General features: G+C 52.6%; 50 protein-coding genes and 1 riboswitch (1 of these 51 only partly in view). Of the genes, 19 read left to right on the top strand and 31 right to left on the bottom strand.

Features of this window, described 5'->3' with window-relative positions; translation table 11 throughout:
* A protein-coding gene (locus tag ACSVDI_RS01595) for an iron-containing alcohol dehydrogenase (RefSeq protein ID WP_457944229.1) crosses the window boundary here: on the bottom strand, positions 1-914 show its 5' portion. Its footprint begins 256 nt before the window's first position; the window shows 914 of its 1,170 coding nt (coding positions 1-914); the start codon lies at positions 912-914; its stop codon lies off the left edge, out of view.
* A 300-nt stretch (positions 915-1,214) separates the two neighbouring features.
* Here ACSVDI_RS01595 and ACSVDI_RS01600 point away from each other — a divergent pair, with 300 nt between their 5' ends.
* Positions 1,215-1,967 carry an SDR family NAD(P)-dependent oxidoreductase gene (locus tag ACSVDI_RS01600; RefSeq protein WP_457944231.1) on the top strand — a complete coding sequence of 251 codons (753 nt, stop codon included), beginning with the start codon at positions 1,215-1,217 and terminating at the stop codon, positions 1,965-1,967.
* 178 nt (positions 1,968-2,145) lie between these two features.
* Positions 2,146-2,736 (top strand): hypothetical protein, encoded by a 591-nt coding sequence (locus ACSVDI_RS01605; protein ID WP_457944233.1) that lies wholly within the window; start codon positions 2,146-2,148, stop codon positions 2,734-2,736.
* A 69-nt stretch (positions 2,737-2,805) separates the two neighbouring features.
* On the opposite strand, the gene ACSVDI_RS01610 is transcribed toward ACSVDI_RS01605, so the two are convergent.
* Positions 2,806-3,426 (bottom strand): hypothetical protein, encoded by a 621-nt coding sequence (locus ACSVDI_RS01610; protein ID WP_457944234.1) that lies wholly within the window; start codon positions 3,424-3,426, stop codon positions 2,806-2,808.
* 54 nt (positions 3,427-3,480) lie between these two features.
* Between ACSVDI_RS01610 and ACSVDI_RS01615 the strand changes: the two genes are divergently transcribed.
* A complete protein-coding gene (locus ACSVDI_RS01615; RefSeq protein WP_457944236.1) occupies positions 3,481-3,738 on the top strand; it encodes a hypothetical protein in 258 nt (85 codons plus the stop codon).
* On the opposite strand, the gene ACSVDI_RS01620 is transcribed toward ACSVDI_RS01615, so the two are convergent.
* The 4 genes from ACSVDI_RS01620 to ACSVDI_RS01635 all read right to left on the bottom strand — a co-directional run bounded on the left by ACSVDI_RS01620 (position 3,735) and on the right by ACSVDI_RS01635 (position 8,467).
* Complete coding sequence (locus ACSVDI_RS01620; RefSeq protein WP_457944238.1) at positions 3,735-4,907, bottom strand: NAD(P)-dependent malic enzyme; 1,173 nt, start codon at positions 4,905-4,907, stop codon at positions 3,735-3,737. The two genes, ACSVDI_RS01615 and ACSVDI_RS01620, sit on opposite strands and share 4 nt — an antisense overlap.
* A gap of 200 nt (positions 4,908-5,107) precedes the next feature.
* Entirely contained in the window at positions 5,108-6,061 is a 954-nt protein-coding gene (locus ACSVDI_RS01625; RefSeq protein WP_457944240.1) for an L-lactate dehydrogenase, read from the bottom strand.
* Between the two features lie 158 nt (positions 6,062-6,219).
* Positions 6,220-6,924, bottom strand: a complete 705-nt coding sequence (locus tag ACSVDI_RS01630) for a response regulator (RefSeq protein WP_457944242.1) — start codon at positions 6,922-6,924, stop codon at positions 6,220-6,222.
* Positions 6,914-8,467: a sensor histidine kinase gene (locus ACSVDI_RS01635; RefSeq protein WP_457944244.1), complete on the bottom strand. Its 1,554-nt coding sequence runs from the start codon at positions 8,465-8,467 to the stop codon at positions 6,914-6,916. The genes ACSVDI_RS01630 and ACSVDI_RS01635 overlap by 11 nt, the downstream gene beginning before the upstream one ends.
* A 594-nt stretch (positions 8,468-9,061) precedes the next feature.
* On the opposite strand from ACSVDI_RS01635, the gene speD reads away from it, so the two are divergent.
* From speD to speB, 4 genes are all read left to right on the top strand, one after another.
* Positions 9,062-9,892, top strand: a complete 831-nt coding sequence (speD, locus tag ACSVDI_RS01640; RefSeq protein WP_457944246.1) for an adenosylmethionine decarboxylase — start codon at positions 9,062-9,064, stop codon at positions 9,890-9,892.
* A 3-nt stretch (positions 9,893-9,895) separates the two neighbouring features.
* A complete protein-coding gene (locus tag ACSVDI_RS01645; RefSeq protein WP_457944248.1) occupies positions 9,896-11,374 on the top strand; it encodes an aminotransferase class I/II-fold pyridoxal phosphate-dependent enzyme in 1,479 nt (492 codons plus the stop codon).
* A 74-nt stretch (positions 11,375-11,448) separates the two neighbouring features.
* Positions 11,449-12,300 carry a polyamine aminopropyltransferase gene (gene speE / locus ACSVDI_RS01650; protein ID WP_457944250.1) on the top strand — a complete coding sequence of 284 codons (852 nt, stop codon included), beginning with the start codon at positions 11,449-11,451 and terminating at the stop codon, positions 12,298-12,300.
* A gap of 1 nt (position 12,301) precedes the next feature.
* Complete coding sequence (gene speB / locus ACSVDI_RS01655; protein WP_457944251.1) at positions 12,302-13,153, top strand: agmatinase; 852 nt, start codon at positions 12,302-12,304, stop codon at positions 13,151-13,153.
* Between the two features lie 58 nt (positions 13,154-13,211).
* Here the strand turns inward: speB and ACSVDI_RS01660 are convergent, their stop codons facing one another.
* On the bottom strand, positions 13,212-15,674 hold the full coding sequence (locus tag ACSVDI_RS01660; RefSeq protein WP_457944253.1) for a DsrE/DsrF/DrsH-like family protein: 2,463 nt from the start codon (positions 15,672-15,674) through the stop codon (positions 13,212-13,214).
* 523 nt (positions 15,675-16,197) lie between these two features.
* Positions 16,198-18,750: a transglutaminase-like domain-containing protein gene (locus tag ACSVDI_RS01665; RefSeq protein WP_457944255.1), complete on the bottom strand. Its 2,553-nt coding sequence runs from the start codon at positions 18,748-18,750 to the stop codon at positions 16,198-16,200.
* Positions 18,751-19,105: 355 nt separating this feature from the next.
* On the opposite strand from ACSVDI_RS01665, the gene ACSVDI_RS01670 reads away from it, so the two are divergent.
* Entirely contained in the window at positions 19,106-19,657 is a 552-nt protein-coding gene (locus ACSVDI_RS01670; RefSeq protein ID WP_457944257.1) for a TIGR01440 family protein, read from the top strand.
* Between the two features lie 78 nt (positions 19,658-19,735).
* Here ACSVDI_RS01670 and ACSVDI_RS01675 read toward each other — a convergent pair whose 3' ends face one another.
* On the bottom strand, positions 19,736-21,787 hold the full coding sequence (locus tag ACSVDI_RS01675; RefSeq protein ID WP_457944258.1) for a methyl-accepting chemotaxis protein: 2,052 nt from the start codon (positions 21,785-21,787) through the stop codon (positions 19,736-19,738).
* Between the two features lie 272 nt (positions 21,788-22,059).
* Between ACSVDI_RS01675 and ACSVDI_RS01680 the strand changes: the two genes are divergently transcribed.
* The gene (locus tag ACSVDI_RS01680; RefSeq protein WP_457944259.1) at positions 22,060-22,506 is read left to right on the top strand and encodes a GNAT family N-acetyltransferase; all 447 of its coding nucleotides are present in this window, start codon (positions 22,060-22,062) and stop codon (positions 22,504-22,506) included.
* Positions 22,507-22,540: 34 nt separating this feature from the next.
* Here ACSVDI_RS01680 and pfkB read toward each other — a convergent pair whose 3' ends face one another.
* The 3 genes from pfkB to ACSVDI_RS01695 all read right to left on the bottom strand — a co-directional run bounded on the left by pfkB (position 22,541) and on the right by ACSVDI_RS01695 (position 24,789).
* Positions 22,541-23,470, bottom strand: coding sequence for a 1-phosphofructokinase (gene pfkB / locus ACSVDI_RS01685; protein WP_457944261.1), 930 nt, complete (start codon positions 23,468-23,470; stop codon positions 22,541-22,543).
* A 133-nt stretch (positions 23,471-23,603) separates the two neighbouring features.
* On the bottom strand, positions 23,604-24,518 hold the full coding sequence (locus ACSVDI_RS01690; protein ID WP_457944262.1) for a glycoside hydrolase family 5 protein: 915 nt from the start codon (positions 24,516-24,518) through the stop codon (positions 23,604-23,606).
* A gap of 40 nt (positions 24,519-24,558) precedes the next feature.
* Positions 24,559-24,789: a hypothetical protein gene (locus ACSVDI_RS01695; RefSeq protein ID WP_457944263.1), complete on the bottom strand. Its 231-nt coding sequence runs from the start codon at positions 24,787-24,789 to the stop codon at positions 24,559-24,561.
* A gap of 258 nt (positions 24,790-25,047) precedes the next feature.
* Here ACSVDI_RS01695 and ACSVDI_RS01700 point away from each other — a divergent pair, with 258 nt between their 5' ends.
* Entirely contained in the window at positions 25,048-25,512 is a 465-nt protein-coding gene (locus ACSVDI_RS01700; protein ID WP_457944265.1) for a GyrI-like domain-containing protein, read from the top strand.
* A gap of 171 nt (positions 25,513-25,683) precedes the next feature.
* Here ACSVDI_RS01700 and tlp read toward each other — a convergent pair whose 3' ends face one another.
* Entirely contained in the window at positions 25,684-25,911 is a 228-nt protein-coding gene (gene tlp, locus ACSVDI_RS01705; protein ID WP_457944267.1) for a small acid-soluble spore protein Tlp, read from the bottom strand.
* 329 nt (positions 25,912-26,240) lie between these two features.
* Between tlp and ACSVDI_RS01710 the strand changes: the two genes are divergently transcribed.
* Complete coding sequence (locus tag ACSVDI_RS01710; RefSeq protein ID WP_457944269.1) at positions 26,241-28,049, top strand: hypothetical protein; 1,809 nt, start codon at positions 26,241-26,243, stop codon at positions 28,047-28,049.
* A gap of 101 nt (positions 28,050-28,150) precedes the next feature.
* Here ACSVDI_RS01710 and ACSVDI_RS01715 read toward each other — a convergent pair whose 3' ends face one another.
* A complete protein-coding gene (locus tag ACSVDI_RS01715; protein WP_457945591.1) occupies positions 28,151-28,528 on the bottom strand; it encodes a phage holin family protein in 378 nt (125 codons plus the stop codon).
* Positions 28,529-28,825: 297 nt separating this feature from the next.
* On the opposite strand from ACSVDI_RS01715, the gene ACSVDI_RS01720 reads away from it, so the two are divergent.
* The 3 genes from ACSVDI_RS01720 (at position 28,826) to ACSVDI_RS01730 (ending at position 32,320) form a co-directional block, all read left to right on the top strand.
* Positions 28,826-29,818, top strand: a complete 993-nt coding sequence (locus ACSVDI_RS01720) for a spore photoproduct lyase family protein (protein WP_457944271.1) — start codon at positions 28,826-28,828, stop codon at positions 29,816-29,818.
* 140 nt (positions 29,819-29,958) lie between these two features.
* Positions 29,959-30,240, top strand: a complete 282-nt coding sequence (locus ACSVDI_RS01725; protein WP_457944273.1) for a zinc-ribbon domain containing protein — start codon at positions 29,959-29,961, stop codon at positions 30,238-30,240.
* Between the two features lie 88 nt (positions 30,241-30,328).
* Complete coding sequence (locus tag ACSVDI_RS01730) at positions 30,329-32,320, top strand: GTP-binding protein (protein WP_457944274.1); 1,992 nt, start codon at positions 30,329-30,331, stop codon at positions 32,318-32,320.
* A 403-nt stretch (positions 32,321-32,723) separates the two neighbouring features.
* Here the strand turns inward: ACSVDI_RS01730 and mutY are convergent, their stop codons facing one another.
* From mutY to ACSVDI_RS01750, 4 genes are all read right to left on the bottom strand, one after another.
* Positions 32,724-33,782: an A/G-specific adenine glycosylase gene (gene mutY / locus ACSVDI_RS01735; RefSeq protein ID WP_457944275.1), complete on the bottom strand. Its 1,059-nt coding sequence runs from the start codon at positions 33,780-33,782 to the stop codon at positions 32,724-32,726.
* Entirely contained in the window at positions 33,783-34,232 is a 450-nt protein-coding gene (locus ACSVDI_RS01740) for an Lrp/AsnC family transcriptional regulator (protein ID WP_457944277.1), read from the bottom strand.
* Positions 34,233-34,463: 231 nt separating this feature from the next.
* A complete protein-coding gene (locus ACSVDI_RS01745; protein WP_457944279.1) occupies positions 34,464-34,832 on the bottom strand; it encodes an MmcQ/YjbR family DNA-binding protein in 369 nt (122 codons plus the stop codon).
* Between the two features lie 14 nt (positions 34,833-34,846).
* The gene (locus tag ACSVDI_RS01750; protein WP_457944281.1) at positions 34,847-36,778 is read right to left on the bottom strand and encodes a fructose-1,6-bisphosphatase; all 1,932 of its coding nucleotides are present in this window, start codon (positions 36,776-36,778) and stop codon (positions 34,847-34,849) included.
* Between the two features lie 312 nt (positions 36,779-37,090).
* On the opposite strand from ACSVDI_RS01750, the gene ACSVDI_RS01755 reads away from it, so the two are divergent.
* Positions 37,091-39,163 carry a diguanylate cyclase gene (locus tag ACSVDI_RS01755; protein ID WP_457944283.1) on the top strand — a complete coding sequence of 691 codons (2,073 nt, stop codon included), beginning with the start codon at positions 37,091-37,093 and terminating at the stop codon, positions 39,161-39,163.
* Between the two features lie 229 nt (positions 39,164-39,392).
* On the opposite strand, the gene ACSVDI_RS01760 is transcribed toward ACSVDI_RS01755, so the two are convergent.
* The 9 genes from ACSVDI_RS01760 to ACSVDI_RS01800 form a co-directional block, all read right to left on the bottom strand.
* Positions 39,393-40,148: a DUF975 family protein gene (locus ACSVDI_RS01760; RefSeq protein ID WP_457944285.1), complete on the bottom strand. Its 756-nt coding sequence runs from the start codon at positions 40,146-40,148 to the stop codon at positions 39,393-39,395.
* 140 nt (positions 40,149-40,288) lie between these two features.
* Positions 40,289-41,290, bottom strand: a complete 1,002-nt coding sequence (gene ilvC, locus ACSVDI_RS01765; RefSeq protein WP_457944287.1) for a ketol-acid reductoisomerase — start codon at positions 41,288-41,290, stop codon at positions 40,289-40,291.
* Positions 41,291-41,363: 73 nt separating this feature from the next.
* The gene (ilvN, locus tag ACSVDI_RS01770; RefSeq protein ID WP_457944289.1) at positions 41,364-41,873 is read right to left on the bottom strand and encodes an acetolactate synthase small subunit; all 510 of its coding nucleotides are present in this window, start codon (positions 41,871-41,873) and stop codon (positions 41,364-41,366) included.
* A gap of 75 nt (positions 41,874-41,948) precedes the next feature.
* The gene (gene ilvB / locus ACSVDI_RS01775; protein WP_457944290.1) at positions 41,949-43,574 is read right to left on the bottom strand and encodes a biosynthetic-type acetolactate synthase large subunit; all 1,626 of its coding nucleotides are present in this window, start codon (positions 43,572-43,574) and stop codon (positions 41,949-41,951) included.
* Between the two features lie 301 nt (positions 43,575-43,875).
* Positions 43,876-44,595, bottom strand: a complete 720-nt coding sequence (locus ACSVDI_RS01780) for a TVP38/TMEM64 family protein (protein ID WP_457944291.1) — start codon at positions 44,593-44,595, stop codon at positions 43,876-43,878.
* A gap of 226 nt (positions 44,596-44,821) precedes the next feature.
* Positions 44,822-45,391, bottom strand: a complete 570-nt coding sequence (gene thiT / locus ACSVDI_RS01785; protein ID WP_457944293.1) for an energy-coupled thiamine transporter ThiT — start codon at positions 45,389-45,391, stop codon at positions 44,822-44,824.
* Positions 45,392-45,578: 187 nt separating this feature from the next.
* Positions 45,579-45,689: riboswitch (TPP riboswitch) on the bottom strand.
* Positions 45,690-45,920: 231 nt separating this feature from the next.
* On the bottom strand, positions 45,921-46,568 hold the full coding sequence (locus ACSVDI_RS01790; protein WP_457944295.1) for an HAD hydrolase-like protein: 648 nt from the start codon (positions 46,566-46,568) through the stop codon (positions 45,921-45,923).
* Positions 46,565-46,972, bottom strand: coding sequence for a thioesterase family protein (locus ACSVDI_RS01795; protein ID WP_457944297.1), 408 nt, complete (start codon positions 46,970-46,972; stop codon positions 46,565-46,567). Before ACSVDI_RS01795 ends, ACSVDI_RS01790 begins: the two co-directional genes overlap by 4 nt.
* 73 nt (positions 46,973-47,045) lie before the next feature.
* Entirely contained in the window at positions 47,046-47,303 is a 258-nt protein-coding gene (locus ACSVDI_RS01800; protein WP_457944298.1) for a hypothetical protein, read from the bottom strand.
* A 232-nt stretch (positions 47,304-47,535) separates the two neighbouring features.
* Here ACSVDI_RS01800 and ACSVDI_RS01805 point away from each other — a divergent pair, with 232 nt between their 5' ends.
* The 4 genes from ACSVDI_RS01805 (at position 47,536) to rbr (ending at position 52,610) form a co-directional block, all read left to right on the top strand.
* Positions 47,536-48,318 carry a heparan-alpha-glucosaminide N-acetyltransferase gene (locus tag ACSVDI_RS01805; RefSeq protein ID WP_457944300.1) on the top strand — a complete coding sequence of 261 codons (783 nt, stop codon included), beginning with the start codon at positions 47,536-47,538 and terminating at the stop codon, positions 48,316-48,318.
* 154 nt (positions 48,319-48,472) lie between these two features.
* Positions 48,473-50,644: a Tex family protein gene (locus ACSVDI_RS01810; RefSeq protein ID WP_457944301.1), complete on the top strand. Its 2,172-nt coding sequence runs from the start codon at positions 48,473-48,475 to the stop codon at positions 50,642-50,644.
* Between the two features lie 113 nt (positions 50,645-50,757).
* Positions 50,758-51,852, top strand: coding sequence for a redox-regulated ATPase YchF (gene ychF, locus ACSVDI_RS01815; protein WP_457944303.1), 1,095 nt, complete (start codon positions 50,758-50,760; stop codon positions 51,850-51,852).
* Between the two features lie 218 nt (positions 51,853-52,070).
* A complete protein-coding gene (rbr, locus tag ACSVDI_RS01820) occupies positions 52,071-52,610 on the top strand; it encodes a rubrerythrin (RefSeq protein ID WP_457944304.1) in 540 nt (179 codons plus the stop codon).
* A 72-nt stretch (positions 52,611-52,682) separates the two neighbouring features.
* On the opposite strand, the gene ACSVDI_RS01825 is transcribed toward rbr, so the two are convergent.
* From ACSVDI_RS01825 to ACSVDI_RS01840, 4 genes are all read right to left on the bottom strand, one after another.
* Positions 52,683-53,342: a DUF6179 domain-containing protein gene (locus tag ACSVDI_RS01825; RefSeq protein WP_457944306.1), complete on the bottom strand. Its 660-nt coding sequence runs from the start codon at positions 53,340-53,342 to the stop codon at positions 52,683-52,685.
* Complete coding sequence (locus tag ACSVDI_RS01830; RefSeq protein ID WP_457944307.1) at positions 53,335-53,892, bottom strand: DUF6323 family protein; 558 nt, start codon at positions 53,890-53,892, stop codon at positions 53,335-53,337. Before ACSVDI_RS01830 ends, ACSVDI_RS01825 begins: the two co-directional genes overlap by 8 nt.
* 301 nt (positions 53,893-54,193) lie before the next feature.
* Positions 54,194-55,135: a glycosyltransferase family 2 protein gene (locus ACSVDI_RS01835; RefSeq protein ID WP_457944308.1), complete on the bottom strand. Its 942-nt coding sequence runs from the start codon at positions 55,133-55,135 to the stop codon at positions 54,194-54,196.
* A gap of 131 nt (positions 55,136-55,266) precedes the next feature.
* Complete coding sequence (locus ACSVDI_RS01840) at positions 55,267-57,669, bottom strand: YfhO family protein (RefSeq protein ID WP_457944310.1); 2,403 nt, start codon at positions 57,667-57,669, stop codon at positions 55,267-55,269.
* Positions 57,670-57,671: the final 2 nt, after the last annotated feature.

Below are 57,671 nucleotides of genomic sequence, written 5' to 3' on the forward strand. Positions count from 1 at the left end.
TCCACCGTGCTCTTGTCGTGTTCCAACACATAGGTCATCCAGTTCGGGGTCAAAATGGCAAGCCCAACGCCATGGGTAATGTCATAAAACGCGCTGAGCTCGTGCTCCATGGGGTGTGCGCTCCACGCGACATCCGCGCCGTAGGATAGAATTCCGTTGATTGCGAGGCTGGACGCCCACATCAGGTTTGCGCGTGCTTCATAGTTATGGGGGTCATTTACGGCGATCTTTCCGTATTTGATGCAGGTCTTCAGCAGGCCTTCCGCAAAGCGGGCCTGAATGAATGTGCCCGGAACGCGGTTGAAGTACACTTCAAAAATATGGCTCATAATATCCGCCGTACCGGCTGCGGTTTGATTTTTCGGCACGGAATATGTGTATTCCGGGTCAAGAATGGAAACCTTCGGTTTTAGTGCAAGGCCGGCGGTGCCGAACTTGTCGTTCTTGCTCATGTCGGAAATTACCGCGTTTCCGTTCATTTCGGAACCGGTTGCGGCAAGGGTCAGCACTGTAACAAGAGGAAGCGCCCGCTTGATTTTTTCGGGGTGGATGACCAAATCCCAGGCATCGCCGTCATAGCAGGCGCCCGCTGCAACGACCTTTGCGCAGTCAATGGAGCTGCCGCCGCCGACCGCCAGAACGATATCCACATTGTTCTCTTTGCAAAGGCGGACTCCTTCCCGTACGGATTCAATCTTTGGATTCGGTTCCACGCCGGAAAGTTCAAAAACCGGAATGTTGTTTTCCTTCAGCTGGGCAAGGACCTTATCATACAGGCCAGTCCGCTTAATGCTGCCCCCGCCGTACACCAGCAGGGCGCGTGTCCCGTACAAGCTGACAGCCTCCCCAAGGCGGGCGATTTGGCCTTTGCCAAACAGAACCTTTGTCGGAATGTAATACTCAAAATTGTTCATGTGAACCATCCTTTCTTTTTTAGAATCCGCTTCTTCCAATTTATCACTATTGTAGCATATCATACCCCGCCATTCAATCAGGTCGGCCGTAAAATCAGGGCTTTTTTGGGGTTGGCCGAAGGCATGTCCGGGGGTGAAACCGGATGCCGTCGAGATCCTCCAAAATCGCAGTTCGTTTTTTCTATTGTGGACTGGCGGGTTGGTTACCAAACTCTTGCATTTTTATTTCCAATCGGCTATCATGGGAGCAAACAGTTATTCCTTTCGGTCGGTTCGAAAGGAGCCTAAAGGAGGCATTCGATGAAAGCGCTGATCACAGGTGCAAGCTCAGGAATTGGGCGCGATATGGCGCGAATTCTGAGCGATAAAGGATATGATGTGATACTGGTAGCCCGCAGGCGGGAACGGTTGGAACAGCTGGCCAGTACCCTCAAAACAAAAACAGAGATTATTACCGCCGACCTGTCCAAACCGGAGGAATGTTTCCGTGTGTTTGAGCAGGTGAAAAACGATGCGGTGGATGTGCTGATTAACAACGCAGGCTTCGGCCTTTTCGGTGCGTTCGACGAAACCGACCTGGACCGGGAGCTACAGATGCTGGATACGAATATCCGTGCGGTCCATATCCTGACCAAGCTGTTTTACCGCCAGATGAAGGAACGGGATTCGGGTTATATTCTCAACGTCGCGTCCTCTGCGGCGTTTTATCCAGGACCGCTGTTGTCGTCCTATTATGCGTCCAAGGCCTATGTGTTCCGACTGACGGAAGCCCTGTCGGAAGAACTCCGGCGTTCCGGCAGCCATGTGCATGTTTCCGTACTTTGCCCGGGGCCGGTGCACACGGAGTTCGATTCGGTCGCGCAGGTAAAATTCAGCGTAAAGGGGCTGGAAAGCCAAACGGTGGCTGCCTACGCCATTGACGGCATGTTCCGGGGCAAGCTTGTGCTGGTGCCGGGCGGAATCATGAAATGCGCCCACGTTTTGGGTCGCTTTGTTCCCGATAAGCAGCTTTTGAAAATCGCGTATCATATGCAGAAGCGGAAAACGCAGTAAAACAGAATCCTATGGGATGCCATGGAATCAGAATTCAATGGAATTTGAATTCCATGGCATCAATTTTATTTTACGTTCCCTCTCAGAAAAATTCGGTCGAATTTCGGAGGGCATATTTTTGTTTTGGGCAGCATACCATTCATTGATCTGCGGGTGACCATGAATGGGAGGGAAAGCAATGGCTGAGGTTGCGGCGAAAGAGTTCAATCAAGATTTTTTGGATATTTTGGAGCTTTGGGACCTAAATTATTCCATGGTAATGGACTGCCGCGCAAAAGCGTGCGAACTGTATGTAAAAGCGTTTTCCGACCAGGAAAGCGCTGTTTTTGGAAGCTATCAGCTCACGGTTCTATATAAGAAATCATATGTGGGCGATGATAAAAATTTTGCCACATATAACGTCCGAAAAAACATCTGTATAAAAATTCCCTATGCGGCGGCGCAGAATGCCCAAGCGGAGCTCCTTTTAGAGCCGGTGTGCCCATTCCGGTACGAAGGCAGCACGCAGAAAAACGCGGCGTGGAGGGTGCAAATCAAAGGGAAAATCCGAATTTTCCGCGCGGCCGAAGAGGAAGCGCCGAAGGAGGAAGAATGCCTGAAAGAGGAAGAACCATCTCCGTCTAGCGGGGAAAAGCCGAACGGCGCAGCGGAAATGCTGGTGGAATCCGACACCCTGCAGTTTGAGGAAAACGAGGATTTCCCCATGGAACAGCTGCTGGAGATGGATCTGGATTCACTGAAAAAGCTGAAGGAGCAGAAAAAACTATAAAAACACCGGCGGGGCCGCGTTATCAGCCCCGCCGGTGGATACTACGAAATTTGAGGGAAATCGTTTGGTTTAATATTCGGGCTGTACCTTGACTTCCTCAATGCGGATGATCTTAGCAGAGATTTTGACCAGGATTTTTTCGAGAAGCTTGTTATAGGTTACTGCCCAATCCGGAGCGCCTTTGCACGGGGGATTTGGGTCCAGCAAGTCTTCTTTTTCGCCTTCCACAACCGCACTTAAAATTTCTACCTTGTCACAGTCTTTCACTTTTTCCTTCGTCTTAATTTCAACGAAGGTAGAGAAATAGGCGCGCGTTGTAAAATGATACACAGGCCCGTTTACATCTTCGCAGGTGAAGTCCGTGATGGTCTTATAATTTACGTTTTTATCTACGTAACCGTTGATAATTACTTTATTCAGCCACCACTTCTGGTCATAGTCCTTGTCGTCGTAGCAGTCATCGTAGTTCACGGAGGGAACCAGTTTTGCTTGCGTGATGACCACGTATTTATCTACGTCTTTAATTCGGAAAATTGGGGGACTTGGCGGAGAAATCTTGGATTCCTTTACGACAAGGTGCTGCTTTTCCCCTTTACCAAGGATAACAGGAACCTGTATTGTCTTTTTGGGCGGCTTCGGAGGAGGGGGAGGAAGTGGTCCGAGATATTCTTTGGTATCTATTTCACTCATAAGAACGATTCACACTCTTTTCTAAATGTTAGAGGACCAGGACTGTTATATTATATGTGGGCAAGGCTCTATCCGATACAGTGCGGTGAATCCGGCGCGGCCAGGGTTTCATCCGGCCGTTTCGATGAAAAAAGTGGTGCCGCAAAAGGAAGATTTCTTCCTTTTGCGACATCACTTTCTCGGGATATGCAAATTCAATTGCTAAAATCGGCACTTTTTAAAACACGGGCGGTGAGGCCGGGGTTCCCGGTTCACGCGCCCGTGTTCTTTGATGTGCGGATAGTTATTTTCCTTGAAAAGGAGGAAAATTAGATTCTTGCTACGCCGGTCTTGCGGGCGGCTTCTGCAACCGCTTTTGCAACGGCAGCAGCAACATTCTTGTCGAGTGCGCTCGGAATGATGTAGTCCGGGGAAAGTTTGTCATCGGTAACAAAGGATGCAATCGCCCTTGCGGCGGCAATCTTCATTTCGTCGTTGATGTCGCTTGCGCGCACGTCAAGCGCACCGCGGAAGATGCCCGGGAATGCAAGCACGTTGTTGATCTGGTTCGGGAAGTCGCTGCGGCCGGTGCCCACAACGGCAGCACCTGCGGCTTTTGCAACGTCCGGCAAAATTTCCGGAACCGGGTTTGCCATTGGGAAGAGGATCGGGTCCTTGTTCATGCTCTTGACCATTTCTGCGGTGACGCAGTTCGGAGCGGAAACGCCGATGAACACGTCCGCGCCCTTGAGCATGTCGGCAAGGGTACCACTGCGCTTTTCTCTGTTGGTGATGCGCGCCATTTCTTTCTTTTCTTCATTCAAACCTTCGCGGCCCTCATAGATCGCGCCGGTGCGGTCGCACATGATCACGTTCTTAAGGCCGAGAGCGATGAGCAGCTTAATGATGGCGATACCGGCAGCGCCTGCGCCGCTGGTGACAACCTTAATTTCTTCAATCTTCTTGCCAGTCAGTTTCAATGCGTTGAACATAGCGGCAAGGGTAACAACGGCGGTGCCGTGCTGGTCGTCGTGGAAAATCGGAATATCGCAGCATTCCTTCAGCTTGCGTTCGATTTCGAAGCAGCGGGGAGCGGAAATATCCTCTAGGTTTACGCCGCCAAAGCTGCCGGCGAGCAGGCGAACCGTGTTGACAATGTCGTCCACGTTCTTGGAACGCACGCAGAGCGGGATTGCGTCCACATTGCCGAATGTCTTAAACAGGGCGCATTTGCCTTCCATAACCGGCATACCGGCTTCCGGGCCGATGTCGCCAAGGCCGAGCACTGCGGTGCCGTCGGTTACGACCGCAACCAAGTTGGAACGGCGGGTCAAATCGTAGCTTTTATTAACATCTTTCTGAATTTCCAGGCAGGGCTGTGCAACGCCGGGGGTATAGGCGAGGGAAAGATCGTCGCGGGTTTCCAGAGGAGCGCGGCAGATTACTTCGATTTTGCCTTTCCATTCGGCATGTTTTTTCAGTGATTCTTTTGCGTAATCCATTCTAAACATCCTTTCAAGGTCATTCATTCTGCAAATTTTACCGGAACCGCCGTCCGGCCCAAAAAACATTCTATTTCAGGCTTGAGCCGGGGAAAGCGGGGGGGCAAACTGACTTTTGTTATTATTATAACAATCTTTTATCGGAAAAGAAAGGGTTTTGGCGCGATTTGTACCGAAAAGTTGCGATGCCGTGAATTGAATTAGATGTTGACAGAGGAAATAACGGCCTTCAGGGCGTTGCAGCTTGCGACAAACTGTTCCTGTTCCTCGTTGGTCATCGGCGGAGCCATCAGGTTGGTCAGGCCATCGGAACCAAGCAGGGCCGGCAGGCTGACGCACACGTCGCTGACACCGTATTCGCCGTGCAGCATGGTGGACAGGGTCAAAACGGAATTGGTATTGCGCAGGATGCATTCGCAGATGCGGCAGGTGGAAAGTGCGATGGCATAGAAGGTAGCGCCCTTCAGCTTAATGACCTTTCCGCCGGACTTGTGCACGTCCTCCAGGATGGCAGCGTGGTCCAGTTCCTGATAATTCGGGTTCTTCACGCGCATGCTGGAAAGGTAGGTATCCATCGGGACGCCGCTGATGCTGGTCAGGGACCACGGAATCATGGAGCTGTCGCCGTGCTCACCGAACACATAGGCATGAACACTCTTCGGGCTGACGCCAACGTTCTGTGCGATTGCAGCGCGCAGACGGCTGGTGTCGAGCAGGGTACCGGAACCGAATACCTGAGACTCCGGCAGGCCGGTGGTTTTCAGAATGGTGTAGGTAATGATGTCAACCGGGTTGCTGACCACCACGTACTTTGCGTTTGGAGCATATTTCAAAGCCTGCGGCATAACGCTCTTGATGATGTTGATGTTGCCCTGGGCAAGATCAATTCTTGTCTGGCCGGGTTTACGAGCGCTGCCAAGGGTTACGATAACAATGTCGGAATCCTTAATATCCGGGTAGTCACCGTTAAAAATATCAACTGGCGGGCACAGAGCAGTTCCCTGATAAATGTCCATTGCTTCGCCTTCGGCCTTTTCCTTGTTGATGTCGACCAGAACAATTTCTGATGCAAGGCCCTGCACGGTCAGCGTGTAAGCAATGGTAGCGCCTACATTACCCGCGCCAAGAATACTGATTTTGTTTCCTTTTTCCATGATATCACTTCTCCTGTAAATACTGAAAATATATGAATTTTGCGCGTATCCCCAGCTTTTTCGCTTCCGGCTCGCGGTTTCAGGGAAAAGCCGCGCGGGGGGAGACGGAACATGTGAAAACACGCAAAGCAAAATTGTCTAAAAAAATGCCCAGCGGTTCAGTCTTCGTCCGGCATACGGTAGCCAACGCCCACTTCGGTCAAAATATATTTCGGCTCCGCCGGATTTTTTTCAATTTTTCGCCGGATATTTGCCATGTTTACCCTTAGAATCTGGCGGTCGTTCTGGGCGAACTGCCCCCAAACCTGATTCAATATATAGGAATATGTCAGCACCTGACCGACGTGCTTGCAAATCAGGGTGACAATTTTAAATTCGTTTTGCGTCAGGTGCACGTCCTTGCCGTCCACCGTGACAATCCGCTTTTTAAAGTCTACGGTTAAGTCACCCCGCGTGAACTTTCCGTCCGGAAGATCCTCACCCATTTCCATTTTGATTCCGTGGCGGATGGCGGCGCGGATACGCGCCATCAGTTCGGAGGAACCGAACGGTTTGGTAATGTAATCGTCCGCGCCAAGGTCGAGTGCTTCGACTTTTTGCTGTTCCTCACCGCGTGCAGAAACAACCAGAATCGGAATTCCCGACCATTCGCGCGTTTTGCGCAGAACCTCCAGCCCATCCATGTCTGGCAGGCCAAGGTCTAACAGAATCAAATCGGGGCAGTGAGAGGAAATGAGCGAAATCGCTTCCGCTCCGTTCGTCGCGTTAATGGTGCGGTATCCGTTGGCCGTCAGAACGGTGGAAATGAAGTGCGCAATGGCGTCCTCGTCTTCTACAATTAAAACAGTGGTTTTATTCGTCATGAGAGTTCGCCTCCTCCAGCGGGAGCGTAAACGTGAAAACGGCGCCTCCGTCCGGCCGGTTTGCGGCGGTAATCGTACCGCCGTGCGCGCGGACAATGGACTTGCAGATGGACAACCCGACTCCGCTTCCGCGGGTGGAGTCGCTGTTGTCGGAAGGATAGCCGTCAAAAATATGGGGGAGCAGCGTTTCGGAAAGACCCTTTCCGCGGTCGCGAACTTCAAAGACGGCGTTTTTCTGTTCTACCCCAACTTGAAGCTCGATGGGCTGGGTGGCGCCGGCGTGCCGCACCGCGTTTTCCAGCAGGTTAATCAGAACCTGTTCAATCAGCGTTGCGTCCATGGGGACCATTAGGAACTCTTCAGGAACCGAAACGTGGACGGCTGCGCCCGGAAAACGTTTTTTCAACCGGGTGACGGATTCCGCCGCGATTTCCTCAACGGCTTCCGGCTGCTTTTTCAGCCGTGCGGGTGCGCTGTGGATGCGTGTGACGGTCAGCAGGTTTTCCACCATGCGGATCAGCCACTGCGCCTCCTGGTGAATGTCGCTGATCAGGCGGTTTCGCGTTTGGGGGTCAATGCGCTCCGGGTTTTCCAGAATTGCGGAACTGGCGCCGATAATGCTGGTCAGCGGTGTGCGCAGGTCGTGGGAAACGGAGCGGAGCAGGTTGGTGCGCATTTTTTCCTTTTCTGCTTCCACCACAGCCGCCTGCTGCTTTTCGGAAAGCCTTTGACGTTCCAGCGCAAGGGCAGTTTGCGAAATTAGCATTTCCAAAAAGGTAAGAATATTTACAGCCGGTTCCCCATCCTGCGTAACAAGAAAACCCACTGCGCCAAGCATGCATCCGTGGGCAGCAACCGGAAAATAGCAGGCCGCGGCTTTCGGGCAGATTTTCGTGCCCGCCCCGGTTCTTACCCCGGTTACAAAGGCCTGATGTGCAGCTTCCTGTTCGTCCATGGAACAAAGCGTCAGCGCGTCGCGGTCGCAGGTGGTTTTCAGCGTGCCGCGGCCTCCGGCCGCAGGGTCCTCCGTATAAAATATGACGGAGCGCTTCAAAGTTCGGAATAAGTATTCCAGCGTAAGGGAAACAATGGAGTCAATTCCGCCGGCGGAAAGAAGCTTTTGGGAAAACTCATAAAGGTTGTCCGTGCGTTTTTCCCGCAGTAAGGCAAGGCGGGCGTGTTCCCTCAGGCGCACGGTGGCCGTGCTGGTCATTAAGGAAACGACCAGCATGCTGAAAAATGTAATGGAATAGCCGGAAGAAAACTCCAGCGTATGATAAGGAACGGTAAAGAAGTAATTGGTGCCGAATACGCCCAGAACCGAGGCGATGATTCCCCACAGGTAACCGGAGGTGAAACGGCTTACCAGCACTACGGCCAGAACGTAAATCACGCCGATGTTGTCGTTGCTCCCCGACCAGCGGGAAACAAGAAACGAAATTCCCGTGACGGCGGCTGGAATCACAAGGGTTACCGCAGCGTCACGAATGGGTGACGGCAGTCTGGAAAGTGCCGCGTATTTTTGATTTCGAGTAATTTTCAACCACTTCCTTCTTCGGATTCAGCCAGGGATGAAAAGCAGTTGATTCTTTACGAAAAAACGACCGAATGGCTTGAATCATTCATGCAAAAGCAACAAAAAAGCAGGGCGTTGCAACGCATATTTTTAATTGCAAGAACAAAGATTGATAAAAATTTAACACCAAAATCAAAATTTACGCCATTATAATAAATATCATAGCACAATTCGTCACAGGATAAAAGGGGAAAGCCGAAAATTTTTTTAGGGCCTGAAAAACGACCGTTTTTTACGCCCCGGCAAAAAATATGCTTCAAATGAGAGCGCATGAAAGGAAAACGGATAAAACGAGAGGAAAACGGAGAAATTTGGAATGATTCAAGGTACACTTTGAATTATTGCTGAAATATTAAATTATATAAATATTTAAAGCGAAAAACATTGACATTTATAGTGCTTTATCGTACTATTGATTTCAGTTTTAATACACCTTAAAAGTCCGGACTCAAACTCGCCTAAAGCGGGCAGGACCTCCGAGGCCTTCGACCGTTGGCAATTCACTTTTCACGGGAGAACATAAGGCGGAGGAACCGGCGAAACAGAAATTTAGGAAGGGGCGTGATGATAAGGTTGGAAAATAAGCTGAAATTATACGGCTTTAACAACCTCACAAAAACACTTAGCTTCAACATCTATGATGTGTGCTATGCAAAAAGTGAGCGGGAGCAGAAAGACTATATCGCTTACGTGGACGAGCAGTACAATTCCGAACGATTGACGAACATCCTTTGTGACGTAACGGAAATGATCGGTGCGCACGTGCTGAATGTAAGCAAGCAGGATTACGACCCGCAGGGGGCCAGCGTGACGATTTTAATTACCGAAGAGTCGCTGCCCGTAACCTGTATTGACCCGTCCTGCAATCAGGGCGAAATCGATATTCTGAAAACGCGGAATACCGTGGTCGGCCATCTGGATAAAAGCCACGTTACCGTTCATACCTATCCGGAGTACCATCCGGATAACGCTATCGCCACCTTCCGCGTGGACATTGATGTTTCCACCTGCGGCGAGGTTTCCCCGCTGAACGCGCTGAATTACCTAATCGGCAGCTTCGATTCGGATATTATCACCGCCGATTACCGCGTGCGCGGTTTTACTCGGGATGTTGACGGCAGAAAATTGTTTATTGATCACAACATTACTTCCATACAGGATTATATAGATGATGCGACGCTCCGGAAATACGATGCGATTGACGTGAACGTCTATCAGGCAAATCTTTTTCATACGAAAATGCTAATTAAGGAAATTAATCTGCAGAACTACCTGTTCAATACCGATGTGTACGAGTTGCCCCCAAAGGAAAGGCTGCGCATCACCAACAGCCTTCGCCGGGAAATGATTGAAATTTTCAGCGGCTCCAACATCTACGACGGGGAACGCTGAACCATGAATACAGCGAGAACAGGAAGAGAAATGGAGCGGTTCAATCAAAACAGGGCGCCGGTTTACGAGGCGCTGGAACAATACAAGGAAGCGCGCGTGGTGCCGTTTGACGTGCCGGGCCACAAGCGTGGAAAAGGCAATCCCGAACTAACCGCCTTTCTGGGGGAGCGCTGCCTGACGGTGGATGTGAACTCCATGAAGCCGCTGGACAACCTCTGCCATCCGGTCTCGGTCATTAAAGAGGCGGAGGAGCTTGCCGCCGCCGCGTTCGGCGCGCAGGACGCGTTTTTTATGGTGAACGGCACCACCTCCGCAGTGCAGAGCATGGTGATGAGCGCCTGCAAGCGCGGCGAAAAAATTATTATGCCGCGCAATGTGCACCGCAGCGCCATTAACGCGCTGATTCTGAGCGGTGCGGTTCCAGTTTATGTTAACCCGGGCATCGACCGGCGGCTGGGCATTCCGCTTGGCATGGCGCTGGAGGATGTGGAGCGTGCCATTCAGGAAAATCCGGACGCCAAGGCGGTGCTGGTCAACAACCCCACCTATTACGGCATTTGTTCCGACCTGCGCGCGATTGTAGAACTGGCGCACCGCCGCAATATGGCCGTGCTGGCGGATGAAGCGCACGGCACGCATTTCTATTTCGGCGAAGGTCTGCCCGTTTCCGCCATGGCCGCCGGTGCAGACATGGCGGCGGTCAGCATGCACAAAACCGGCGGTTCGCTGACCCAGAGCTCGCTGCTGCTGTCCAACGGACGGATTCCCGAGGGATATATCCGGCAGATTATCAACCTGACGCAGACGACCAGCGGGTCATACCTACTGATTTCGTCGCTGGATATTTCCCGCCGCAATTTGGCGCTGCGCGGGAAAGAAATTTTTGATAAGGTCACCCGGCTGGCGCAGTACGCGCGGGAGGAAATCAACCGCATCGGCGGATACTACGCGTTTTCGCGCGAACTGAACGGTTCCCCGGCGGTGTATGATTTCGATGTGACCAAACTCTCCGTGAATACGCTGGAAATCGGCCGCGCGGGCATCGAGGTGTACGATATTCTGCGGGACGATTACGGAATCCAGATTGAATTTGGTGACATCGGCAATATTCTGGCCATCATCTCCGTGGGCGACACCGAGCTTGCAGTGGAGCGGCTGGTTTCCGCACTGTATGAAATTAAGCGCCTCTATTCCAAGGACCGCGCGGGCATGCTGGACCACGAATATATTACCCCCGAGGTGGTGCTGCCGCCGCAGGCTGCGTTTTACGGCGAAAAACGCTCGGTTCCCCTGCGCGAAAGTGCAGGTGGGGTCTGCAGCGAATTTGTCATGTGCTATCCGCCGGGAATCCCGATTCTCGCCCCTGGCGAGCGCATTACACCGGAGATTCTGGACTATATTGAATACGCCAAGGCAAAGGGCAGCACGTTGACCGGCACCGAAGACAAAGAAATTAAACGGATTAATATCCTTGTTCGGTGAACCGTGAATAGTAACCAACGGAACCCGGTTCCAATTTGCAGTTCATGATTCATTCAGATGGAAAGGAGCAGTTTATGGAATTATGGTACACGGAGGAGCACTCCGACAACGTCCGCTTTTCCATTAAGGTTGACCGGCAGCTCTATTCCGCCGTCAGCCCGTTCCAGCGGATTGATATTATGGAAGCGTGGGAGTTCGGCCGGTTTTTAACACTGGACGGCTACATGATGGTGACGGAAAAAGATGAATTCATCTATCATGAAATGATTGTCCATGTGCCCATGGCAACGAACCCGAATATTAAGAATGTATTGGTCATCGGCGCGGGTGACGGCGGTTCGGTGCGCGAGCTGACCCGCTACGGCACGATAGAGCATATTGACATGGTAGAAATTGACCGAATGGTGGTAGAAGCCTGCCGGGAGTACCTACCCCAGACCGCCTGTAAGCTGGACGACCCGCGCGTGACCATCTATTATGAAGACGGGCTTCGTTTTGTGCGCACCAAAGAAAACGCTTACGACCTGATTATCGTGGATTCCACCGACCCGTTCGGCCCGGGCGAAGGGCTGTTCACCCGTGAATTTTACGGGAACTGCTATAAAGCGCTGAAGGACGACGGCATTTTGATTAACCAGCACGAAAGCCCGTATTACGCAAAATATGCGAAGTCTATGAAGCGCGCGCATACCCGGATTTCGGAATTTTTCCCGGTCTGCCGCGTGTATCAGGCGCACATTCCAACGTACCCCTCCGGGCACTGGCTGTTCGGCTTCGCTTCGAAAAAATACGACCCGCTGTCCTTTGACGCGGACGCGTGGAATCGGCTTGGCCTTACCACCCGGTATTACAATACGGAAATCCATCGCGGGAGCTTCGCGCTACCTACCTATGTGCGGGAACTGCTGGAACAGAGGGAGGACTAGGATGGAACGCAACGTAGACACTTTTCTTGCCTGTGACCGTACGTTTGAGGACGCAAAAATTGTTCTGTTCGGCGCGCCGTTCGATTCCACCACCTCGTTCCGTCCCGGCACGCGCTTTGCCAGCCGCGCCATCCGGGGGGATTCGTTCGGACTTGAAACCTACAGTCCGTATCAGGACAAGGACTTGACCGATACTGCGGCCTTCGATGGCGGCGACCTGGAGCTGCCGTTCGGCAATCCCGTTCCCGCGCTGGAAAAAATCGAGCAGTATACGGAAAGGATTTTGAGAGCGGGCAAGCTGCCCTGCATGGTCGGCGGGGAGCATTTGGTTACGCTGGGCGCGGCGCGCGCCGTAATCCGGCATTTCCCGGACCTGCACGTTCTGCATTTCGATGCCCACGCCGATCTGCGTGACGAATACTTGGGCGAGGCGCTTTCCCATGCTTCGGTCATGCGCCGGGTGTGGGAGCTGGTCGGGGACGGACGGATTTTCCAGTTTGGCATCCGTTCCGGCGATCGTTCGGAGTTTCTTTGGGCGAAGGAACATGTATTTACGAACCGCTTCAACTTCAACGGATTGGAAGAAACCGTCCGTAAATTAAGCGGAAAGCCGGTTTACCTTTCCATTGACTTGGACGTGCTCGACCCGTCGGTGTTCCCCGGCACGGGCACACCCGAGGCGGGCGGCGTAAGCTTTTTGGAGCTGCTGCGCGCAGTGCTCACCGTTTCAAACCTGAACATCGTCGCCTGCGACGTAAACGAGCTTTGCCCGGTCTACGACCAGAGCGGTGTTTCCACCGCCGTGGCCTGCAAGCTTTTACGGGAATTGCTGATTGCACTGAGCAAATCGTGAGTGATTATAGAAGCACCCCATTCGGAATTCAGTTCCAAATGGGGTGCTTTTTGAATGCCTAAATAAACAAACTTGTGTCGGACCGCTCTGCTGAGCCGAGGAAGGTGGCCACACCACCAATTTCCACACCGTCAATCAGTTCTTCGCGCCGGATGCCCATAATGTCCATGGACATTTGGCACGCCACCAGGCGGACACCGTTTGCCATGGCGGACTGGAGCAGTTCCTCCAGCGACGAAACGTTCTTCTTTTTCATAATCCCGCGAATCATCTTCGGCCCCATGCCGAGCATGTTCATGCGGGAAAGGCCGAGCTTTCCTGCGCCGCGCGGCATCATGATTCCGAACATTTTTTCCACCGCGCTTTTTGCCACGCGGACGCGGTTCGGTTTGCGCAGAACGTTCAACCCCCAAAAGGTGAAAAACAGCGTTACCTTGCGGCCCATGGCGGCTGCGCCATTTGCAATAATCAGCGCCGCGAGCGCGCGGTCCAGGTCACCGCTGAACACAACCATGCTTTTGTCGTTACCCGCCGAGGAGGAAACGGCCGGTGCCGCCAAACCTTTTCGGATGCGTACCGAATAGGCTCCGTTTTCGCGCTCTACAGAAAGCAGGTCGTTGCCCGTGCGTTCGCACCAAACATTGATGTCCGAAGCAAAGGCCGGGTCGGTAGCCCGGACCAGCAGGCATTCCCCGTCACGGATGGACTTGATTCCCTCCGCGACTTTCATAATGGGGCCGGGGCACTGCAGGCCGCAGGCGTCCACCTCAATGACATTTTTCGCTTCGCAGCGGATGGGAGAGGACGATTCTGCCGGCTTCGGGATGCCCACACAGTCCGTGAGGCAGGGCGGCTCCCGGTCCGCCTTGGCGGTGATATAGGTCTTGTAGCCGCCGCTCAGGTTGTAAGCCTCGTAGCCGTTCTGCATCAGGATGCGGGAGGCCACGTACCCACGTAAACCGACCTGGCAGAACAGATAAACCGGTTTGTCCTTCGGCAGCTCTTCCATGCGGGCGCGCAGGTCATCCAGCGGGAGATTGACCGCACCGGGGATGGTTCCCATAGCGTATTCATCCGGAGTGCGCACGTCCACCAAGGAAACTGCGCTTCGATCCAACGCATCCACTTGGTCGTAATGGAAGATTTTTGTTTCCCCACGCAGAACGTTTGCCGCGACAAATCCAATCATGTTGACTGGGTCCTTGGCGGAGGAATACGGCGGAGCGTAGCAAAGCTCCAGCTTTTCCAAGTCGAATACCGTGCCGCCCAGACGGAGTGCGGTGGCCAGCACGTCGATGCGCTTGTCGACGCCTTCAGTACCAATCGCCTGTGCGCCAAGCAGTTTGCCTTCCGGCGTGAAGAGCAGCTTCATGCTCAACTGGGAAGCACCGGGGTAATACGTTGCATGGCTGGCGGGGTGGGTGTAGACCTTTTGGTATGGGATGCTCTGTGCTTTCAACTGCTTTTCGTTTAATCCGGTGGAAGCGGCCGTAAGTTCAAATACTTTCAGAACAGCGCTGCCCTGCACGCCGCCGTCCGGCTCCACAGGCCGATTCAGGACACTGCCCGCCACCAAGCGTGCCTGCCGGTTTGCCGGACCCGCAAGGGGAACCAGCGTTTCGGTTCCGGTGCCGAACTGACGCACGCCGATGGCATCGCCCACGGCAAAAATATGGGGGTCGCTGGTCGCGTAGGTTCCATCCACTTTTATGCTTCCTCCCACGCCCAGCTCCAGCCCGGCGTCCCGGGCAAGGGTGCTGTCCGGCGAAACCCCAATGCTGAGGATCACCAGATCAGCAGGAATGGATTTTTCTATGGACTGATCGGCGGCCAGATGCACCATCAGGGCATTTTCCTGCCCGGAGGAGGAAAATCCCTTTACACCATTGCCAAACAACAGCCGGATGCCATGCTCGCGCATCGCGCGATGGAGAATCGCCGCCATTTCCGGGTCCAGCGAGGCGACCGCTTGATTCTGGAATTCCACAATGGTTACGTTTAGCCCGCGCTGACACAGGTTTTCCGCCATTTCCACGCCGATGAAGCCTGCGCCCACTACCACGGCGTTTTTCGGCTTGTTTTCCCGGATGTACTCGTCGATACGATAGGTATCCGGAACGGTGCGCAGGGTGAAAATGCCGTTCAGATCGATACCGGGCAGGTTGGGCCGCTTGGGCTGTGCACCGGGGGAGAGAATCAGCTTGTCATAGCTTTCTACATAGGTGCTTCCGTCCCGATGATTTATAACGTTAACAGTCTTTTGTTCCCGGTTGATTTGGACAACCTCCTGCATGGTGCGAACATCCACGCCAAAGCGCCTGCGAAGCAGTTCCGGCTGGGTGACGATGAGATTTTCTTTTTCGCGGATGGTTCCGCCAATATAATATGGAAGCCCGCAGTTTGCGTAGGAAATATATTCGCCCTTTTCAAACAGGATGATTTCCGCGTCCTCGCTCAGGCGGCGCAGCTTTGCCGCTGCACCTGCACCCCCTGCGACACCTCCAACAATCAGTACTTTCATAGAACAGCCGCCTTTCTGTTTATATCGAAATTTCTTCGAACAAGGCTCTTGTGAGATCCGAATCGGCGTGTGAGGTATGTTTCCTTGTATCCGGACCGGGGCTTTGCTCTGAAGAAAATGAATTTGCATCCACAATCGAGCAAATTTCTTTGCTTCTATTTTAAGAAATCCCGATTGCTTTTTCCGTGACTTTATCACGAAGGCGGTTCATTCGGATGGAGTGGTGCTGCCTATGTGGTACGGTTTATAAAAATGCCGCCGGTTTTACCGGCGGCATCGAAAAGAGGATGATATGGTCTTCAATCAGCGGGGTCAGCCAGCATCGGGGAAATTCCCGAAGTGGTTACGGCAGATAAAAAATCGAGCTGCAAATGCTTTTCTTGCTGCTTTTGATGACATTTTTATGGGAAGACAGGCAGAATTTGCGTGAAAAAATCTATTTCCGGAAATTATTACCCGGGAAATGAAAGCCAAAATAGAAGAGCCTGTCCAAACACTGCTGGTTCAGAGGCAGGTTGTCCGGCTAGTCCACAATACTTTCGTCGGTCCGTTTTAAAATATCGATCATCCGCTCTGGAAATTCCTCATCGTAGCCGGCACAGGCGTATGCCACGCAGGGCCCGGGGCGGACAATGAGAGTCAGCGGGTAAAGGCCCTGTTCCAGTCCGAAACGGTTGACAAGAAGCTGTGCGGTATCGTCAAAATCCGCACTGTAAATCTCGATAAACGGCAGTTCTCTGCAGGCGAAAGCTACCGTTGGGTCCTTTTGCAGGGGATAGTCCGGGAGGATGAGGAGCACCTTGCAGTTTAAGCTGCTGATTACGGACCGCAGCGAGATGAAATGCAAAAGAAGGCGGTCTGTGTCCGGTGTATTTTCCTGGAACCAGATTAGCACAGCGGGTTGATCTTTTACAATTTCATTCACCATTTCCGAACGGAAATGCATATCGTGCAGGCGGAACGGCGCCAGGGGCACACAGCCCGTTTCCTCCTCCGGACGGAGGTTGTGACACTTCAGTTCCAGCCGTTCGGATTCCCCGCTTTTCAGCTGAAACACCGTTTTTATGCAGTACAGGTTTTCGTTTACCCCGCGAACGGCGGTAATCAGCCGGTAGCACCCCGGCCGAAGCGAAAGTTCCAACTCTCCGTTTTCCGACCAAGATGCACCATCCAGATTTAACGTATGATAAGACCCGTCTTTCAACACAGCCAAGGTCCAGTGCCTGCGGTAAACGCGGAACCGGCTCCCGCCAGAAAGAATTAGATTTGCGTCGGGAACCCGTCGGGAGGGCTTTTCGTTCACGGAATGAAACGAGCCGTTGAAAAAGTATTCGGCCGAACGGTCCACCGGATTTAGACGTGCAGGATACCCGAATGTGCGGCAGATGGCCACAAACAAAATCCTGCGGCCGGTTTCATCCATTAGGCCGGTTTTCAGCATGCTAAGCGGGGACGCATTGTACAGGGACGGTTCAGTCAGGCAGGGAATTTCCCTGATGTATTTCCACAGCAGGCGGGGATCCTTCCGCAGAATGCCGGCGTGGGCGCCCAGCTGGGCAATGATTCCGGAACGGTAGGCGGTAATCGGTTCTTCCGCAATTCTGGGGTTCATTAGATTTTTGAGATACAGTTCGTAATCATACCGCTCACGAAACGGGAGGGACGTCTGAAAATGATCGTTCAGTACGGCGGCGTTGGTGTTGCACAGGTCGCAGTCTGAAAGGGTTTCCAGAAAATCAAGCTTCAGCGTGCGGGTATCCGCATTAAAAAAGGCAAGTAAAAACCGATTGATTTCATCAAAATTTCCCTTGGCGCGGCTCAGTAAATTCAGCGTGCGTGCGGGTTGGTTATAGCGGGCAACCAGAGCTTTGGCTTCTTCCTCTTTAAACTGGCGGGCAAGCACTTCCTTTCGGGCCTGTGCCGCCCATTCGTTTTCGCCCCTGGCGTTTGCTCGCTGTATGTCGGTCAGCGGGATGAAAAATTCCGCTGCATCTTTGGGGGGAATCATCACAAACTCTTTCTTATAGGAGGGTTCTTCCCGTGCCGCCTGCGAAAAATCGAGAGCCACATGATCGGATTCCCCGGTATGAACAAAGGCTTCCACGAAACGGTCGCCTTTCCGGGCGTGAATATGGATGCTTCCACAGCCGATGGTAAGCGAAGCACTGCCGGTTTCATCCGTTACTAACGACAGTGCCGGACGTAGTTCTGACCCGTTCAGGATTTCAAAATCAATAATGACCCCGGCAACCGGGCCGCCCTCGGTAACGGTTAGGGACAACCGCTTTCCGACGGCATAGCGGTTGAGTACATTGACCAAAATCGTGCGTTTTCCACAGAAAATGACTTCCTCCTCCGCCGGGGGCAGAAAGGCGGATGTGAAAAGGAACATAGCCCGGGCAGCGTTCCCGGCGAACCAGTTTTGGTTGATGAGGGGGCCGGGGCGGCAGGCCTCGATGAAGTGCCAGCTGCCCTGTGCCCAGAATTCCACCCAGCACAGACCGTGCTCTCGGTGTGCCCAGGCGGGCGTGAAGACCACCCGGGCGGGAATTCCCACACTGCGCAGCGCGGTGACTTCCAAGGTGGAGAGCTGCCGACTGTTGCCGCCGCCGGCTTTCAGAATGCCGATTGGGCTGAACCCTGTTGCCGGAAAGGGTTTGTATTCCACATGTTCCGCGCACCAGGCGTTCACCGCAAGGGCGGCCTGAAAAAGGTCCTTTCCACGAACCCGGTCCTGCAGTGCCTGATAAAAAAAGGCGCGGCTGTTTTCCACCCATTCCAGATCCGCTCTGTAATTCAGCACATAATTCAGGCGGATATCCTCCGGAATGGGTTCACCCCAGTCGGTTTTCTGCTCCAAAGAAAGACCAAATTCCGCGATTTTCCGGAGCAGTTCAAAATCGTATTCGCCCACGTCCTTCATCGGCATGGAGCCATAATAAAATTCCATGACCGTAAGAAGATCCCCCGTGCAGCGATCGATTTTTTCGCGGATTTCGTCTTCACAGAGCCCCAAATCACCGATCCCATCCAGAAAACGGCGGTGAATCATTAATTTTAACGGGTCGGTAAACAAATCCCGATACCTCCTGATGATATGACGTCCGGCTGAAACGGTTTCGGCGTGCCGCTCGAAAAGGGAGAGAGCCATTCGTACGGTCTGAATTAAAAATCGCTGATGAAGTCGTAAACACCAGTGGTTTCTGAATTAATTTTGTCACATAATTAGAAAAATATAATAGATAAAGTTGCAACATTATCCGAATCTAACCCTAATATCGTATATCGGTCGCTTTTCATAAAAACTTTAGAACAGAAAAGTGCACCATGGGGCTGCCATTGAAAAAGGAGGTGCACTCGTCTATAATGGGTATGAAATTGCAGAAACCAATCTTTCAGGTAAGGATTGTGCAATAGAAAGGTGTGATTTTATGTATGAAGACATCGCCGACCAGGCACGAAAGGCAACGGAAGAACTGCTGGAAGCCGCGAAGCTGAACCGCGGGGACCTGTTTGTGGTCGGTTGTTCTTCCAGCGAGATCGCGGGGCACCGGATTGGTACGGATTCCAGTGTGGAAATCGGGGAAACGGTGTTTCAGGCGATTTATTCGGTTTTGAAAGCACGGGGAATCTATCTTGCCGCGCAGTGCTGTGAGCATTTAAACCGCGCAATTATTCTGGAAGAAGAAGCCGCGCGCAAATACGGTTTGGAACCGGTCAACGTGGTTCCCCAGCCTAAGGCGGGCGGGTCGTTCGCCACTGCGGCATACCGGGGGATGGAGCACCCTGTTGCGGTGGAGGAGATTTCCGCGCGGGCCGGAATGGATATCGGTGGAACGCTGATCGGCATGCATTTGGCGCGCGTTGCCGTACCGGTGCGGCTGTCTATTGATAAAATTGGGGACGCTCCGATTCTGTGTGCGAGAACCCGTCCGAAATTTATTGGGGGCGAACGGGCGCATTATAATCCGGACCTGATGTAACGGCGAAAGGAAGAAAAAAGGTGCTGCAGAATGAACAGAAGTTCATTCTGCAGCACCTCTCTCATAACCGGGCAGGGTTCAGGCGGATTTCCCGGAGGGAATGGGCTCTGCCGAAGTCCCAGGTTTTGCTGGAAGCGGCTCCTGACCGACATCCTTTCGGATGCGGAACTTCGAAACATGGTCGAGAAGCATCTCAGCTTGTTTGGAAAGATCCTGGCTGGCGGCGGCATTTTCTTCCGCAGAGGCAGAATTGGTCTGTACCACGCCGGAAATTTGGTCGATGCCGCTGGTGATCTGCGCCACGGCGTCTGCCTGCCGGCTGGTCGCAACGGAAATTTCGGCGATCCGCTCGGAAGTTTGCTTTGTACCCTCACGGATTTCCTGGAAGGACTGCGCGGTGGCGTTCGCGTTTTTCACGCCGCTGTCCACCAAAGCAACCGTGGTTTGAATCAGTTCGGTCGTCTGTTTTGCTGCTTCCGCACTGCGGCTTGCCAGGCTGCGAACTTCATCAGCCACCACGGCGAAGCCCTTGCCTACCGAACCGGCGCGTGCGGCTTCTACCGCTGCGTTCAGTGCAAGAATATTTGTCTGGAATGCAATATCTTCAATGGTTTTTATAATATCTCCAATTTTTGTGGAGGCTTCGCTGATGTCATCCATCGATTTCATCATGGCTTCCACGTTATGGTTGCCGGCTTCCACCTGCTCAAAGGACTTCTGTGCGGTTTGATTGGCCACCAATGCGTTTTGGGCGGTCTTCTGCACTTGTTCGGAGATTTCCGCAACGGTGGCGGAAAGCTCTTCTGTGGTGCTGGCCTGCTCTGTAGCGCCCTGCGATATGGCCATGGCCGCGCTGGAGATTTGGTCCGCGCGGGACGACACAGCCTCCGATGCGCGGTTAATATCCAGAAATACGCCGTTGAGCGAACGAGTAATTTGATTGAGCGCGTTTTTAATCTCTGTAAAATCGCCACGGTAGTTTCCGCGGGCGGATACGGTTAAATCGCCGGCGGAAATGGCGCTGAGTACCTGACGGATTTCCCCTACATAGGATTGCAGGCTGTGTACGGTGTTCAGCAGGGCGGAAACAACCTGGCCGACCTCATTTTCCGACTGCACCGTTATGGCTACTGCGTCGGGGTCGGTAATCCCGATTTCCCCGCGCTCCATGTTGTTTGCCAGGCGGACGACCTCCATCAGCGGACGCTTGACTTTAGCGGTGACAAAAATGCGAAGGATGATAATGGCGGCGATAATCAGAAGAATGGTGATGGATACGCACAGCAGCACGTTGGTCCGGAAAGTCTGTTCCTGCGTGCTGATATTTATCCCTGCAAACAGGGCGCCGACGGCTTTTCCGTCCGGACCTTTTATCGGAATATAGTCCACCATATGGTTAATCCCAAGAATATCCGTCTTCCCCAGATATTCCTGATTCGATTTCAGAACGGTCTGCTTCACATTTTGGGGCATTTTGGTTCCGGTCTGGCGTTGGGAATCCTTTGTGATAGTCGTATTGACCCGCTCGTCCCCATAAAAGACCGTAAATTCACAACCGGTGTAGCTTTTCAACAGATCGAGCGTGTCGGTAACCAGGTACGAGCGCATGGTGGAAATAACGCCGATCAGGGTGCCGTTGTCCATCAGCGGCTGACCATAGCAGATGCACAGGTTTTTGTCCGTTACCACTTCGTTGGTAAGGGTGCCTTTTTGCTGTAAGGCGCTTTGAACATGTGCCATTTGGGCTAAGTTCTTCGGAACAAAATCCGTGGTGGAACTGCTGAGCAGATTTCCCTGCGCATCGGTGACGAACGCATAGCTCAGCCCGTAGGTGCGCACCGAATTTTGCAATAGCTCCGCCATGTTATAGCTATTTTTTTCTTTGACCGCGTTTACCAGGTCTTGACTGTTCGAAAGGCTGGTGGCGGCGCTTTCTGCCATTGTTTCATAGTTCTTCATTGTGCTGGAAAGGCCCTTCAATGCGGTGCGGCTTTCCTGCTCGTAGGAATTTTCAAACGCGTTATTGGAGGAAACCAGCACAACGGAGGCCACCACTGTCACAATAAGGGCCAGACAGACGGTGAAGAAAACGGATAAAACACTGCTTAGGCTTTTTAGTCTTCTTTTCAATACAATCACTTCCCAAAATAAATTCAGCTGGTTTTAGCCTAATTTTAAATTCCGCCCGAAAAAACCGAGGGGTGGGATAATCCGAACAATTTCGCGCTTTCGCGTGCAGATTATCGGATAGTGAAAAAAGAATCCTCATTTGCTTTATCGGTAGAAGTTTATTTAAATTAAGCCTATTAGGGCTAGAAAAGAATAATTTTTTGTGTGTTACTTATGAAGATTTTTAAGATACAATTAAGATTTATGTCATAAACATACAAGGAAGGTGCCGCATGAGAATTATAGAAATAACGGGGGAACGGGAGAAATACTGGGATTTATTTTTGCTGGCAGACCCGTCCAAAGACATGGTTCGCCGCTACCTTCACCAGGGCTTCCTGTTGGGTGCAGAAACGCAGGATGGGCGCATCGCCGGGGAAATTTTGACCGTCCCGGTGGGTACGAACGAATGGGAAATTAAGAACCTTGCCGTTTCCGAGGTGTTTCAGGGCAAGGGGCTCGGCAAAGCGCTGGTGGAAGCGGTTCAGTACCGCCTGCCGAAGGGCACAGTTTTGCTGGTGGGAACGGATGACGTTTCCGGCAACGTCGGATTCTATGAATCCTGCGGGTTCTCCCGTTTCCGTACGGAACCGGGCTTTTTTGTGAAAAACTATCCGGAACCGTTGTATGACCACGGTGCTCAGTGCATCAACATGATTTACCTGAAACAGATTCTTTAGGCGCCCGCAGGGAACTCTGTGCAGGCTCTTCGGCTTAACCGATTTTGGTAACCATACAGTGGGGTAAAAGCGCACGATAATCCCTGGGAAGAATATGTGCTGCTTCCAGTGTCATAGCATTTGCAGAAGCAAGTGCAATCGCGTTTCGAAGCATATCAGCGGGGGAAAGGTCCTGCTGGAGGGAAATGCAGAAAGAAGCGACCATGGTGTCCCCACAGCCGAGGGTGTTTTTGACCGGAATGTTCGGCGCTGCGCCGCGCCACACCCCGTCCCCGCAGAGGAGCGCGGCTCCCCGTGCCCCCATGGAAATCAACACGTACTCAATGCCGCTTTGCACTAGCTGTTCCGCAAAGGAAATCATCTCACCGTCGGAGGCTTCGTCCCGTTCCATCAGCTCCAGCATTTCGCTTCGGTTTGGCTTGATGAAGCGTGGGTGTTCTTCCAGCGCTGCTTTTAGCAGAGGCCCGGAGGCGTCCACTGCCAGCGAAGCTCCGCCTTGTTTGGCAGCGCGCAGAAGCTCCCGATAATAGGGCTTGTCCACCCCGCCGGGCGCGCTTCCGCAGACGGCAACCACGCTGCTTTGCGCGGAAAGCTGCGCCACCTCGTTCAATAGGGAGGTTCGCTCCTCGGCGGTGGTGTTGGGGCCTTGTTCCAGCAGTTCGGTGCGCCGGCCCTGCGCATCGTACAACTGAATGTTGATACGCGTACACTCCCGGATGGGGACCATCCGGTTTTCAATACCGTGCTCCTTCATTTTTTCTACGAAAATAGGGGCGACTTCGCCCCCCAAGAATCCGGTTGCGGTGACTTCCGTATCCAAGTCCCGCAGAACTTTGGCCACATTAATGCCCTTGCCCCCGACGGAGGTAAAAACGTTCTGGGTGCGGTTGGTCTCTCCGATTTGAATTTCCGCGACGGACAGCATTTTGTCGAATGCCGGGTTCAGTGTGACGGTTGTAATCATGTTTTATCCTCCGTATTTTCGGGTTCGCGCAGGTTCGGCGGTCGACCGTCGAATTTTTGCAGGGCTTTTCTACATATCGTTTTGCAAATAACGGCGTAAGTAACAATCTGCCTCCTTGTGGAGGACGGGTAGGTCAGGTTCGGAACTGCCGGAACACGAACCGGCCGGATTCGCTGATTTCCTCCTCGCGCCAGTTGCCGTTCGGGTTGGCACCGGGTTTCAGTGCAGCGGAGGTTTCATCGCGGTCGCCCAGCGACCAGTTGGCCCAGCTTAAGTTCCGTTCGTCCAGAAAGCGGAGCCACTCTTCCGACTCCCGAATGAACACGCCGCCGTTCCCGTCTGCGCGGCTTGTGCCCCACTCGCTGATAAAGATTGGGGTGCCAAGTTCTCGTGCGCGGTCAATTTTTTTCTGCAGTGGTTTGCCGTGGGTTCCAGCGTAAAAGTGGCAGGTGACCATAATGTTTGGGAAATCCAGCGGATGCTTCGCTGCGAGGTCTACATCCTGGCTCCAGGTGCTGCAGCCAACGAGAATGACTGCATTCGGTGAAAACTGCCGGATGACCGGAATGACTTCCTCTGCATAAGGGCGGACATCACGTTCCCAGGTGACGTCGCCGTTCGGCTCGTTGCAGATTTCGTACAGAAGGCCGGGTTGGCCGGCATACCGCTTAGCGGCTTCTGCAAAGAACTCCTTTGCCTCTTTTAAGTGTGTCATCGGATTGTTGTCGTACAGGATATGCCAATCCAGAATGGCATACATGTCCAGGGAAAGTGCGGTTTCCACCGCACGGAACGCGTCAGCCTTGACTTTTTCCGGGTGGGTCAGGTAACCGCCCTCATCCGTATACATAGCTACGCGCAGAAGGTTTGCACCGTAATCGCGGATGGTTGCGACGGAACCCTCCCCAGCGAACTGCGGTTGCCACTGAATTCCGTAGGTGCTCATACCGCGCAGGCGCACCGGCTGGCCGTGTTCGTTGGTCAGGTTCAGACCATCCACGTGCAACGCACCCCAGCGATGGATTCCATTTGGTATGATATTGTTCATAAACAGCCTCCTATGTACCTTGAATTTGAAAAGCAGATTTTTACAGAATGCCTTTTACCTCCTCCAAAAGCTCCTGCTTCACAAGGATGGAGTAAACGGGACTCCGGTTGGCATGGTAGCGCGACAGAAAGGGCACTCGCCCACTTGGGCTGCACGGACTGCCGCTTTGAATTTTGGTACGGTACGGAATTGACCGGCCTTCCAACAGGTGTACCGCGCGGTAAAAAGCATCCGGGCTTGTGGTAAGATATGCTTCCCGCCAGCCAAACATGAAAAAACCTCCTGCTTTTCCCAACTTTATTCCAATATCTAAATTATAGCATGAATTCAAAAGTTTTCCAGACGTTTCGGGATGTTTCGGAAACGAAAATAACGAAAATCGACATATGCTTTTTCACATTCCGATCTGCGGCGTTCATACCCACGAAAAGGTGATAGCGAGAAGTCTTTCTTTTTGGTATAATGAATAAAATGACTTTGACAGAGGTTCGAATTTTTAACAGGACTTGCTGAAAGGAGCATTGGGCGGATGAAAGTAGAAAGATGTATGAAACAGGCATTTGCTATCATCGGAAAGGAAAGTTCTACACAGGAAGGCGACGGTTTCATTCAAAGGCTTTGGAAAGAAGCGAATTCTCATTTTCATGAAGTAGCGGAGCTGGCCCAACGGGATTCGAACGGAATGATTGTGGGAATTTGGGGCGCCATGTCCGATTTTTCGCATTCCTTCCGTCCATGGGAGGATGGGTTTTCAAAAGGACTGTATCTTGCAGGGGTAGAGTGCCCGATGGATTCAAAAGCACCCGAAGGGTGGACCAAATGGGTGATTCCGGGGTATGAATATGTTTATACGGAAAATGACGGGCACGATACGTTCTCACGGATGATCGCGTATTTGAAAGAAAACCAGCTGAACCTTGCAGGAGCGGCACACGAGTTCACCTGCCCCAAAACAGGAAAAGAATATTTGTATTTTCCGATTAAAAGATTATGATCTTTCCAAAAGCCCGCATCCCATTCTGGCGACCGGTTGGCTTCACGGGGAAGGAACCCCGCTTCCCTCTGCGGGAAGTTTCGCGCTACGAACAGACAGGCTCCTCACAAGGAATCATGTTCCTTGTGAGGAGCCTGTCTTGCATGGCAAATTTAAAATGTTTATTTGTATCTATTTGTATCCTTTTTCGCGGGCGATGGCTTCTTCTCGGATTTCACGGCGCATGCCCTTCAGCGCTTCTTCACGGCGTTCGTTTTTCGCTTTGAGGTTTTCCCTCATGGTGTCGTCGGAGGTTTCTTCCATCATCTCATCTGCTTTGCGCATGTTGTTAATGGTGTGATTGATGGTGCCTTGAATCCGTTCAACGTTGTCGCTGCGGTCGTCCGGCTTTGCGTTCATTTTTCGCTCTCCTTTCGTGAAACGGTGCTGATTGTATTATGTTAACTGTCCTCGGAAATATGAATGGGAAATAATTCCTAAACCCGAAAAAGGATGCGAAAAATTTTGCACAGGAAGCACTTCGCTGTTGCTACCGCAAAACTGAAAAGAAAAACAGGCACCGGGCATGAATTCAGGATTTTGGCTTTCAAAATTTAAGAATGATTTTATAGAAAAAATAAAAAAGCTCTTTCCTTCTGCTGACCCGCACGATATAATGAAATGGAAGATTCTGCCGATAAAAGATTAGTTGAATTATGGTAACCAACGGAAACAAAGGAGGAACCGATTTGAAAAAGATTTTAGGAGCGGTGCTGTGCCTGGCCGTGCTTCTTTCCACGGTACCGATGACGGCATCTGCGGCGACGACGGAAGCCGGAATTATTGACATGCACGGAACGAAAACATATATTGGATCTGCTTCCGCGTGGAGCAAAACGTGGAACCCATCGAATTTTACCGACGTAACGAATAAAGACGCATCATGGAGCGGAAACCTTACCATTAAAAGCGGGACCGTACAGGACGTTTCGGTTTCGGGGGATAACACGAAGGTGACGGTCACCAGCGGAACCATCGGTTCCATTGACGCAGACGGCGACGTTACGCTGAACGGCGGTACGGTGAAAAACGATGTAGAGGCGGGCAAGTCCATCACCTTGAACGGTGCGGTTACGGTCAAAGGCTCCTGCATTGCGGATAATATTACCGCAACGGGCAGCACCACCGCAACGGTTGGGAAATTGGTTGGCTCAGACACCATCATCCTTGGCAATGTTGGCGTTAAGGCGAATAAAATCAGCGGGAACGGCTCTGCAACCCTGCAATTAAAAAGTTATAAGCTGAACCTGCCCACGATTGAAGAAATGGAAACCATTGAGGTAACGGACGATGCAACGGTCACCGGTACGATTGATACACGCACGCTTTCAATTCCGTCGAAAAAGCAGCTGACGGCGAAATCTACGGTAGAAGTCGGAACCCTGGAAGGACCCGGAACACTGGCGTTTGTTTCCGGAAAGCTGAGAATTGACGATGGAGTTTCCGGTTCCCCAATGATTACGTTTTTGAATTCGGTCCATAACGGTTCCTTAGCCTTTAAGGCAAGCTCCGGCAGGGTGGACCCGGACGATATTGTTCTGTACGATTATTCGCTGGAAAGCGATACCGACGGCGGAGAGGAACTTTTTTACCTGACTGATTCCATTAAAGACGGAGTTACGCTGAGCGAATCGTCCGTTTCGGTTTCTTCGAAAGGATCTGTGAGCGTTAAGGCGTATGTGCGTCCGTCACTTTCCAAGTATGCGACGGGCACGAAGCTCAAGTGGGAGCTGCATGGCGACACCTCTTCCTTCTCCATCAGCCCAGATACCTCCAATAATACGTGCAAGGTGTCATATTCCGGCACAAAGAACGAAACGCGCACTGCTACGCTGACCTGTTACCTGGTGGACAGCCGCGGCGACCGGCTGCCGGACTACAAGTCCGGTTCCTGCACCATTACCGGTTCGCAGGGTACGAGCAGCAACAACGGCAACACCACTACAACGGGATTAACGCTGGATACATCTGCGGTTACCATCCCGATCGGCAACACCTACTGGGTGCTGGCAATTACGAATTCCGCGACCGCTCCGGCGCAGATGTCCTACAATTCTGCTGTGGCAACGGTCGGGGCCCCAAAAGCGTATAACGCGGGCGGCAAAAAAGGCTGGCTGTACCCGGTGACCGGGGTCGCAAAAGGCGCGGTTACCATTGACATTGGCGGCCAGAAAATGATTGCTACAGTTTCGGGCGGAAGTGCCATTGTCGATACTTCCTCGTACACCATGGCGCCGGGCGGCCAGTACTGCATCGGCGTCCGCCTGTACGGAATCAATAAAAAGAGCTTGAACGTTCATTCTGCCAACAGCTGCACCACCGTGCAGTACGGCGGAAGCGTCAACGGACTGGAATTGTACCGTGTGCATGCGGAAAAGTCCGGAATCGGCGGCGTGATTTTTGAACTGCCGAACGGAAAATCCGTACGGACGCAAATCAACATCATCGCCGGGGAAACTCCCCATGGCGTCAGCGCGCGCCTAATCGTGGCAGAATAAATTGGCGGTAGGTGACCTGCCGAACCTAAAATTTCAATAAAAAACAGAGGAGCCTGCGCAAAATGCGCAGGCTCCCTTGCGTTTATTCCTGTCTGCTGGTCTTACATCGTCCTTGTTGGGAAGATCGCGTCCAGGATTCCGATCGCCAGTGCGCCGATCAGCGCTCCGATGATCGTTACGCTCATATTCGGGACGAGGAACTGTGTCAGCCATAGAATTAAGGCCGCCAGTACAAATCCTTTTAGCCCCTTACCGAACGGCGATGCGTCTACCTTCATAACCAGTTCTACCAGGTAGTCCAGCAAGCTGATGACCACAGCGGCCATCAGGTAAGACCAAAGACCATTGATTGAAAAACCGGGCGTCAGGAAGGAAACGACGAACAAAATGACCGCCATAATGACCATGCGGCCCAGCCAGCGAAGAAAAGTCGTACCCGCGGATTGATCGTGAAACTCTTCCGTATATCCCGTGTGCATATGACTTTCATGCGTTGCCATTACTTTTTCCCCCTATCGGTGTGAACTCAAGGCAAAATAATTACACCTGTTATTCCGCCCCTGACTATCGTGCACGGAAAATCATATTTTATGTTTGTGCAAACGCGTTTCCTCTTACTTCCGAAAAAAACAGACCGGTACTTTCCTGATGCAGAAGCAATTGCCGTTTTGCTTTGCAGGATTTGCCTGAATGAAATACGGGAAGGAACACATACTGTTTGAAAAGACGTTTTTAAATCAGGGAGGAAAGGGGATGGAAAGATGCAGCCGAACTGGATGCCAAAAAAAATTTATTACGAACCGGCGTCGCTGGATTATGAACTGGGCAGAACACTCTTTGAAAAATATAAAACTCTGCCATGGATACCCATTGAAAGCCACAATCGAATTGAAACGCTTCGCAAAAGCGAAAACAGTCAGTTCCCGGAACTAAAGCAGTACCTGATTATCGGGGTCCGGAAAACGCATCATTACACGCCTAATTATAAGTCTTCCGATTTTCTCGTGCCTTATACGTCTTCCGGCTGCAGCGCCATGTGCCTGTACTGCTATTTGGTGTGCAATTACAATAAATGCTCTTACTTGCGTCTTTTTGTGAACCGGGAACAGATGCTCGAAAAAATTGAGCGCACGGCGGAACGCGCCGAACGGGAGCTGACCTTTGAAATCGGCAGCAACAGCGACCTTGTGCTGGAAAATACCATTACCCACAACTTGGAATGGACGATTGAACAATTCGCAAAGTCCAAACGGGGCCGCCTGACGTTTCCGACGAAATTCGATTTTGTGGAGCCGCTGCTTACACTGGATCACCGAAGAAAAACCATCGCGCGCATGAGTGTAAACCCACCGGAAATCATCCGGCGCGTGGAATTTGGAACCGCCCCGCTCGACCGGCGCATCGCCGCCGTGAACCGCCTGTGCGAAGCCGGCTACCCGGTTGGACTGCTGATTGCGCCGGTAATTCTGACAGGAAACTGGAAGGAGCTGTATGCGGAGTTGTTCCAAACACTGGCGCAGTCCCTTTCCGAAAAGGTAAAAAAGGAAATGTTTGTAGAAATGATTTTGATGACGTACAGCTATGTGCACCGGGCCATCAACCGGGAAGCGTTCCCGAATGCCATTGACCTTTACGATGCGGAACAGATGACCGGACGCGGCAGAGGGAAATACTGCTACCGGCCGGGTGTGAGGACGCAGGCCGAGGAATTTTTGCGAAGTGAATTTGCAAAATATTTTGACCCTGCAAAGATTCTTTATATTTCTTGACGAAAAACTAGGAGCGGGTTGAAAAGGGATTTACTTTGACAAAGTTTCACATTGACAAACATTTGGAAATAAGGTATACTCACTCCATAGTGTCCAGCCGGAAGCCGGGCATATTTTAGAAAAATGAGGTATACCACTACATGTACGAGGACAAAACTTTAATTTGCAAAGAATGCGGCGCTGAATTCGAGTTCACCGCCAGCGAGCAGGAATTTTACGCTTCCAAAGGTTTTACCAATGAACCGCAGCGTTGCAAGTCCTGCCGCGATGCCCGTAAGGCCGCCAGAGGCGGTAACAATGGCGGCAGCCGTGAAATGTTCGACGCTGTCTGCGCAGAATGTGGAAAACCCTGCAAGGTTCCTTTCCAGCCCCGTGAAGATCGCCCGGTTTATTGCAGCGATTGCTTTGCAAATAGAGGTTAAGCGATACATTTTCACGAATTGAGTGCGTCCCGTTTCGGGACGCGCTTTTTTTGCATGCAGAAATATCGGTGGAAGGAGGAAACAGAGCATGAGTATTACTGTGGGGATTCTAGCGCATGTGGATGCAGGAAAAACCACCCTTTCGGAGCAGATTTTGTATCGGGCGGGCACGCTGCGTGCCCCCGGCCGCGTTGATCGAAAAAATACGTTTCTGGATTATAATGAGGTGGAGCGGGAGCGTGGAATTACCGTGTTTGCCGACCAAGCGGCGTTTCAAGCAGGCGGCCGCGCGTTTCAGCTGATTGACACCCCCGGCCACGTGGATTTTTCCGGGGAGATGGAGCGCAGCCTATGGGTGATGGACTGCGCAGTGTTGGTAATAAGCTGTGTGGAGGGCATTCAGAGTCATACAGAAACCATCTGGCGGTTGCTGCGCAGGAACCAGGTTCCAACCTTTCTATTCCTGAACAAGACCGACCGCGCGGGCGCTGACCCGGAGGGCGTACTGCGGGAGGCAGAGCGCTTGTGGGGAGCGGTCTGCCCGGATTTCACCGGGTACCAAGGGGAAGAGATGGAACCTCGCACAGTTGAACGGCTTGCGGAGCTGGACGAAACGCTGTTGGATACCTATTGTTCTTCGGGGTATGACCCGCAGCTCTGGCACAGCGCCGCGCGCCGCATGACCCGGGACTGCCGGATTTTTCCCGCGTTTCGCGGCTCTGCCCTGAACGGCCAAGGGGTCGAGGAGTTCCTTCGTGCCTTTTCCCTGCTTGCGCCAGAGGAAACAGGGGATGCATCTGCTCCGCTTGCAGCGCGGGTTTACAAGGTTCGGCACGAAAAACAGGGCGGCCGCGTGGCGTTCCTGAAAATTACAGCAGGTACACTGCACCCCAAAGAGGAAATTTGCTGCCCGGGTGATTCGGGGGAACCGATCACCGAAAAGTGCAACGAGCTGCGCGGATACAACGGTGCGAAATACACGCTGATTCCGCAGGCGGTTCCGGGGGACTTGTGTGCGGTGACCGGCCTTTCCACCCCTATGCCCGGGGATGTGGTAGGCGCTTCGCCACGCCGCATGCTGCCGTTTTCCACTCAGCCGCTGCTTGCCGCGAAGGTGCTGTTCGACACTTCCATTCCGCCCAAAACTATGCTGGAACATTTGCGGGAGCTGGAGGACGAGGAACCTCTACTCGGCGTTTCCTGGGAAGAGGAGTTGCAGGAAATCCGTGTGCACATTATGGGCGAAATCCAGCTTGAGGTGCTGGCGGAGCTGATGCGGGAACGCTTTGGGCTGGAAATTGGGTTCGGACCGTGTGAAATCCTGTACCGCGAAACGCTGGGCGCACCGGTTGTCGGCTGCGGCCACTTTGAGCCGCTGCGCCATTACGCAGAGGTGCACCTCCGGCTTTCCCCGGGGCCGCGCGGAAGCGGAATTGTGTTTGCTAGCGAGTGTTCCACGGATGTGCTTGCCGCGGGCTGGCAGAATCTGATTCGCACCCATGTGCTGGAAAAGGAGCACCGCGGCGTTCTGACCGGAGCGCCGCTGACGGATGTGAAGGTGACGCTGCTGGCAGGGCGTGCCCATCTAAAGCATACGGAGGGCGGCGACTTCCGGCAAGCGACCTACCGCGCCATACGGCAGGGGCTGATGCATGCGCAATCCGTTCTGCTGGAGCCGTACTACGCGTTTGAAATCGAAGTGGAGCTGTCCCTGACGGGACGAGTGTTTTCCGATATCCTGCGGAGAAACGGCACCTATGAAACGCCCCAGACCGAAGGGGACCGGGCGATAATCCGCGGGCGTGCGCCCGTTTCGGAGATGATGGATTACGCGAAGGAACTGACGGCATTCAGCAAGGGAAAGGGAAAACTGTCCTTGACGTTTGACGGTTATGAACCGTGCCATAATGCACAGGAGGTCATCCAATACAAGGCGTACGACCCGGAACGGGACATTGCAAATACCCCGGATTCCGTTTTCTGTTCTCACGGTGCAGGGTACCGTGTCAAATGGGATGAAGCACCCACGATGATGCACCTGAAGTTGGAAGAGGAAAAACAAGGGGATTCATTAACATAATCTTTAGCTAATCTTCACGAGTCATTCATAATTGACCGGTATACTATAACCATCGAATCAAGAAATTGATCTTACAAAATATATCTGCTGCCGTTTCCCTGCCGGGCCTGGACGGAATACCGAACCGGTGGGCGGGCAGACTAATTACAAGTGCCTCGCGAGAGGTTTTTCATACAACTCTTTTTCATATTTTCTCCTCTAAAAAGTCGCCGTTGGGCGGCTTTTTTTTGCATCGACATGCTTCTATGGAATGATTCGGCGGCATTTTGTCCAAAATATTGGTAAGGTGAAGGGGCGGCTGGCCGCCCTCATTCCTGCTGGGGTGTACAATGGGGTACGCTCCTTTCTTTTTGTACAAAAAACCGGAGGCAGTCTGCCCGATTGAGGGAAACTGCCTCCGATTTTAAGAGGACTTGATAAAATCCAAATATTCTTTCAGAAAGGCCTTGAACGCGGCCGGGATCGTGTAGGTTTGCAGCAGTTCGTCCGGCTGAGCGGGCAGCAGCCCGTTTAACGCCGGACGTTCGGGAACAGTGGCAAGCCACCCGGCCATATGCCATTCCACATGGCTGAACACGTGCTTTGCCTTGGGCAGGCGTTTCAGGCGCTCTGGGTGAAAGCCCCGGGTGTTTAGCCATTCCAGCGCCTGCGGTTTGGTCAGGCTGCCGTCTGCAGATGGGAATTCCCACAGCCCGGCCAATAGCCCCCGCTCCGGACGTTTCTGAATCAGCACGTGGTTCCCGTTCAGAATCAGGAACACGGTGCGCTGCTCGATTTTCCGCGCTTTTTTTGCTGCTTTAACGGGGAGCTCCTCCGTGCGGTTCTGTTCCTTTGCCAAGCATAGGGCGGCAAGCGGGCATTCCCCACATTTTGGTGCGCCGTTGGGAAGACAGACTAACGCCCCCAGTTCCATCAGCGCCTGGGTAAAGTCCCCTGCGCGGCCCTGCGGGTAAATCTGTTTTAAGTCCTGCTCCATCGCCCGTTTGGTGGCAGTTTCGCTAATATCTGCGCGGTTTGCCGTAACGCGGGCGAGCACCCGCAGCACGTTGCCGTCCACGGCGGGCGCGGGTTTTCCGTAAGCGATGGAAGCAATCGCGCCCGCGGTGTAAGAGCCGATTCCGGGCAGCTTAGCCAGTTTCTCCGGTTCATCCGGCAGCCTGCCGCCGTATTCGCTTATCACAAGCCGCGCCGCCTTTTGCAGGTTGCGCACACGGCTGTAATACCCAAGCCCTTCCCACAGCTTCATCAGCCGGGCTTCCTCTGCTTCGGCCAAATCCTGCAAAGTGGGCAGCTCCGCCAGAAATCGTTCAAAATAAGGGATAACGGCTTCTACCCGGGTTTGCTGCAGCATGATTTCCGAAACCCAGACCCGGTACGGTGTAGGTTCGTCGCGCCAGGGCAGAATGCGCGCGTGTGTTTCATACCAGCCGAGCAGCGGCTGTACTATTTGTAAAAGTTCCATTTATCGCTCCAAACTCTGCATTACGTCGATACCGCGTGGTTGAACCGGGGTGGAGAAAACAATCTGCGTGGAGGTGCTGCCGAATTTCTGAAGCTGACCGATGAAGGTGTCAAGCTCCATAGTGCTGTGAGACACCACTTTAATCAGCATGGAATAGCTCCCCGTAACGCAGTTGCATTCAATCACATTCGGGCAGGCTGCGATGAACGGATAAAACTCCGGTTTTTGGCTTGGCGTCATTTCTAGGTTAATAAAGGCCGAGATATGATACCCGAGTTTGATCGGGTCCACGGCGGCGTGGTATCCGCTGATGATTCCCTGATTTTCCAGCTTTTCAATCCGCGCAGAAATAGCGGGTGAGGATAAAAAGACCTTTTCGGTCAAAAGCTTGATTGGAATGCGGGCGTTTTTTTGCAGTTCAGAAAGTAGTATAGCGTCGATTTTATCCATTTCAATCACCTCGTTCTGTTACAAAAAGGGCACGGAGGAAAACTTTCCTCCGTGCCCCTTTGCACGTTACTATTATTATAATTAATTTTATAAATAAATCAAGTATTTTTCCAAAAGAAATTAACTGTACCAGAGGATAATGATGACTTAGGTGGAGTGAAGTTAATTTCATAATGAAACATAGAAACAGGGAATCGTTAATGAAATGCTTCACTCGCAGGTTCCCTGTTATCAGTTTCCTTTCAACTCACGCTGAACCCGTTTCGGCAGGCGGGAAATGGCGGCGTCGTAGGCGTAGTCGATCATGGTGCGCAGCTCCTCGTCCGGCACGACGCCGTTGAGGATGACCGTATTCCAGTACGGCTGCTGAACAGGTGGGCAGAAATACCCCCGCACCACAGTTCCCGGGTACTGTTGGCGGTAAAAATCCGCGAACATCGGGTCACATTTCAGCGTTACCTTAAAGTCGTGCGGGTCGGGGTAAAGCTGGGCGAAAATTTTCCCGCGCACCCGCACACAGATGGGCACTTCGCCAAAAGGATAATCCACATAGGCTTCCCTTTTGGTAAGGCAATAGGAAATCATTTCGTCGGCCGTCACCGGTACCCGCCTCCTTACTTTTCTTTAATGGCGCCGCTGCGGTATGCTTCCAGCAGGGCGGAAAGCTCCTCAATCTGGCGCGACAGTTCCGCGCCCGTGTCGGTATCCTTTACCGTTACGCGCTCCTTAATGGCCTCTACCACCATGACCTTCGGCGAATTTTCACAGGCGGTGCCGCCCGCTTTCAGCGGCATGTGCTGTGCCAAAGCTAGATAACGCGAATTTGCGATGAATGTATAGCCACCGATTCCGGTCTGCTTCTGGTATGACTTGGAGATACCGCCGTCGATCATGTATAGCAGGCCGCCGCCCTTGATGGGATTTTCCCCTTGTTTTACCGGCACGTGCCCGTTGATAATATGGCAAACCGCGGGGTCAAGCCCGAACTCGCGCAGAACCATTTCGCAGGTTTCGCGGTGTTCAATATAAGTATAATAGGGATTGAACTCCTCTGTGTGGGTTGTTTTATCCGCAATAAAATAGCGCTCAAATGTGGTCATTTTCGCTTTGCCGAACAGCGGGGACTTTGCACCGCACCAGAGGTACCACATAAAATCGCAGGCGGTTTCACGTTCCTTGCTGCCCTGCGGCGCAAAGTAGGCGCTGCGGGCCACACCATCTAGATATTCCAGATATTTGCGGCCGGAATGGGCTTCTCCACTGAACTGTACCGTGTCGAATTTGCCGTCCGGCGTCAGCGGAATGCATCCATGGTAAAGCAGATTGGAATTAACGCACAAATACATGCTGCCGTGGGAATAAAGAAACCGAATGTGCTTTTGTAACCGCTCGCTGTGCTGGAACGAGGCCGCAATGGTCTTCATCAGCTCCATTTCCTCATGCGACAGACGCAGGGGGTCCTTCGGGTCGACGGTCGGGAACCGGGTGTCCCGCAAGGGATAAACTTTCCCGCCGAGGCAGACCGTGCCTTTTTCAAAATTCACCTGTTCCAGAAGAATGCGGTCGTTCATTCCGTACTCGGGATGCTTTTTAATCAGCTGCCCCTCCAGCTTGAACTGAATAATCGCCATCGCCTTGTGCATTTTCGAAGCCAGCGGAATGTCTACCGGGTCGTACTGGTTTTGGTCCAGAATATGGGGAACAAATGCTTCGCAGGGATCGTCCCGGTAGGTCTGCGCTGCAAAAATGGACAGCGCGCGCAGATTGATGCCGTAGCCGTCCTCCAGAAGATCGAAGTTGTTGTAGCGGATGCCCAGACGGATTACATTGGCGATGCACGCCCAGTTCCCGGCGGCCGCACCCATCCAGGAGATGTCGTGGTTGCCCCACTGGATGTCCACATCGTGGCGCTGAATCAGTGCGTCCATAATCGCATCGGCGCGGGGGCCGCGGTCGAAAATATCGCCGATAATGTGTAGCTTATCTACCAGCAGTTGCTGAATGGTGTTGCACAGGGCGATAATAAAATCCTCACTCATCTTCGTTTCCACAATGGTGCGGATAATTTCGCAGTGATAATGGGGTTTGTTGCTGCCCCCGTTTGCATGGAGAAGCTCATCCATAATATAAGCGAAGTGCGGCGGCAGCTTTTTGCGCACCTTGGAACGGGTGTATTTCGAGGCCGCCTCACGAAAAACCTCTGTCAGGCGGTAAATCATAATCCGGTACCAGTCATCGGTTGCAATTCCACGCTGCCGTGCGCGGCTCAGCTCGCGTTCGGGGTAGTAAATCAGCGTGGCCAGCGCCCCGCGTTCTGCTTCGGAGATGGACTGTTCAAACAATTCGTCGATCTTTTTCCGTACGATGCCGCACGCGCTTTTCATTTGATAAAGGAATGCCTCGTGTTCACCGTGAAGGTCGCTGAAAAAATACTCCGTTCCCTTGGGCAGCCTTAGAATCGCTTTTAGGTTGATGATTTCAGACGCCGCAGCTCGGGCGTTCGGGTATTCCTTGGAGAGGAGCTTTAGGTAACGCTCGTCAATCATCCGGTTTCCTCCAGTCCATAATATGTTTGTGGAAATATTGCATATATATATGAATCATTTGAAGCTCATAATCTGATTATACAAGAGCAAAAAGGGTTTTTATTAAAAATTCGCATTATTTTTTTGAAAATGCTTTCCTCTGCAAAAAGGAAAAACGTGTGTTTTGGTAACAGAAATGGCTGCTAAAATAATTTTCGTGAAGAATATTCAAAAATATAATTTTGAATTGAAATTTTACTTAAAAATGATATAATAGAAATTAATTTACAGATATTTACAATCATAAAAAATTATGGATAGGAGAGAGTGTGGGTGAAGATACGCAATTATCTATCTATATTGCTGTTTGCCATATCCATAATTCCGGTGATTTTCATTATGTTGTTCAGCGTAGTCTGTTTTGGGAAGAGCGTTTGGCAGGATATGCAGGAAAGCGTGGAAGATAACGCACGGCTTACAGCCGACACGATTAACCAGTTTTTCACCTATAACCGGGCCGCACTTTCATCGGTTGCGGAAATGCCGGCAGTGCAGACTTTTTTAGCTCAGAACATCCATGCCGTCAATACCAAAGAGCAAACGAAGTCAAGCCGCGAGGTGAACGAGCTGCTTGCCTTGGTAACCACAAAACGTCCCCAGCAGGGGGACGGAACGTGTGACACCTATGTCAGAAATACTTCACTGGTCAATGCACAGGGAAGCATCATCGCATCGGACGATACGGAACTGGTAGGAACCCGTTCTTCCCTTGCTGGCAATGAGAGCAGGATAGAAAAGAACGGGTTCAGTGTTTCGAATACGTTGAGGACCCCCGGTTTCCTGGACGGAATCAAATATTTTATCATCGCGGTTCCTATTTATAAGGACGGCGTATTTGTGGGGTATATTCAAAGCGCGGTGGACATGGTGTACTTTGACCTGTCCAGTCACCGTACTTTTATGAAGACCGGCTGGACCATGGTGGTGGACGGTTCCGGAATGATTGCCGGGGAAAAGGCGTTGGATGACCGGGGATTAGCCCTTACCAGCCTGAAGGACCCCGCATTTGAATCGGGGTTTTACCAGGACGTATGGCAGCGAATTGATTTGGTACATAAGCCGAACGGATTTCTGAATTTTCAGGAAAACGGCGGGGAAAAGCTGGGATACTACACAGCGGTTCCCGGTACGGACTGGGTTATTTTCAGCGTGGTGCCGGACTGGGAGCTGAAACAGCCGATTTACCAGGTTATGTTCTTCTTTTTTACCGTTCTGCTTCTGGTCCTGATTGTGCTGATGGTTGTGATTCGCCGCTCCGCAAAGCGGTTCCTGAACCCGCTGCACGATATGTCGGAAGCGTTTCTGCGGCTGATGCAGCGGGATTATACCGTACGGCTTTCTACAAATTATAAAGGAGAGTTCGCCGATATTTCCGCGTCGTTCAATAAACTGGCGGAAAAAATCCGGGCGGATACGGAAGAGCTCAAGGTAAACGAGGCGCGCTACGCGTTGATTATGGAAGAAACCAATCAGGTTATTTTTGAGTGGGATATGCAGGAGAACCAGATTTTTCATACGGTTCACTGGACCAATAAGTTCGGGTTCAATCAGATGGTGAGAAATCCCGGTTCGGAGCTGCCCGGTTTTTCCATCGTCCACCCGGATGACCGAAAAATCATTAAGCAGTTCTTCTGGGAGGCGCGCGAGGGAAGGCCGCCGAAGCCGGTGGATGTGCGCATGAAGACGATTGACAGCAAGTACATTTGGTGTACCATCAGCATTAAAGTGATATTTGATGAAAACAAGCGGCCGTTCCGCGCTATTGGGCTGATTACCGACACTGACCACCAGAAAAAAATCATCCAGACGCTGGAAAGCAAATCTAGAATGGACCTGCTGACGCAGACCTACAACAAGGTTACGGCGGAAAAAATGATTGAGGACTTTTTAAGTACCGCTCCGCCGGAGGAAAATCATGGGTTTATTATTATTGATATCGACAATTTCAAGGGCATTAACGATACGCTGGGTCATATTTATGGCGACAGCGTGCTGAAGCAGATTTCCGCACGGCTGAAGGACCTGTTCCGCGCCACGGATATTGTGGGCCGAGCCGGCGGCGATGAATTTATTATTCTGGTGAAAAACTTAAGGGACGAACAGGTCCTGAAAAATAAACTCAGCGAGATTTGCAATATTTTCCGCAGTGTTTCCACCGGGGAAAACGAGCAGTACCGGGTTTCCGCCAGTGTAGGCGCGGCGGTTTTTCCCAATGACGGGACCACCTTCGCAGAGCTTTATCAGCACGCGGACAGTGCCCTTTACCGTGCAAAACGCATGGGAAAAGATGGGTTCAGCCTGTACTGCGAAGGCCAGCTGAAAAGTTCCAGCGAAATAGGTACGTAGCGTAACATCTGCATCGGGAATAGCACCCAGCCGGGGCTGCCAATGCCGATGCGAAGGAATCACTGAGAAAAAGAGAATAGAAAAAGGCTGCTTCCGGTGCTCTTCCGAAAACAGCCTTTTTTATTGACATTTGGAAAGCTCTGTTCCAGAGCAGGACGGATTCCCGTGTGCTAATTCCTTCGGGCTGCCGCAGCCCGTTCCTCTGTGGAACGGAGCGCCTTGAAACAGCTTAGGACTGGGGCTGCTGGTCCTGCGAATAGGGCGCGGGCACAACCAGACCAAGCTCTGCCGGGTTCAGCTGGCCGGTTTGGATGGCGCGGTCGCGCAGGAACACGTAAAGCTCCGACATGGTGGCATTGTAGTAGGGGATTACAAAGAGAATGCCAACGCCAAAGCAGATTGCACCCAGCAGGAACCAACCGAGGAACGAAAGTATCAAGACGAAGATCGCACCCTTTTCTCCGTTTGTCATCATCCGGCTGATTTCACGTGCGCGTGAACCGGGAATGGACGGATTGTCGGAGAGTATGTACGAAACCATGCTGTACTGCAGGGCTTTTACAATTCCGGGGATGATGAGTAAAAGCGACCACAGGCAAATGAAAAGGTTGGTTACAAACAGCGCGCCTACGCCGTTCCCGTAATTTTGGCGGAAGCCGCTGAACAGAGTGCCAAAGTCGGTTCTGCCAAAGCGGTTTTGCACGAAGAAACGGGCCAGCCCAATTTCAAGGGGCAACCCTACGAAAATACCAAGCAGCAGATTACCGACTGAAATCAGGTTCGTGACGCCGCTTTGAGCCATAATATCAGCTTGGTTTGCAAGGGGGTTGAACGCAAGAAACTGGTATTGGATCTGAATCGGCATGGTAAAAATATTCAGAGCTTCACTGATGAGCAATGCGACCAGGCATACGGCGAAGGCAGTCCAGTAGCGCCCCCTCAAGGCAAGTTTTGCGTTGGATTTTAGGATTCCTCTGTCCCACATAAGTTCTGTCCTCCTATCAATATATAATCAAGATTTTGCCGCCGGTGCGACGGATTTTTCCACAGCCCCGGCGGCGGACAGTATTAAGAATATGCTGTTCGTGCCATATCTTATGAGTGATATTTTGCTAAAATGTAAAATTAATCAATGGGGTCGTTGTTCCACGCATACATTTTGCGCAGCTCTTTGCCGACTTCCTCCAGCTGATGGCTGGCGGCAATCCGGCGGCATGCGTTGAAGTGCGCGCGGCCGTTTTTGTTTTCGGCGATCCATTTGCTGGCAAAGGTGCCATCCTGAATTTCGCTGAGAATTTTCTTCATTTCCTTCTTGGTTTCGTCGGTAATCAGGCGTTTGCCGGTTTCGTAATCACCGAATTCCGCCGTGTCGGAAATGGAGTAACGCATCAGCGAGAAGCCGCCGCGGTAAATCAGGTCGACAATCAGCTTCATTTCATGGATGCATTCAAAATAAGCATTTTCCGGTGCGTAGCCCGCTTCCACCAGAGTTTCAAAGCCGGCCTGCATCAGGGCGGTTACACCGCCGCAAAGAACAGCCTGTTCACCGAACAAGTCGGTTTCGGTTTCAATCTTAAAGGTGGTTTCCATAATAGCGGCTCTGGCTGCACCAAGTCCTGCGCCATAGGCGAGGGCGAGGTCAAGCGCGTGGCCGGTGTAGTCCTGCTCCACAGCAACCAGGCAGGGAACACCCTTGCCGGCGGTGTATTCGCTGCGCACGGTATGGCCCGGGCCCTTCGGAGCAATCATGAACACGTCGATGTTCTTCGGCGGTTTAATTTGGCCGTAGTGAATGTTGAAGCCGTGCGCGAAGGCGAGCGCTTTGCCTTCCGTCAGGTAAGGGGCAATGTCGGTCTTGTACATATCCGCCTGGCGCTCGTCGGGAATCAGAATCATAATAATGTCGGCTGCTTTCGTTGCTTCCGGGACGGTCATAACTTTCAGACCGGCTGCTTCTGCTTTCGCCTTGCTCGGGCTGCCTTCATACAGGCCGACTACAACGTTGACACCGCTGTCATGCAGATTCAATGCATGCGCGTGTCCCTGACTGCCGTAACCGATAATGGCAACGGTTTTACCTTTGAGCAGATTGATATCGCAATCCGCCTGATAATAGATTTTTGGCATTTTCTTTTCCTCCTTGCCTGATGGCAAATAATATAAACTAACGCTTGAGCCGAAAATCGGTTCAAGGGGTTGGTTACATGGATTCGCTTGTCTGCTTGCGCGCGGTAGAGGGACCCTTTTCAATGGCAAGGGTGCCCGCGCGGACAATTTCCTTAATGCCGTACGGTTTCAGAAGGCTGATGAGCGTTTGCGTGCGCTCGTCGTTGTCGGTAAACTGGAAGGTCAGGGATGTTGTGGAAACGTCCACAATATGCGCGTGCATCAGCTCGGCAATTTTCATCAGCTCTGCACGCTGCTTGGTGTTGCAGCCCACCTTAATGAGCGACAGCTCGCAGCTGATGAACCGGTTGGGCTCCAACACTTTTACCTTAATGACGGGAATCAGCTTGTTCAGCTGTTTTTCCACCTGTTCCACAATATAATCGTCACCGTCCACCACAATGGTAATGCGCGAAATGGTGGGGTCTTCGGCAATGCCGACGGCCAGACTGTCGATGTTAAAGCCCCTGCGGGCGAACAGGCCGGATACTTTGGAAAGAACGCCGGGCTGGTTTTCCACCAGTACGGAAAGCGTGTGTTTCATGGGGAAGGCCCCTCCTTTCTCTGCGGGACGGATCAGGATAAAACATGCGGGAAATGGGATTTATAAATCTGTCGATTATATGGTCGGCGCATCGGGATTGACGCGGCAAACCAGAATAAAGGCATGCTCTGAAGCAAGCATTTTTGCCGCCAGCCGCTCCGCTTCGTCGTTACAATCCGCATAGGCCGCCTCAATGCCGTAAGCCTGTGCAAGACGGACGAAGTCGGGGCTGCCCGAAAGCTGGGTGGCAATATGATGGCCTTTGTACTTTTTGGTCTGGATTTCCCACACCATACCCAAGCGGTCGTTCTGCATTACGATGATTTTAACGGGAATCCGGTTCTGGCACAGGGTGCCCAGTTCGCACATGGCCATTTGGAACGAACCATCGCCGCAGATACACAGTACCTGGCGCTTCGGTTTTGCCAGCTTTGCGCCCAGCGCAGCGGGGAGCGCGTACCCCATGGTACCCAGCCCGCCGGAAGTGAGGAAGCGCCCTTCCTTTACGTTAAAGTTGCGCGCCGCCCAAATCTGGTTTTGTCCCACATCGGAAACCAGAATGGCATTGTCCTCCATTTTTTGGGAGAGCGCCCGGATAAACGAGCGCGGCTCCACGAAACCGGTTCCGTTTTCCGGTATTCCGGCAGGAGTGTACTCCTCTTTATAACGGAGCACGCTGGTAATCCACTCCTCCGGCACAATGTTGGTAACCTTTTCTGCGAGTTCGCGGAGTACCAGCCGGATGTCGCCAACAATCGGGATGTGTGCAGTCATGTTCTTGCCGATTTCGGCGGGGTCAATGTCGATGTGGATGATGGTCGCCTTTTTGGCCATTTGCTGCGGTGCGCTGACTGCGCGGTCGCCCACGCGCGCGCCGCAGAGGATGACAAGGTCCGCCTCTTTCATGGCGCGGTTTGCGTTGGCATGCCCGTGCATGCCGATCATGCCCAGGTAAAGGCGGCTGTCCATTGGAATCACGCCGATGCCCATCATGGTGGAAACCACGGGAATGCCGCTGTTCTGTGCAAACGCAATCAGTTCATTACGCGCGCCGGCCAGCACCACACCGCCACCGCAGCAGATGATGGGGCGCTGCGCCTCGGTGATGGCGATAAGCGCCTTTTTGATTTGCATGGCATGCCCTTGTGTGCGGGGCTTGTATCCGATGATATTTGCTTTCTGCGGATAGACAAATTCTTGAATCTCGGCGGTCTGCATGTCCACCGGAACGTCAATCAAGACCGGGCCAGGGCGACCGGTAGAGGCAATATGGAATGCTTCCTTGAAAATGCGTGGAAGGTCGGCAGTGTTTTTCACCAAATACGAATGCTTGGTGAACGGTTCACAGGCGCCGGTAATGTCCGCCTCCTGGAACACGTCGCGGCCCAGCAATTCGGAGCTGACCTGCCCGGTAATGGCAATCAGGGGGATGGAGTCCATGTACGCCGTGGCGATGCCGGTAATCAGGTTGGTGGCACCGGGGCCGCTGGTGGCAATGCAGACGCCGGGTTTTCCGCTGGCGCGGGCGTATCCGCTGGCGGCGTGCGCCGCATTTTGTTCCTCGCGCACCAGAATATGCCGAATGGACGAGCGGCTTAGATAATCATAAAATGGGCAAATTGCCGCGCCCGGATAGCCGAAAACGAGATCCACGCCCTCGTTTTCCAAACATTTTACCATGATTTCCGCACCGCTGATCAATTCGGCACCTCCGTTCCAACATGACACGATCCAATCCGAAATCGCCGTTGATTTCGGACTTCTTTTTTAAAGAATACGCCGCTGTGTTCGGTGTTATGGCGATGTATTACCGTCTGAACGACGAAATCCAGAATTGCTTAATATTACTAATTATTATTTATTATAAGATTTTTCACATTGCCCGTCAACGATTTTTCACCTTTAAAGTGATAAAATTAAGAAGCGCAGGAAATTGTTTTGGAAATGGCCGGAGAGAAAGCCATTTGGCTGCAATTCTGGGCCGAAGTACGGTGCGCCACAGTTACTTTGTGAGCGCCTTATAGAGCAGCAGACCGCCCGCGCTGGCTCCGCCCAAAAGCAGAAAGAGTGCGGCGGCCTGACCGTAATTGCCGCTTTCCAGCGCATGGCCCCCGACCGAGGATGCCCAGAGGGAGGGAACGCGGGCCAGTGTAGTAATCAGCAGAAAACGGCTGAAGTTTTGGGGCAGCAGGCCAGCAGAAAATAAAAACAGGCGTTTCGGTGTGCCAGGAATCAGGAACAGCAGCCACAACAGCGCATCGCGTTTCTTTTCGCCGAGAAAAAACAGCACCTTTTCCTGTTGGGCGGAGGAAAAGAACAGATTTAAAAGCTTTCTGCCGCAGATTTTGGTAAAATAAAAAATCACCGTGGTTGATATCAGGACGGAGCAGATCGTCAGAAAAAAGCCCTGTGCCCGCCCGAACGCGTAGCCGCCCGCCGCGGCGGTCAGTTCCAGCGGGATGGGGAGAAACCCCTGCAGAATTTCCATGCCCAGAAACGAAATTTTTCCCAAAGCGCCCTGGCTGCGGATAAACCGGGCCAGTTCTTCAGAATTTGTAATCAGCATTAAAATCGGTCGGCAGAGCAGAACGGTCAGCCACAGGAACAAAGCCAGGCCCGCCGCCAGAATAGCCGTGCCCAAAATACGGTCGCGCAGGGGAGGCGGCTGGTTCTTTGCACGCGGAAAGGTTGCCCGTACGGGGAAGGTGTGTTTTCGGATCAATCTCTGAAATCCTTTATTCAGGGTCATCACCTTGATTCCCGGGTGTGCATCAGAATGCATCCCGGATGGAATGGAAAAGCGGGTTCTTCTGCATTGTATTCTGCATCCTTGCCGGATTATGAGAAAAGAATGCCTTTGTCACTCGGTTTTCGCCGCCGGTTTTTCCGCGAAAAAAGAAACAGCGCCGGCTGCTCAAGGGCAGCCGGCGCCGGGAAGGGTTCTCTGTTTATGCTTTTTTGGGGCTTCTGTGTTCCATGCGGTCCAGCACCTGAACCAGGATGACGGACACCACAGCGGTAATGATGGTTTCTACCAGCATATAGCTGCCGTTGTAAGTAAGGGAGTAGAGCCAAACCGGCGTTCCTTCCGGCGCGTAGCTGGCCCAAATGAGAATACCGGAAAGGAAGCTGCACACAAAGCGCAGCGCGCAGACGACCACAGAGCCCACCGCCACACTGACGGTGCGGGCTTTGAACGGTTTGCCGAAGAACGACGCCGTGCCGAGGACCGTAAACGCCAGCACGTAGTCCAGAAGAACGACGGCGATAAACGCCGCGATGGTGTTGGCCGGGGGTGCGTCGAACCGAAGCACCATTTGCAGCAGACTGTGCGTGAACGCAGTGGCAATGCCCCATTTCAGGCCGTGCCGGTACGAAACCAGCACCAACGGCACCATGCTGGCACAGGTAATGGAGCCGCCCTGCGGCAGTTCGAAGAGCTTAATCATGCTTAATACGGTGGACATGGCGATCATCAGCGCGCATTCCACAAGGGTCAAAGTCGTGTTCTTTTTCATGTGTGTTCCTCCAAAACATGATTTGAACCGAATAATCCCTGAAACCTATTCAAGAATCCAGCCCTTCGTTCGGTTTCCCCGCCGGCGATTGGTTCCGACGGTCAAACCGAAGGAATGGAAGCGTTTGGATGGAGTGTAAAAGCATTGCTGCATAAATGCAAAAAACGCTCTGTGAATGCACAGAGCGTCAAAAATACCGTTTCTTTCCTACGCTGGCATTATCCAGATCAGGTCGAGGGTTCGAAGCGTCCATCCGCTTCATCTCAGCCGAGTATACTCAGCACCCCTTTATACTTGTTCCGATGGGAAGCGTCGAATGAAATTAAGAACAAACGGAACCAATGCCGTCTTTCAACAATACCTCTCGTTCTGCCTCTTACGGAACTCGTATTATTCAGTTCGTTCCTATCATACAATAGGGAATTCGGTTTGTCAATTCCCTACTGGGAGGAACAGCCGGGTTCGGTTGTTTGAAAGCGGAAAGCAGTTCAAACCGGGAGTTTCGCTGCTTTGTACTGCTGCCCCGCTGCTACTGAAGCAGAAGTGCTTTCAAAGTGGGAATATCCTTTGCAAAAACGGACGCACCCTCGTGCTCCATTTCTTCCTGCGTGCCAAAACCGTACAGAACGCCGATGAACTGGGTGCCGGCTTCGCGCGCACCGGCGGCGTCAAAGCGAGTGTCGCCCACCATTACGGCCTGTTCAGCGGGAACGTGGCGGGCATTCAGCGCAGACCGGATCAGCTCATCTTTGTTGCTGCTGTGCTCGTTTTCATCCGGGGCGGAAATAAAGTCAAAGTAAGGGGTCAAATGAAAATAATCCAGCACGGGAAGGGCAATGTTTTCCGGCTTGGATGTGGCGACTGCCAGGGAGATTTTCTTTTGCTTCAGTTCTTCCAGCAGCTCTGGAATCCCGGGGTAGGGCGCGTTCTGAAATGCCCCGGTTACATTGTACGTTTCCCGGTAAAGGAGTACCGCCTGTTCGGCTTGTTCTTCCGTCAGGCCGCAGTAATTGACGAAACTGGACCACAGCGGCGGGCCAATGAATTTACGCAGGGTTTCCTGCGGCGGTACGGGAAATCCCATTTTTTTCAGTGCCAGCGCGGCGCAGCCGGTAATGCCCGGCTCAGAATTTGTTAAGGTTCCGTCCAAATCAAATAAAATCAGCGAATAGCTCATTTGGATTCCACCTGGTTTGCTTTTCTGGATTCGGCCTTGTTCAGGAAGCTTTCCTTTTTCACGCTGACGCGTTCGTGCGTGCCCTTTGCAATCAGCCCGGCTTCATCATATGCCTCCAGTGCAAAGCGGAAAAAACGTCCCTCGTTTTCCGTCAGTTCGGCGGTCACCGTCACCGTTGCCCCGAGCGGCGTGGGGTTCAGATGTTCCACTGTGATTTTGGAACCAACCGTGGTGTAAATATCTTCTAACCCTTCCTGCGCAAGCGCCGCGGCAGCTCCTTCAAACAAGGCCGCGACGGTCGGGGTGGCAAGCACGCGCAGGCTGCCGCTGCCCACGTTTACCGCTAACATGTCTTCTGTAACGGTGTATTCGCGGGTCAGCTTTGCGGATTTTATTTCTTTCATTGTCATTTCCTCCTTACACATGATATAATAATTCTTGCTGTTCTAACTGTTGAAATGGTAAAAGCGGTTAAAATTAATAAACGGTGCGGTGTGCTCCACGAAAGCCCAAAGAAATTGCGGCCGCCGAAGGCGGGAAGGCGCTGCGCGCCGCCCAGCAATTTCCGAAAGTCAAACCAGCGGCAGCGGGTTTGACTATTACACCGAGCTTGACGTGATCCAAAGAAATTGCGGCCGCCGAAGGCGGGAAGGCGCTGCGCGCCGCCCAGCAAATTCCGAAAGCCAAACCAGCGACAGCGGGTTTGACTATTACACCGAGCTTGACGTGATCCAAAGAAATTGCGGCCGCCGAAGGCGGGAAGGCGCTGCGCGCCGCCCAGCAATTTCCAAAAGTCAAATCAACCGCAGTTGATTTGACTATTATACCATAAAACCAACCCGGTTAAAAATAGTTTGTTCCAAACGCCAAGGCAGCCAAGAATTTGGGCGTGCCGTGCGCGTTTTGTGCCGTCGGCTGAATTCAAACGATCGGCGGCCGATATACATCACGTATGGAGGATGCGATTATGCCTGATTCACGGGAAGCCCCGGCACGCCGCCGGATTTATGCCATGGACGAGCTCCGTGGGTTTGCGGTGTTCTGCATGGTGTTTTACCACGGCTTCTATACGCTCGCCTACCTGTACAATCTTCAGGTCGGCATGGTGCTGCTGCGCTTTTTTATGCCCGCGGAACCGTGGTTTGCGGGGCTTTTCATTTTGATTTCCGGCATTTCGTCCGACCTGTCGCGCTCCAACCTGAAACGCGGGTTGAAGCTGCTGGCGGTTGCCCTGGGCGTGACGGCAGTCACCGCGTTGGTGGTGCCGGAGGAGCTGATTGTGTTTGGAATTCTACATTTTCTTTCCGTCTGCATGATTGGCTACGGCCTGCTGAAACCGTTCGCCGACCGACTCCAGTTTTCGTGGGCGGCTGTTGCCGTTTGTGCGCTGCTGTATGCGTGCACCATGCACATTTCCTTCGGGTATCTTGGCATTTCCCCACAGATGGGTGTTTTTCTGCCGGATTCCCTGTACCGGACAAACTGGCTTGCGCCGCTGGGAATTTTTAATCTGGAATTCCACAGTTCGGACTATTTTCCGCTTTTCCCATGGATGTTTGTGTTCGCCGCGGGCACCATTTTAGGAAAGCTGGCCGTGCAGGGCAAATTCCCCGCGTTTCTGTATCCCTCGCGCGTGCCGTTCTTTTCTTGGCTCGGCCGCCACGCTCTGCTGATTTATATTGTACATCAGCCGGTGATTTACGGCCTGTGCTGGGCGGGCTCCGCGGTGGTAAAACTGTTTACGCGGTGAACCATGGAACCAATGAATGAATCACGAACCATCCGCATGAAACATGCAAAATAGGAATTTTTCACGGAACAAAAGCAAGGAAAAGGCTTTCGATTTTGCTCGGTTCGTTGTTTCTTGCTTGCTGAATTAAATTAATGTTAGGATTGAAAATAAAATGGATTTTGTAAAAGAACTCTCCACTCAGTTTTCCCTGCAGGAATGGCAGGTGCAAAAGGTCATTGAACTGATCGACGAGGGCAACACGATTCCGTTTATTGCCCGTTACCGCAAGGAAGCCCACGGGTCGCTGGATGACCAGACGCTGCGTGAAATTGCGGAGCGGCTGGAATACCTGCGCTCGCTGGAAAAGCGCCGCACAGAAGTGGCGGAGCTGATTACTGCCGCCGGCAGTATGACGGAAGAACTTTCCGCTGCCCTGAATGCCGCTGCAACCCTTTCGGAAATCGACGACATTTACCGCCCGTTCCGCCCCAAGCGCAAGACGCGTGCTTCCGTGGCGAAGGAAAAGGGGCTTGACCCGCTTGCGCAGGCGATTTTCGCGCAGGAGCCGGACTCCCCGTATCCGATTGACCTGGCAGAACAATATGTAAATCCGGAACTCGGCGTAGAAACGCCGGAGGACGCGCTCGCGGGCGCATTGGACATTATTGCGGAGATGATTTCCGACGACGCGGGTATCCGCAAACGCCTGCGCGTAGTGGCCATGGCACAGGGAGAACTGGTTTCCAAAGCGGCGAAGCCGGATGAGGATTCGGTGTATGCGCAGTATTACGACTTCCGTCAGCCCGCTGCCAAACTGCCGGGGCACCGGATTTTGGCGATTGACCGCGGGGAACGTGAGGAGTTTCTGAAGGTCAGCCTGGAGCTGGACCGCACAAAGGGACTGAATATCCTGCTTTCCACCTGTGTGAAAGGGGATTCCCCTTGCGCCGAAGCGGTGCGGCAGGCCGCGGAGGACGCCTATGACCGGCTGATTTTCCCCTCCATTGAGCGGGAAATCCGCAATACTCTGACCGAACAGGCGGACGAAGCCGCCATTAAGGTATTTTCTGTCAACCTGCGCCAGCTGCTCATGCAGCCGCCGGTGAAGGGCCGCGTGACCATGGGTCTGGACCCGGGCTACCGCACAGGATGCAAGGTTGCGGTCGTGGACCCGACCGGCCGTGTGCTGGACACGGGAGTGATTTACCCCACCCATTCGCAGGCGAAGGTCGCAGAGGCCAAGGAAACCGTGAAGCGCTTGATTCAAAAGTATGGCGTAGAAGTGATTGCCATCGGCAACGGGTCGGCGTCCAAGGAAACCGAAATTTTTACCGCCGACGTGATTCACGAGCTGAACACCGGCGTTTCGTACATGGTAGTCAGCGAGGCGGGTGCTTCCGTGTATTCCGCCAGCAAGCTGGCCGCGCAGGAGTTCCCGGATTATGATGTCACCCTGCGCAGTGCGGTTTCCATCGCACGCCGTTTGCAGGACCCGTTGGCCGAACTGGTGAAAATCGACCCCAAGGCCATCGGCGTGGGACAGTACCAACACGATATGCCGAAAAAGCGCATGGATGAAGCGTTGGGAGGCGTAGTAGAAGACTGCGTGAATACTGTGGGCGTTGACCTGAATACAGCTTCCCCCAGCCTGTTGGAAAAGGTAGCCGGCATCACACCAACGATTTCCAAAAACATTGTGGCCTACCGGGAGGAGAACGGTGCGTTTTCCTCCCGTGCGGAGCTGAAAAAGGTGCCGAAGCTTGGTCCCAAGACATTCGAGCAGTGTGCGGGCTTCCTGCGCGTGAGCGAAAGCAAAAATATTCTGGACAACACCGCCGTGCACCCGGAATCTTATGACGCGGCGAAGGCGCTGCTTCAGCTGTGCGGCTACGATATTAAAAATATGAAACGGGAAGGCTTTTCCGACCTGCGGGACAAGGTAAACGCCATTGGGGAGGAACAGGCGGCGGCTCAGCTGGGTGTCGGCGTGCCGACGCTCCATGACATTGTGACCGAACTGCTGCGCCCGGGGCGCGACCCGCGCGATGAGCTGCCCAAGCCCATGCTGCGCACCGACGTGATGAGCATGGAGGACTTGAAGCCGGGCATGGAACTGACCGGAACCGTGCGCAATGTCATCGACTTCGGCGCGTTTGTCGATATTGGTGTGCATCAAGACGGCCTGGTGCATATTTCGCAGATCTGCGACCGCTACATCAAGCATCCAAGCGAGGTGCTTAAGGTGGGCGACATCGTGACCGTGCGCGTCCTTTCCGTGGATGTAAAGAAACAGCGCATTTCGCTGACCATGCGCACAGACAAAGCAGCACAAATCGTGCAGTAGTTTTCTCCCCGGCAATGGTTGTACGGGAACCGGAAAAGAGCTATAATAAATCTATGATATAGTATCCGCCCATTCCGGCAGGAATATGGCGGAAGTAAATGAGGGAAACAGGAATGAAGCTTGGTATTGTAGGATTGCCCAACGTGGGCAAAAGCACACTGTTCAACGCAATTACGAACGCGGGGGCGCAGTCCGCGAACTACCCGTTCTGCACAATAGAGCCCAACGTGGGCGTGGTGGCGGTGCCGGACAAGCGGCTGGACCGCCTGGCTGAAATGTACCACCCGGAAAAGTATACGCCGGCCACCATTGAGTTTGTGGATATTGCCGGGCTGGTGCGCGGCGCTTCCAAAGGCGAGGGGTTGGGCAACAAGTTCCTCGCGAATATCCGCGAGGTGGATGCCATTGTGCATGTGGTGCGCTGCTTTGTCAACGATGATATTATCCACGTGGAGGGCAGCATTGACCCGAAGCGCGACATTGAAACCATCAACACGGAGCTGATTCTATCCGATCTGGAAGTACTGGAGCGCCGGATGGAAAAAACACAGAAAATGATTAAGGCGGATAAAAAATATCAGGCCGACTACGACTTTTTCGCACGCGTTCGGGATGCACTGAACGAGGGAAAATCTGCCCGCAGTGTGGAATGCACGGAGGAGGAGGCTGAACTGCTTTCCTCAGTTTCCCTGCTGACCAACAAGCCGGTGATTTACGCCGCGAACATGAGCGAAGAGGATTTTAAGGGTGGCATTGAAAACAATCCGTATTTTGCCATGGTAAAGAAAATTGCGGACAGCGAACACGCAGGTGTGCTGCCAATCTGCGCGGAAATTGAAGCGGAAATCAGCGGAATGGACAAAGAGGAAAAGGAATTGTTCCTTGCCGACATGGGCCTGACCGAATCCGGTCTGGACCGCCTGATTAACGAATGCTACAGCCTTTTGGGCTTAATTTCCTACCTGACCGCCGGTCAGCCGGAGGTGCGTGCGTGGACGATTAAGAAGGGCACCAAGGCACCGCAGGCTGCGGGAAAAATCCATTCCGACTTCGAGCGCGGCTTTATTCGTGCGGAGGTTATCTCGTTCGACGACCTGATGGCCTGCGGAAGCATGACCGCCGCCAAGGAAAAGGGCCTTGTCCGTTCGGAGGGCAAGGAATACGTGATGCAGGACGGCGACGTGGTGCTGTTCCGGTTTAATGTGTAAATAAGAACGAAAAAACACGGGATTGTTTCTGAATCTGCCTCTTATTAACGGGAATACTGAATTCAAAGGAATTGTATTGAATCCATTGTTTCTGGGGGAAATTATTTTTACGTATATTTTCACAAAAACACTATTATGAATGCGATATTTGAAGTATAATATTACCAATCGATCACATCCTATAGTGATGATGTATGAAATTAAAGGAGGCTACCGACATGGAGTTAAAAGGAAGCAAGACCGAAGCAAATCTGCTGGCGGCGTTTGCGGGGGAATCGCAGGCGAGGAACAAGTACACCTTCTACGCGTCCAAAGCCAGAAAAGAGGGCTACGAGCAAATTGCGGCCATCTTCGAGGAGACCGCCAACAACGAAAAGGAACACGCGAAACTGTGGTTTAAATATTTGCACGGCGGCGATATTGGCAAAACTGCCGACAATTTGGTTGATGCGGCCGCAGGCGAGCGGTTCGAATGGACAGAAATGTACAAGGAGTACGCCGACGTGGCGGAGCAGGAAGGCTTTAAGGAGATTGCCAACACCATGCGCCTGATTGCCACCGTGGAAAAGGAACACGAGGAGCGTTACCGCAAGCTGATTCAGAATTTGGATCAGGATATTGTGTTCAAAGCAGACGAGGAGACCGTGTGGGTCTGCCGCAACTGCGGTTATGTCCATATCGGCAAAAATGCACCGGCTATTTGCCCGGCGTGCAAACATCCGCAGGCGTATTTCGAGCGCAAAGCCAAAAACTACTAATGAGTTCCTAAAGAGCGGGTCAAACGGCCCGCTCTATTTTTATGGATTTCGCTCTTTTCCCGAAAATCTGCCTTACAGCCACTTGGGAGGGTCTATCCCCTGATCTTCCAAAATCAGCTCTGGAAGATTAATCAGCATTTCCCGGTAATCCAAATGGTGCTTCACCCCGTGGGTAAGCAGCAAGGCACGAATGTAATTTTCGCGGTAACCGGCGCAGAAGCGGTTTTCCTTTAACAGCTGAGTCAGGTAGTTTTTGATGTAAAGAATTCCGGTTACGCTCATGTCGTCGCGGTACAGCGGGTAGTCGATCAGCCCGCCCGGCGTTTCGTGTGCAGCGTAGCGCGGGTCATATGGGGAAAGGGCGTTGCCAAACGCATGGTCAATGGTGTGGTTGTAGGCAATCAGTTCCGTGGGGACGCGGGTTGCTTTTACTTCATCCAGCAGGGTCTGGCAGTCTTTCACCGCTTGTTCCAGCAAAGATACCCCGGCTTCCCAAAGCGTTCTTACGCTCTGCGTTTTCAGCACCAAGGCAGGGTCGGGCACGGTCTGCAGATAAGCGGAAACGCCGTACAGCATGGATTCTAGCAGTGATTGGGCCTGTTCCACCCGGATAGAACTGCTTTTTTCGTGGTTAAAGCGCAGAATCTCCTCGCTGAGCAGCTGGGTCATATTCAGTTGGAATTCTGCTATTTCCTCCGCATTCAGGGATGCGGCTAGCATCGGATTATTCAAGTTCAAGTTCCTCCCATCGGTTGCGTTCCTGCTCTTCCTCTGCCTTTTCTTCCGCCTGCGCGGCGAGGTCCCCTTCAAATAGGATTTCGGCATCCATATTAAAGAAATCGGTTATGCCAAAGCGAAGGTTATCGGCCAGCTTTTCCAGTTCCCGCCCTGCGAGCAGTTCCAGTGAACCGCCGCAGCGGTTTTCAAAGCAGTCCTTTAGAAAGGCTATCAGGTCATCGTCGGAGATGCGGTCCTCCGTTTCATTTTTGACGGCGTAAAACAGCTCAGTCAACTCGCACAGCGTTGCAGCGTAGTTGTCCTGATTCAAAAAAGTAGAGCTGCCAAACGCATCCACTATCTTACCAATTGTGGCGCTGCCGATTTCAATACGCCCGGTTTCGTTCAGCGCACAGGCGCGGGTTTCCAACAGTTCTGCCGCGTCCTGCGGCGTAAGGATTAGCCCATATTGGGCGGTGGTTTCGTTTTTTTTCAACAACTCGTTGATGGCAAGCTGATTCGACAGGGCGTCCAGCGCAAACAGAGCGGACAGTGTATTTTCCAAGGTAATCTCCCCCAGATATTAAAATTTTCAAAAAAAACCTTGACAACACAGCAAAATTGTGATATAGTGTATTTGTAAAAATATATAACAAAATAAAATACAATCTAATAAATTCTAGTATACCATTGATTCCACAGAGAGTCAATGGATTTTTTATTTTGGGGAGAGCCCGAGAAATTCCCTCCGGCGGCTTACCAAAACGCTTAATCAGAACTTGAAAAGATACCAAAGACACGGCTCTGTAAAAGCAAACACCTCGGACAAGTTACGCTTGTCCGGGGTGTTTCTGTATTTTAGTGCATTATTTTTTGTATTCCTCAATTCGGTAACGGGGGCGGGCCTTCACTTCGCTGTACAGCTTGCCCACGTATCCGCCGACCACGCCCAGGCACAGCAGCTGAATTCCGCCCAGCAGCCAAATGGAACAGACAATAGCGGTCCAGCCTGCGACCGTTTTGCCCGTAAAGTGGGCGATTAGTGCGTACAGCAAACCGATAATACTGCACAGGGAAACCAGAATGCCCAGGTTCGAAATGATTTTCAGCGGCTTTACGCTGAATGAGGTAATGCCGTCCAGCGCAAAGGAAATCATCTTTTTCAGTGGGTACTTCGATTCACCCGCGAAGCGTTCGTGGCGGTCGTAGTAAACGTAGTCACTGCGGTAGCCGATGAGCGGCACAATGCCGCGCAGAAACAGGTTTGTTTCCCGGTATTCGCTCAGCGCGTCGAGCGCGCGGCGGCTCATCAGACGGTAATCTGCGTGGTTGTAAACAATGTCCACACCGAGCAGTTGCATGAATTTATAAAACCCCTGCGCTGTGGCACGCTTGAAAAAGGTATCGGTTTCGCGCTTGTTGCGCACGCCGTAGACCACGTCGCAGCCTTCCAGAAATTTTTCTACGAACTGGTCCAGCACCTCCACGTCGTCCTGCAGGTCGGCGTCCATACTGATGGCGCAGTCGCAGGATTCTTTGGCGGTCATCAGGCCGGCGAGCAGCGCATTTTGGTGGCCGCGGTTGTGCGCCAGCTTAATGCCGCTAACCAGCTCGTTTTCGTCGCAGAACCGGCTGATCAGCCCCCAGGTTCCGTCTTTGCTGCCGTCGTCCACCAACAGCATTCGGCTTTCGCGGTCTGCGTGGCCGGACTCGATCATCTGGTTCAGCTTTTTGGTCAGGCGGCTTACGGTTTCGGGCAGTACGGCTTCTTCGTTATAGCACGGAATGACTAAATATACGCAAGGCATGGGAATCTCCCTTTCCATTTTCACCGGAGCGCGGACTGCGGCTGCCGCCGCGGCGCTACCGGGTTTTCAAACGTCCTTTGCCGCGCAGTGCGGTATTTTTACAGTTTCGAACGGCCAAGGAACAACGGGGCTTATCTGTTTTTCAGACGGTATTTTTTCCGCTTCGGCGGCTCTGGGTCGATGTTCCGGGTCAGGTAGCCATACAGGAGGAACAGCACGATTCCGCCCGCGGTAATAAGCGCTCCCAGCTTCAGGCCGGGTGTCTGATAATCGAAACGGATCTGGGAGGTTCCCGCGGGAACCTTCACCGCCATGAAGCCGACGTTTACCTTTTGAATCGGGACGGTGCTGCCGTTGACCTGCGCGCTCCAGCCGCTTTCCCACGGAACGCTGAAAAACACCAGCCGCTCCTTGTCCGTGGTAATTTGCGCGGAAAATCCTCCATTGTCGTGGCTGAACTGGGAGCAGGCCATCGACCTGCGGTCCTCACAGTTCTGATAGTATTCTTCGTTGGTGTCGGAATAAGTGGAATAATTATAATGCTGCAGAATGCCGGAATATTTGGAAGCATCCTCGTCCGGGATGACAATGGCCTTCAACAGAAACTGGCTCCGGGTGTCCTGCGGCACCTTGTCGTATTCGCTGCGGGTGACGTAATAATCGTAGCTGAATCCCATCGGAATATAATAATCGTTCTGGTAAATGTCAAACCCGTTCTGTGTGGCGTAGTAGCTCCAGCCGGGCATGGAGGGGTCAGCGCCCCCTTCCCCGGCAAAGCTTTTTCCGGTTAGCACGGGGTCAAACAGCCAGCGGCAGCTGGTCAGCCCGCGCAGTCCGTAGTATTTGACATCCGGGCGGGAGGCTACGTCGCGCTGCACGCCGATGGTCGGATAAAATTCCATGACTGAGCCGGGCACAATGCTGTGGAACGCCTGAATGGTAGGCATCTGCCAGTACATGGGCTGATTGTCCATGCCGTCGTAAACGTCAATTCGGTAGTTCTGTGCGTTCTGGTCTGGCAGGTTTATATCTTTCCCCGCGTTGAGCGAATACGGGATAATCTCTTTGTGCGTGTCATCGCTCTGCGTTTTTCCCAGTGCGATAAAGTACCACGAGTAAACGACGGAAATTAGTGCCACACCGGCCAGGCTGTACCGCACGAATTTGGCCTTATCCCGTTTGTAAAATTTAAATATGATGGTCAGCAGGGTCAGGCCGAGCAGGGCGATGGCTACATAGGACCAGAACCGCGTGGGGTAATCCTCCAGACCAAAGGTAGTGGTTTTCACGCCGTCCTGGTTGGTGGTTTTCACCATCAGCCCGATGGGGAGCGCAATGCCCAGCGTGATGCCGGTTGTCCAAAGAATCGCGCGTTTCCAGTCGATGCAGTCATACTGGAGCGAAAGCACGGTGGCAAGGCTCATCATCAGCGTAAGCATATAGAACCAGCGGGCGTAATAAGAAGCATTAAACAGTTGGAACATGGAGTTCAGCACGGGAACAAATGCCATGAGGAACAGCAGGAACAGCAGCTTTTTCAGCCAGTGACGGTGGCGCATTTGCAGAAAGCCGATGACACCCGTCATGCTGAACAGCGGCAGCCACGCCCCAAGCGAAGCCCATTTTGCCTCGGAATTTGGGGTGAAGTTCGGCCTTGCCGGAATATCCGGCGGGAAGAAGAAGCATTCCAGAATGTGCACATAGCGCTGGTTCCAGTCGTAAAGCAGTGCGTTCCAGCCGTTCGGCGGATTGTTGACGCGTGGATTCTGCAAGACCGCCAGAATGGTAGGTACCAGCAGCACACCCGCGCAGAGCACGCCGATGACAGCCTCCGCAAACAGAAGCACAAAGTCGCGCAGGGTAATTTTCCAGCTACCGCAGAACAGACGCGTAAAGCCGTAAAGCAGTGCGAACACGACCTGTCCCACAAAGAAATAGTAATTCACAAAGCAGCAGGCGAACACCGTCAGCGCAAAAAGGCCCCTGCGCCGGTGGTCCATGTATTCATCCATAGCCCAGAGCATGAGCGGGAAAAATACGATTGCCTCATGAAAGTGATTGAAGAAAATATTATAAACAGAAAATCCGGAAAACGCGTAAAGCATTCCGCCCAGCACCGCATAATCGGGGTTGCGGACGTAGCGTTTCAAATAGGTAAATCCCGTCAGCGAGGCGCAGCCGAATTTCAAAATCAACAGCGGCCCCATCAGGTGGGGAACCATCCAGCTTGGGAACGGGATGGTCAGCCAGAAAAACGGGCTGCCCAGAAGATAAAAGGAGTAGGAGCCGATGAAATTCGCCCCAAGGTCGGTGGTCCAGTTCCAACCGAAGTTTCCGCTGCGTATGGCGTCGTGGCACATCTGGTAAAATGGCACCTGTTGTACATTATAGTCGCCGTAAAACAGAAAATATCCGTCGTCAAACAGAATAAACGGAATAAAGACCAGAAACGATATCGCCATACCGGCAAGCAGTGCTTTCCAATAATAGTAGTGTTTGCCGCTGCGGTTCATCCAATGCAATCTGTCCGTCAAAA

The sequence above is a fragment of the Caproiciproducens sp. LBM24188 genome, assembly GCF_054130445.1.

Bases quoted from the DNA above. Each gene is read 5' to 3' on its own strand.
- ACSVDI_RS01600 (WP_457944231.1), top strand. From the start codon at position 1,215: ATGAAAGCGCTGATCACAGGTGCAAGCTCAGGAATTGGGCGCGATATG.
- ACSVDI_RS01605 (WP_457944233.1), top strand. From the start codon at position 2,146: ATGGCTGAGGTTGCGGCGAAAGAGTTCAATCAAGATTTTTTGGATATT.
- ACSVDI_RS01610 (WP_457944234.1), bottom strand. From the start codon at position 3,426: ATGAGTGAAATAGATACCAAAGAATATCTCGGACCACTTCCTCCCCCT.
- ACSVDI_RS01615 (WP_457944236.1), top strand. From the start codon at position 3,481: ATGTGGGCAAGGCTCTATCCGATACAGTGCGGTGAATCCGGCGCGGCC.
- ACSVDI_RS01620 (WP_457944238.1), bottom strand. From the start codon at position 4,907: ATGGATTACGCAAAAGAATCACTGAAAAAACATGCCGAATGGAAAGGC.
- ACSVDI_RS01625 (WP_457944240.1), bottom strand. From the start codon at position 6,061: ATGGAAAAAGGAAACAAAATCAGTATTCTTGGCGCGGGTAATGTAGGC.
- ACSVDI_RS01630 (WP_457944242.1), bottom strand. From the start codon at position 6,924: ATGACGAATAAAACCACTGTTTTAATTGTAGAAGACGAGGACGCCATT.
- ACSVDI_RS01645 (WP_457944248.1), top strand. From the start codon at position 9,896: ATGAATACAGCGAGAACAGGAAGAGAAATGGAGCGGTTCAATCAAAAC.
- speE (WP_457944250.1), top strand. From the start codon at position 11,449: ATGGAATTATGGTACACGGAGGAGCACTCCGACAACGTCCGCTTTTCC.
- speB (WP_457944251.1), top strand. From the start codon at position 12,302: ATGGAACGCAACGTAGACACTTTTCTTGCCTGTGACCGTACGTTTGAG.
- ACSVDI_RS01660 (WP_457944253.1), bottom strand. From the start codon at position 15,674: ATGAAAGTACTGATTGTTGGAGGTGTCGCAGGGGGTGCAGGTGCAGCG.
- ACSVDI_RS01670 (WP_457944257.1), top strand. From the start codon at position 19,106: ATGTATGAAGACATCGCCGACCAGGCACGAAAGGCAACGGAAGAACTG.
- ACSVDI_RS01680 (WP_457944259.1), top strand. From the start codon at position 22,060: ATGAGAATTATAGAAATAACGGGGGAACGGGAGAAATACTGGGATTTA.
- pfkB (WP_457944261.1), bottom strand. From the start codon at position 23,470: ATGATTACAACCGTCACACTGAACCCGGCATTCGACAAAATGCTGTCC.
- ACSVDI_RS01690 (WP_457944262.1), bottom strand. From the start codon at position 24,518: ATGAACAATATCATACCAAATGGAATCCATCGCTGGGGTGCGTTGCAC.
- ACSVDI_RS01695 (WP_457944263.1), bottom strand. From the start codon at position 24,789: ATGTTTGGCTGGCGGGAAGCATATCTTACCACAAGCCCGGATGCTTTT.
- ACSVDI_RS01700 (WP_457944265.1), top strand. From the start codon at position 25,048: ATGAAAGTAGAAAGATGTATGAAACAGGCATTTGCTATCATCGGAAAG.
- tlp (WP_457944267.1), bottom strand. From the start codon at position 25,911: ATGAACGCAAAGCCGGACGACCGCAGCGACAACGTTGAACGGATTCAA.
- ACSVDI_RS01715 (WP_457945591.1), bottom strand. From the start codon at position 28,528: ATGCACACGGGATATACGGAAGAGTTTCACGATCAATCCGCGGGTACG.
- ACSVDI_RS01720 (WP_457944271.1), top strand. From the start codon at position 28,826: ATGCCAAAAAAAATTTATTACGAACCGGCGTCGCTGGATTATGAACTG.
- ACSVDI_RS01725 (WP_457944273.1), top strand. From the start codon at position 29,959: ATGTACGAGGACAAAACTTTAATTTGCAAAGAATGCGGCGCTGAATTC.
- ACSVDI_RS01730 (WP_457944274.1), top strand. From the start codon at position 30,329: ATGAGTATTACTGTGGGGATTCTAGCGCATGTGGATGCAGGAAAAACC.
- mutY (WP_457944275.1), bottom strand. From the start codon at position 33,782: ATGGAACTTTTACAAATAGTACAGCCGCTGCTCGGCTGGTATGAAACA.
- ACSVDI_RS01740 (WP_457944277.1), bottom strand. From the start codon at position 34,232: ATGGATAAAATCGACGCTATACTACTTTCTGAACTGCAAAAAAACGCC.
- ACSVDI_RS01750 (WP_457944281.1), bottom strand. From the start codon at position 36,778: ATGATTGACGAGCGTTACCTAAAGCTCCTCTCCAAGGAATACCCGAAC.
- ACSVDI_RS01760 (WP_457944285.1), bottom strand. From the start codon at position 40,148: ATGTGGGACAGAGGAATCCTAAAATCCAACGCAAAACTTGCCTTGAGG.
- ilvC (WP_457944287.1), bottom strand. From the start codon at position 41,290: ATGCCAAAAATCTATTATCAGGCGGATTGCGATATCAATCTGCTCAAA.
- ilvN (WP_457944289.1), bottom strand. From the start codon at position 41,873: ATGAAACACACGCTTTCCGTACTGGTGGAAAACCAGCCCGGCGTTCTT.
- thiT (WP_457944293.1), bottom strand. From the start codon at position 45,391: ATGAAAAAGAACACGACTTTGACCCTTGTGGAATGCGCGCTGATGATC.
- ACSVDI_RS01790 (WP_457944295.1), bottom strand. From the start codon at position 46,568: ATGAGCTATTCGCTGATTTTATTTGATTTGGACGGAACCTTAACAAAT.
- ACSVDI_RS01795 (WP_457944297.1), bottom strand. From the start codon at position 46,972: ATGAAAGAAATAAAATCCGCAAAGCTGACCCGCGAATACACCGTTACA.
- ACSVDI_RS01805 (WP_457944300.1), top strand. From the start codon at position 47,536: ATGCCTGATTCACGGGAAGCCCCGGCACGCCGCCGGATTTATGCCATG.
- ACSVDI_RS01810 (WP_457944301.1), top strand. From the start codon at position 48,473: ATGGATTTTGTAAAAGAACTCTCCACTCAGTTTTCCCTGCAGGAATGG.
- ychF (WP_457944303.1), top strand. From the start codon at position 50,758: ATGAAGCTTGGTATTGTAGGATTGCCCAACGTGGGCAAAAGCACACTG.
- rbr (WP_457944304.1), top strand. From the start codon at position 52,071: ATGGAGTTAAAAGGAAGCAAGACCGAAGCAAATCTGCTGGCGGCGTTT.
- ACSVDI_RS01835 (WP_457944308.1), bottom strand. From the start codon at position 55,135: ATGCCTTGCGTATATTTAGTCATTCCGTGCTATAACGAAGAAGCCGTA.